The sequence below is a fragment of the Solemya velum gill symbiont genome (assembly GCF_002020255.1).
Lineage (GTDB): Bacteria > Pseudomonadota > Gammaproteobacteria > Chromatiales > Chromatiaceae.
Genome location: NZ_MPQG01000009.1, coordinates 1 through 56,416, shown reverse-complemented (window position 1 = coordinate 56,416; position 56,416 = coordinate 1). Strand labels below are relative to the sequence as shown.

At 51.2% G+C, this 56,416-nt stretch carries 59 protein-coding genes and 1 tRNA gene (1 of these 60 cut by a window edge); 46 read left to right on the top strand and 14 right to left on the bottom strand.

Annotated features, from left to right (window positions below):
- On the top strand, window positions 1-582 hold the 3' portion of the coding sequence (locus tag BOW06_RS07740; protein ID WP_078453266.1) for an MBL fold metallo-hydrolase. Its footprint begins 48 nt before the window's first position; only the last 582 of its 630 coding nucleotides appear in the window; its start codon lies off the left edge, out of view; its stop codon occupies window positions 580-582.
- Here the strand turns inward: BOW06_RS07740 and BOW06_RS07735 are convergent.
- Complete coding sequence (locus tag BOW06_RS07735) at window positions 579-848, bottom strand: c-type cytochrome (RefSeq protein WP_162181079.1); 270 nt, start codon at window positions 846-848, stop codon at window positions 579-581. The two genes, BOW06_RS07740 and BOW06_RS07735, sit on opposite strands and share 4 nt — an antisense overlap.
- Window positions 849-908: 60 nt before the next feature.
- On the opposite strand from BOW06_RS07735, the gene BOW06_RS07730 reads away from it, so the two are divergent.
- The 20 genes from BOW06_RS07730 to BOW06_RS07635 all read left to right on the top strand — a co-directional run bounded on the left by BOW06_RS07730 (window position 909) and on the right by BOW06_RS07635 (window position 22,176).
- Window positions 909-1,430, top strand: coding sequence for a 2-thiouracil desulfurase family protein (locus tag BOW06_RS07730; RefSeq protein ID WP_052131977.1), 522 nt, complete (start codon window positions 909-911; stop codon window positions 1,428-1,430).
- A gap of 163 nt (window positions 1,431-1,593) precedes the next feature.
- A complete protein-coding gene (gene rpsF / locus BOW06_RS07725) occupies window positions 1,594-1,950 on the top strand; it encodes a 30S ribosomal protein S6 (RefSeq protein ID WP_043115650.1) in 357 nt (118 codons plus the stop codon).
- Window positions 1,951-1,973: 23 nt separating this feature from the next.
- The gene (gene rpsR / locus BOW06_RS07720; RefSeq protein WP_043115652.1) at window positions 1,974-2,201 is read left to right on the top strand and encodes a 30S ribosomal protein S18; all 228 of its coding nucleotides are present in this window, start codon (window positions 1,974-1,976) and stop codon (window positions 2,199-2,201) included.
- A 33-nt stretch (window positions 2,202-2,234) separates the two neighbouring features.
- On the top strand, window positions 2,235-3,140 hold the full coding sequence (locus BOW06_RS07715; protein ID WP_143555756.1) for a hypothetical protein: 906 nt from the start codon (window positions 2,235-2,237) through the stop codon (window positions 3,138-3,140).
- Between the two features lie 21 nt (window positions 3,141-3,161).
- A complete protein-coding gene (gene rplI / locus BOW06_RS07710; RefSeq protein ID WP_043115656.1) occupies window positions 3,162-3,611 on the top strand; it encodes a 50S ribosomal protein L9 in 450 nt (149 codons plus the stop codon).
- 137 nt (window positions 3,612-3,748) lie between these two features.
- Window positions 3,749-4,927 carry a lipopolysaccharide assembly protein LapB gene (gene lapB / locus BOW06_RS07705; RefSeq protein WP_043115657.1) on the top strand — a complete coding sequence of 393 codons (1,179 nt, stop codon included), beginning with the start codon at window positions 3,749-3,751 and terminating at the stop codon, window positions 4,925-4,927.
- Window positions 4,924-5,616 (top strand): orotidine-5'-phosphate decarboxylase, encoded by a 693-nt coding sequence (gene pyrF / locus BOW06_RS07700; RefSeq protein ID WP_043115659.1) that lies wholly within the window; start codon window positions 4,924-4,926, stop codon window positions 5,614-5,616. The genes lapB and pyrF overlap by 4 nt, the downstream gene beginning before the upstream one ends.
- 135 nt (window positions 5,617-5,751) lie before the next feature.
- Complete coding sequence (htpG, locus tag BOW06_RS07695) at window positions 5,752-7,641, top strand: molecular chaperone HtpG (RefSeq protein WP_043115661.1); 1,890 nt, start codon at window positions 5,752-5,754, stop codon at window positions 7,639-7,641.
- Window positions 7,642-7,778: 137 nt separating this feature from the next.
- A tRNA-Met gene (locus BOW06_RS07690) sits at window positions 7,779-7,855 on the top strand.
- Window positions 7,856-8,109: 254 nt separating this feature from the next.
- Window positions 8,110-10,014, top strand: a complete 1,905-nt coding sequence (locus BOW06_RS07685; RefSeq protein WP_078453272.1) for a hybrid sensor histidine kinase/response regulator — start codon at window positions 8,110-8,112, stop codon at window positions 10,012-10,014.
- A 245-nt stretch (window positions 10,015-10,259) separates the two neighbouring features.
- On the top strand, window positions 10,260-10,739 hold the full coding sequence (gene rimP, locus BOW06_RS07680) for a ribosome maturation factor RimP (RefSeq protein WP_043116615.1): 480 nt from the start codon (window positions 10,260-10,262) through the stop codon (window positions 10,737-10,739).
- A gap of 24 nt (window positions 10,740-10,763) precedes the next feature.
- A complete protein-coding gene (gene nusA / locus BOW06_RS07675) occupies window positions 10,764-12,275 on the top strand; it encodes a transcription termination factor NusA (protein ID WP_043115663.1) in 1,512 nt (503 codons plus the stop codon).
- Between the two features lie 11 nt (window positions 12,276-12,286).
- The gene (gene infB / locus BOW06_RS07670; protein WP_043115664.1) at window positions 12,287-14,911 is read left to right on the top strand and encodes a translation initiation factor IF-2; all 2,625 of its coding nucleotides are present in this window, start codon (window positions 12,287-12,289) and stop codon (window positions 14,909-14,911) included.
- 11 nt (window positions 14,912-14,922) lie between these two features.
- On the top strand, window positions 14,923-15,306 hold the full coding sequence (gene rbfA, locus BOW06_RS07665) for a 30S ribosome-binding factor RbfA (RefSeq protein WP_043115666.1): 384 nt from the start codon (window positions 14,923-14,925) through the stop codon (window positions 15,304-15,306).
- Window positions 15,307-15,313: 7 nt separating this feature from the next.
- Window positions 15,314-16,231 carry a tRNA pseudouridine(55) synthase TruB gene (truB, locus tag BOW06_RS07660; RefSeq protein ID WP_043115667.1) on the top strand — a complete coding sequence of 306 codons (918 nt, stop codon included), beginning with the start codon at window positions 15,314-15,316 and terminating at the stop codon, window positions 16,229-16,231.
- Window positions 16,232-16,365: 134 nt separating this feature from the next.
- Window positions 16,366-16,635, top strand: coding sequence for a 30S ribosomal protein S15 (gene rpsO / locus BOW06_RS07655; protein ID WP_043115668.1), 270 nt, complete (start codon window positions 16,366-16,368; stop codon window positions 16,633-16,635).
- Window positions 16,636-16,682: 47 nt separating this feature from the next.
- Window positions 16,683-18,776 (top strand): polyribonucleotide nucleotidyltransferase, encoded by a 2,094-nt coding sequence (gene pnp, locus BOW06_RS07650; protein WP_370602418.1) that lies wholly within the window; start codon window positions 16,683-16,685, stop codon window positions 18,774-18,776.
- A gap of 90 nt (window positions 18,777-18,866) precedes the next feature.
- A complete protein-coding gene (gene gshA, locus BOW06_RS07645) occupies window positions 18,867-20,471 on the top strand; it encodes a glutamate--cysteine ligase (RefSeq protein ID WP_043115672.1) in 1,605 nt (534 codons plus the stop codon).
- A gap of 93 nt (window positions 20,472-20,564) precedes the next feature.
- Window positions 20,565-21,107, top strand: a complete 543-nt coding sequence (locus tag BOW06_RS07640; protein ID WP_043115673.1) for a CDP-alcohol phosphatidyltransferase family protein — start codon at window positions 20,565-20,567, stop codon at window positions 21,105-21,107.
- Window positions 21,097-22,176 (top strand): AI-2E family transporter, encoded by a 1,080-nt coding sequence (locus tag BOW06_RS07635; protein ID WP_043115675.1) that lies wholly within the window; start codon window positions 21,097-21,099, stop codon window positions 22,174-22,176. Before BOW06_RS07640 ends, BOW06_RS07635 begins: the two co-directional genes overlap by 11 nt.
- A 9-nt stretch (window positions 22,177-22,185) precedes the next feature.
- Here BOW06_RS07635 and hda read toward each other — a convergent pair whose 3' ends face one another.
- The 4 genes from hda to arsC are packed head-to-tail and all read right to left on the bottom strand — an operon-like array spanning window position 22,186 to window position 24,158.
- Complete coding sequence (hda, locus tag BOW06_RS07630; protein ID WP_043115676.1) at window positions 22,186-22,881, bottom strand: DnaA regulatory inactivator Hda; 696 nt, start codon at window positions 22,879-22,881, stop codon at window positions 22,186-22,188.
- 1 nt (window position 22,882) lies between these two features.
- Window positions 22,883-23,221, bottom strand: a complete 339-nt coding sequence (locus BOW06_RS07625) for a DUF2069 domain-containing protein (protein ID WP_043115677.1) — start codon at window positions 23,219-23,221, stop codon at window positions 22,883-22,885.
- Window positions 23,218-23,811 (bottom strand): NAD(P)H:quinone oxidoreductase, encoded by a 594-nt coding sequence (gene wrbA / locus BOW06_RS07620; RefSeq protein WP_043115679.1) that lies wholly within the window; start codon window positions 23,809-23,811, stop codon window positions 23,218-23,220. The genes BOW06_RS07625 and wrbA overlap by 4 nt, the downstream gene beginning before the upstream one ends.
- Entirely contained in the window at window positions 23,811-24,158 is a 348-nt protein-coding gene (gene arsC / locus BOW06_RS07615; protein WP_043115681.1) for an arsenate reductase (glutaredoxin), read from the bottom strand. Before arsC ends, wrbA begins: the two co-directional genes overlap by 1 nt.
- A 388-nt stretch (window positions 24,159-24,546) precedes the next feature.
- On the opposite strand from arsC, the gene BOW06_RS07610 reads away from it, so the two are divergent.
- From BOW06_RS07610 to BOW06_RS07580, 7 genes are all read left to right on the top strand, one after another.
- The gene (locus BOW06_RS07610; RefSeq protein ID WP_143556072.1) at window positions 24,547-25,023 is read left to right on the top strand and encodes a TlpA family protein disulfide reductase; all 477 of its coding nucleotides are present in this window, start codon (window positions 24,547-24,549) and stop codon (window positions 25,021-25,023) included.
- Between the two features lie 18 nt (window positions 25,024-25,041).
- Entirely contained in the window at window positions 25,042-25,593 is a 552-nt protein-coding gene (locus tag BOW06_RS07605) for a thioredoxin family protein (protein WP_052131979.1), read from the top strand.
- A gap of 64 nt (window positions 25,594-25,657) precedes the next feature.
- A complete protein-coding gene (locus tag BOW06_RS07600) occupies window positions 25,658-26,587 on the top strand; it encodes a TolC family protein (RefSeq protein WP_078453279.1) in 930 nt (309 codons plus the stop codon).
- A gap of 2 nt (window positions 26,588-26,589) precedes the next feature.
- Window positions 26,590-27,375 carry an efflux RND transporter periplasmic adaptor subunit gene (locus BOW06_RS07595; protein ID WP_179115143.1) on the top strand — a complete coding sequence of 262 codons (786 nt, stop codon included), beginning with the start codon at window positions 26,590-26,592 and terminating at the stop codon, window positions 27,373-27,375.
- Window positions 27,372-27,674, top strand: a complete 303-nt coding sequence (locus BOW06_RS07590) for an acylphosphatase (protein WP_043115685.1) — start codon at window positions 27,372-27,374, stop codon at window positions 27,672-27,674. Before BOW06_RS07595 ends, BOW06_RS07590 begins: the two co-directional genes overlap by 4 nt.
- Entirely contained in the window at window positions 27,661-28,584 is a 924-nt protein-coding gene (locus BOW06_RS07585) for a hydrogen peroxide-inducible genes activator (protein ID WP_043115686.1), read from the top strand. The genes BOW06_RS07590 and BOW06_RS07585 overlap by 14 nt, the downstream gene beginning before the upstream one ends.
- Before the next feature lie 201 nt (window positions 28,585-28,785).
- Entirely contained in the window at window positions 28,786-29,193 is a 408-nt protein-coding gene (locus BOW06_RS07580) for a hypothetical protein (protein WP_043115687.1), read from the top strand.
- An 86-nt stretch (window positions 29,194-29,279) separates the two neighbouring features.
- Here the strand turns inward: BOW06_RS07580 and BOW06_RS07575 are convergent, their stop codons facing one another.
- A complete protein-coding gene (locus BOW06_RS07575) occupies window positions 29,280-29,993 on the bottom strand; it encodes a rhodanese-like domain-containing protein (protein WP_043115689.1) in 714 nt (237 codons plus the stop codon).
- Between the two features lie 215 nt (window positions 29,994-30,208).
- Between BOW06_RS07575 and BOW06_RS07570 the strand changes: the two genes are divergently transcribed.
- Window positions 30,209-30,997 carry a DUF3530 family protein gene (locus tag BOW06_RS07570; RefSeq protein ID WP_078455011.1) on the top strand — a complete coding sequence of 263 codons (789 nt, stop codon included), beginning with the start codon at window positions 30,209-30,211 and terminating at the stop codon, window positions 30,995-30,997.
- Between the two features lies 1 nt (window position 30,998).
- On the opposite strand, the gene BOW06_RS07565 is transcribed toward BOW06_RS07570, so the two are convergent.
- Both BOW06_RS07565 and BOW06_RS07560 read right to left on the bottom strand, forming a co-directional pair.
- Window positions 30,999-31,886, bottom strand: a complete 888-nt coding sequence (locus BOW06_RS07565; protein WP_043115690.1) for a carbon-nitrogen hydrolase — start codon at window positions 31,884-31,886, stop codon at window positions 30,999-31,001.
- A complete protein-coding gene (locus BOW06_RS07560) occupies window positions 31,883-32,947 on the bottom strand; it encodes an agmatine deiminase family protein (protein ID WP_078453543.1) in 1,065 nt (354 codons plus the stop codon). Before BOW06_RS07560 ends, BOW06_RS07565 begins: the two co-directional genes overlap by 4 nt.
- A 43-nt stretch (window positions 32,948-32,990) precedes the next feature.
- Between BOW06_RS07560 and BOW06_RS07555 the strand changes: the two genes are divergently transcribed.
- Together BOW06_RS07555 and lolD are read left to right on the top strand one after the other, a co-directional pair.
- Window positions 32,991-34,238, top strand: coding sequence for a lipoprotein-releasing ABC transporter permease subunit (locus BOW06_RS07555; RefSeq protein ID WP_043115692.1), 1,248 nt, complete (start codon window positions 32,991-32,993; stop codon window positions 34,236-34,238).
- Window positions 34,231-34,911 (top strand): lipoprotein-releasing ABC transporter ATP-binding protein LolD, encoded by a 681-nt coding sequence (gene lolD / locus BOW06_RS07550; protein WP_043115693.1) that lies wholly within the window; start codon window positions 34,231-34,233, stop codon window positions 34,909-34,911. The genes BOW06_RS07555 and lolD overlap by 8 nt, the downstream gene beginning before the upstream one ends.
- Here the strand turns inward: lolD and BOW06_RS07545 are convergent.
- Window positions 34,875-35,429, bottom strand: coding sequence for a DUF2062 domain-containing protein (locus BOW06_RS07545; protein ID WP_043115694.1), 555 nt, complete (start codon window positions 35,427-35,429; stop codon window positions 34,875-34,877). The two genes, lolD and BOW06_RS07545, sit on opposite strands and share 37 nt — an antisense overlap.
- A 96-nt stretch (window positions 35,430-35,525) precedes the next feature.
- Here BOW06_RS07545 and BOW06_RS07540 point away from each other — a divergent pair, with 96 nt between their 5' ends.
- From BOW06_RS07540 to kdsB, 6 genes are read left to right on the top strand one after another with little or no spacing between them, the layout of a single operon-like run.
- Complete coding sequence (locus BOW06_RS07540) at window positions 35,526-37,790, top strand: DNA internalization-related competence protein ComEC/Rec2 (protein WP_043115696.1); 2,265 nt, start codon at window positions 35,526-35,528, stop codon at window positions 37,788-37,790.
- Window positions 37,791-37,849: 59 nt separating this feature from the next.
- Window positions 37,850-38,458 carry a MotA/TolQ/ExbB proton channel family protein gene (locus BOW06_RS07535; protein WP_043115698.1) on the top strand — a complete coding sequence of 203 codons (609 nt, stop codon included), beginning with the start codon at window positions 37,850-37,852 and terminating at the stop codon, window positions 38,456-38,458.
- Window positions 38,455-38,883 carry an ExbD/TolR family protein gene (locus tag BOW06_RS07530; RefSeq protein ID WP_043115699.1) on the top strand — a complete coding sequence of 143 codons (429 nt, stop codon included), beginning with the start codon at window positions 38,455-38,457 and terminating at the stop codon, window positions 38,881-38,883. Before BOW06_RS07535 ends, BOW06_RS07530 begins: the two co-directional genes overlap by 4 nt.
- A 9-nt stretch (window positions 38,884-38,892) precedes the next feature.
- The gene (lpxK, locus tag BOW06_RS07525; protein ID WP_078453546.1) at window positions 38,893-39,885 is read left to right on the top strand and encodes a tetraacyldisaccharide 4'-kinase; all 993 of its coding nucleotides are present in this window, start codon (window positions 38,893-38,895) and stop codon (window positions 39,883-39,885) included.
- Window positions 39,878-40,063, top strand: a complete 186-nt coding sequence (locus BOW06_RS07520) for a Trm112 family protein (RefSeq protein WP_043115702.1) — start codon at window positions 39,878-39,880, stop codon at window positions 40,061-40,063. Before lpxK ends, BOW06_RS07520 begins: the two co-directional genes overlap by 8 nt.
- The gene (gene kdsB / locus BOW06_RS07515; RefSeq protein WP_043115703.1) at window positions 40,060-40,827 is read left to right on the top strand and encodes a 3-deoxy-manno-octulosonate cytidylyltransferase; all 768 of its coding nucleotides are present in this window, start codon (window positions 40,060-40,062) and stop codon (window positions 40,825-40,827) included. Before BOW06_RS07520 ends, kdsB begins: the two co-directional genes overlap by 4 nt.
- An 8-nt stretch (window positions 40,828-40,835) precedes the next feature.
- Here the strand turns inward: kdsB and BOW06_RS07510 are convergent, their stop codons facing one another.
- On the bottom strand, window positions 40,836-41,264 hold the full coding sequence (locus tag BOW06_RS07510) for a hypothetical protein (RefSeq protein WP_043115705.1): 429 nt from the start codon (window positions 41,262-41,264) through the stop codon (window positions 40,836-40,838).
- Between the two features lie 32 nt (window positions 41,265-41,296).
- A complete protein-coding gene (locus tag BOW06_RS07505) occupies window positions 41,297-42,139 on the bottom strand; it encodes an SDR family oxidoreductase (RefSeq protein WP_043115707.1) in 843 nt (280 codons plus the stop codon).
- Window positions 42,140-42,251: 112 nt separating this feature from the next.
- On the opposite strand from BOW06_RS07505, the gene BOW06_RS07500 reads away from it, so the two are divergent.
- The 4 genes from BOW06_RS07500 (at window position 42,252) to BOW06_RS07485 (ending at window position 46,521) form a co-directional block, all read left to right on the top strand.
- Entirely contained in the window at window positions 42,252-42,524 is a 273-nt protein-coding gene (locus tag BOW06_RS07500; protein ID WP_078454604.1) for an FmdB family zinc ribbon protein, read from the top strand.
- 252 nt (window positions 42,525-42,776) lie between these two features.
- The gene (gene aspS, locus BOW06_RS07495) at window positions 42,777-44,555 is read left to right on the top strand and encodes an aspartate--tRNA ligase (RefSeq protein WP_043115711.1); all 1,779 of its coding nucleotides are present in this window, start codon (window positions 42,777-42,779) and stop codon (window positions 44,553-44,555) included.
- Window positions 44,556-44,681: 126 nt separating this feature from the next.
- Window positions 44,682-45,878 carry a formate-dependent phosphoribosylglycinamide formyltransferase gene (purT, locus tag BOW06_RS07490; protein WP_043115713.1) on the top strand — a complete coding sequence of 399 codons (1,197 nt, stop codon included), beginning with the start codon at window positions 44,682-44,684 and terminating at the stop codon, window positions 45,876-45,878.
- Between the two features lie 4 nt (window positions 45,879-45,882).
- Window positions 45,883-46,521, top strand: a complete 639-nt coding sequence (locus BOW06_RS07485; RefSeq protein ID WP_078454603.1) for a DsbA family protein — start codon at window positions 45,883-45,885, stop codon at window positions 46,519-46,521.
- Window positions 46,522-46,573: 52 nt separating this feature from the next.
- Here BOW06_RS07485 and BOW06_RS07480 read toward each other — a convergent pair whose 3' ends face one another.
- Both BOW06_RS07480 and BOW06_RS07475 read right to left on the bottom strand, forming a co-directional pair.
- Window positions 46,574-46,981, bottom strand: coding sequence for a hypothetical protein (locus tag BOW06_RS07480; protein ID WP_043115716.1), 408 nt, complete (start codon window positions 46,979-46,981; stop codon window positions 46,574-46,576).
- A gap of 68 nt (window positions 46,982-47,049) precedes the next feature.
- Entirely contained in the window at window positions 47,050-47,826 is a 777-nt protein-coding gene (locus BOW06_RS07475) for an enoyl-ACP reductase FabI (RefSeq protein ID WP_043115717.1), read from the bottom strand.
- A gap of 172 nt (window positions 47,827-47,998) precedes the next feature.
- On the opposite strand from BOW06_RS07475, the gene BOW06_RS07470 reads away from it, so the two are divergent.
- The 5 genes from BOW06_RS07470 to BOW06_RS07450 are packed head-to-tail and all read left to right on the top strand — an operon-like array spanning window position 47,999 to window position 54,940.
- Window positions 47,999-50,113, top strand: coding sequence for an ABC transporter substrate-binding protein (locus tag BOW06_RS07470; RefSeq protein WP_078454618.1), 2,115 nt, complete (start codon window positions 47,999-48,001; stop codon window positions 50,111-50,113).
- Entirely contained in the window at window positions 50,110-51,087 is a 978-nt protein-coding gene (locus tag BOW06_RS07465; protein ID WP_043115718.1) for an ABC transporter permease, read from the top strand. The genes BOW06_RS07470 and BOW06_RS07465 overlap by 4 nt, the downstream gene beginning before the upstream one ends.
- The gene (locus BOW06_RS07460) at window positions 51,087-52,484 is read left to right on the top strand and encodes an ABC transporter permease (RefSeq protein ID WP_043115720.1); all 1,398 of its coding nucleotides are present in this window, start codon (window positions 51,087-51,089) and stop codon (window positions 52,482-52,484) included. The genes BOW06_RS07465 and BOW06_RS07460 overlap by 1 nt, the downstream gene beginning before the upstream one ends.
- Window positions 52,484-54,466 carry an ABC transporter ATP-binding protein gene (locus BOW06_RS07455; protein WP_078454602.1) on the top strand — a complete coding sequence of 661 codons (1,983 nt, stop codon included), beginning with the start codon at window positions 52,484-52,486 and terminating at the stop codon, window positions 54,464-54,466. The genes BOW06_RS07460 and BOW06_RS07455 overlap by 1 nt, the downstream gene beginning before the upstream one ends.
- Window positions 54,467-54,493: 27 nt before the next feature.
- On the top strand, window positions 54,494-54,940 hold the full coding sequence (locus BOW06_RS07450) for a YaiI/YqxD family protein (protein WP_043115722.1): 447 nt from the start codon (window positions 54,494-54,496) through the stop codon (window positions 54,938-54,940).
- Between the two features lie 35 nt (window positions 54,941-54,975).
- Here the strand turns inward: BOW06_RS07450 and BOW06_RS07445 are convergent, their stop codons facing one another.
- Window positions 54,976-56,319, bottom strand: coding sequence for a LysM peptidoglycan-binding domain-containing protein (locus BOW06_RS07445; RefSeq protein WP_052131984.1), 1,344 nt, complete (start codon window positions 56,317-56,319; stop codon window positions 54,976-54,978).
- Window positions 56,320-56,416 lie beyond the last annotated feature (97 nt).

The following is a 56,416-nucleotide window of genomic DNA, read 5'->3' as shown; positions in this document are numbered from 1 at the left end:
ATTGCATGGTGTGATGCGACTAAAGAATCAGTCTTTATTGACCCGGGTGGTGACGCCGACGAGTTGATCAGGGCATCCGATGCCAAGGGACTCAAGCCGGTCGCCATCTATCTGACCCACGGACACCTCGACCATGTTGGTGGGACGACTGAATTGGCAGATCATTATTATATCCCGGTTTGGGGACCTCACAAGGAGGATGCCTACTGGCTGGAAGCGCTGCACAAGCAGGCGCAGATGTTCGGGCTGCCTGAATGCAGGGAGTTTGTGCCGGATCACTGGCTGGATAACGGTGATCAACTGCTCTTTGGTAATGAGAAAATGGAAGTTCTGTTCACGCCTGGACATACCCCGGGGCACATTGTGCTCTTCCACCGGAAATCGAATGTTGTATTCAGTGGTGACCTGCTGTTTCGAGGCTCAATTGGCCGTAGTGATTTTCCCGGCGGTGACCACCAGCAACTGATCGATTCTATTAAAAATCAACTTTTTCCGCTCGGGGATGATGTTCGGGTCGTTCCGGGCCACGGGCCTGAGACTACAATTGGTGAAGAGAAGCTTACAAACCCGTTCGTGCGTTAAAGCGTAGAGAGATAAGTGGCAAGTGCGTCCTCTTCTTCAAGGGTCAGCACGTTCTGAAAAGAGGGCATGTCACGGCCACCATCATGGACTGCCCGCTTGAGGAAGTCCTTGGGTTCCCGGAGGTCGTCTGCATAACGATGGCAACGCTGGCAGTTATCCTCGAAAAGCGTTGCTCCATCAATGGGTTGTTTTGATTCGTTTGTAGCACATGAGGCAAGCACTGCCGATAACAGGGTGGCTGGCAGGAGGAGAAAAATTGTCTTCATCTGGTACAAATCCATCATTATTTTTAGCTACATTAACATAGTTGCTAGCGGGCATAGAAGATGAAACAGAAATTGATTCTAGGGGTAAGCAGTTGCCTGCTCGGCAACCCGGTTCGATACGACGGAAATCATAAACGCAACCCGTACATAGCCGATATCCTGTCAGATTATTTTGATTTTGAAGTTTTCTGCCCTGAAACCGCAATCGGGCTTGGTGTTCCAAGACCGCCAATGCAGCTCTATCTTGACGGCAACAACACGCGATTGGCGCAAGTGGCTGATAGCAGTATAGATTTAACACAACAGATGCAGGCGATGGCTGCCGAGCAGTGTAAACAACTGGGCCACCTGAATGGTTTCATTCTGAAAAGCAGGTCTCCCAGTTGCGGCAAGCAGGGTGTCACTCTATTTGATTACAGCGGGGAGATCGTCGGTAGTGGAGCGGGCCTGTTTGCGGCAACCCTGGTGAGGGCTTTTCCATCCCTTCCGGTTGAAGAGGAGACAATGCTTGAAGATGCAGCTCTTAGAGAGGATTTTATCGAGCGTGTTATCGCATACGCAGCAAGCAAGCCCCCCATATAGCTGGATTTCTTCCCTTGGAGGGGCTCGAGCCTTCCCTGCGTAACTTGCATTTTCCTGAAAAGTCGTTAAACTGCGCGCCTTTACGTGGTTTTGTGCATGTCATGAAATCACACTCCTTGCTTCACCGCACTAGCGGGAGGCTACTAACTCATAGGGAGCTACAATGCGTCATTATGAAATCGTGTTCCTGGTCCATCCAGACCAGAGTGAGCAGGTTCCTTCAATGATTGAGCGTTATCGCACAATGATCGAGGGAAATAGCGGCAAGATCCATCGTCTTGAAGACTGGGGACGTCGTCAGCTTGCATACCCAATCAACAAAATTCACAAGGCACACTACGTGCTGATGAACATCGAGTGTGACAGCGATACTCTTGCTGAAATCGAGAGCAATTTCCGTTTCAACGATGCCATCCTGCGTAACCTCGTCATCCGTCGTGATGAAGCTGTTACCGATGCCTCGCTTCTTGCCAGGCAGGATACTCGTGAAGAACCCGCCGCAGCTGAATCTGCTGCCTGATTCTGAAACAGGAGATATAAGAGATGTCACGTTTTTTTCGTCGTAGAAAATTCTGCCGTTTCACCGCTGAAGGTACCAAGGAGATCGATTACAAAGATCTCGATACCCTGAAGCAATACATTGGTGAGAATGGCAAAATCGTACCAAGCCGTATTACAGGCACCAAGGCAAAGTACCAGCGTCAGCTGGCAACAGCCGTCAAGCGCGCTCGTTTCATTGCGCTGCTGCCTTATACGGATCAGCACAAATAATTAGTAAACAGTTGAATTAACCGGTTTCCTGTCATGCAGTGGTTAGCCAGACAAGTCATGCTGGACAGGTACAGGGCGGTAATGGTGATTGCCACGACCGCCATACTGGCAGTGTTATTACCGCCGGTCGGTGTATTGAGTGCAGCAGCTGTTGCACTCGTGGTAATGGCTAACGGCGTCAGGGAGTCCCTGTTTGTTGTTGCCATCGCACTGCTTGCAGTGTGGGGCCTGGGAGAGTTCATCCTGCAGGCGGGAGTAGTTGTCGGAATTTCGGCACTGGTTCTGTGGCTGCCAATGATCCTTCTCGGTGGACTGCAACGCTGGTCACAGTACCTGCCGTGGTCTGTAGAGGCAGCATTGTTGGTCGCCCTGGTTGCACTGGGCTTGCAGTATGTCGTTTTTGACGACCCGGTCGCTTACTGGAGCGAGTTGCTCTTGCCGGTGATTGAAGAGATTGCAAAAGGCGGTGCCTTTGAGGCAAGTGGTGGTACGGCAGAGAGTGTCGTTGCCGATATTGCACAAGTACTGCCGACAATGCTGACAGTAGGTTTTTTTCTGCAGCTGGTGATTGCACTCTTTATTGGTCGCTGGTGGCAGTCACTGCTCTACAATCCGGGCGGTTTCCGAGAGGAATTTTATTCCCTCAGGTTAAGCCGGATACTGGCACTGGCAGTCATACCACTGATGTTGGTGGGCATTATTTCATCAGAAGCTATGATGCTTGATGGTGTAGTGATGCTGGTAATGGCCGCGTTTGCGATACAGGGGCTTGCAGTAGCACATGCAAGCCTGAATGGTATGAACGCAGGTGGCTGGTTGATAGCTGTTTACGTGTTGTTGCTTTTTGCAGGACCCTGGATGCTGATGCTACTGGGTTTTGCTGGATATGCGGATGTCTGGATGGATTTCAGGCAACGTTTTTTGAATAAACAAGATTGACCGATTCGGGGGTTCCTGAAGATGGAAGTAATACTGCTTGAGAAAGTAAATAACCTGGGTGATCTGGGTGAGAAAGTTAACGTTAAATCTGGCTATGGCCGCAATTTCCTGATTCCATCAGGACGTGCACTGCCTGCAACAGATGCGAATGTTGAAGAGTTTGAAAAGCGCCGTGCCGAACTTGAAAAGTCGGCTGCCGAGAAGCTGACTGCTGCTGAAGCACGCAAGGCAGAACTCGACGGTGCAACTGTCACCATCACACAGAAGGCCGGTGAAGAAGGCAAACTGTTCGGCTCAGTCGGAACCACCGACATTGCTGAAGCACTGACTGCAGCCGGCAAGCCTGTCGATAAGGCTGAAGTTCGTCTGCCTGAGGGTGTTTTCCGTGTCACTGGTGGTTACGAGGTAACGATTCACCTGCACACCGATGTTGATGCGATCGTCAACGTTCTGGTTGAAGGCGAAGAGTAATCTGGTTTAACTGATCAGAATGTGAAGCCCCCGCACCCTTGCGGGGGTTTTTACGTTATAAGGTTGACGCACTGACTGGATATTCCTGCTAAAATCACAGCAGTTTTTTCCAGGATTCCTGCCGTTGACCGAGACTCATGCCTGAATTTCTCATACTGCTGTTGCCTATCGCTGCCGCCTCTGGCTGGTGGGCTGCGAAGCGTTCTGTTCGTAAAGAGCGAGAGAAACTGCGCAATGCTGAAATTGATCCGGCCTATTTCCGCGGTCTTAACTATCTCGTTAACGAACAGCCTGACAAGGCAATTGATGTCTTCGTGCGCATGCTCGAGGTCAACAGTGAAACGGTTGAGATGCACCTTGCACTCGGCAGCCTGTTCCGCCGGCGTGGCGAGACAGACCGCGCAATCCGTATACACCAGAACCTGATAGCACGTCCGACGCTCTCCTCAGAGCAACGCTCGCAAGCCCTGATGGAACTGGGCCTCGATTATATGAATGCAGGCCTGCTTGATCGTGCAGAGGCACTCTTTTCAGAACTGATCGACAACAATGCGCTTATCAACACATCCCTGGGCAACCTGAAGATCATCTACCAGCATGAAAAAGACTGGCAGAAGGCACTGGATGTTACCCGGCGTCTTGAGGAGATCGGTGAAGAGGACCAGTCCGGGGATCGTTCCCATTTTCTCTGCGAACTGGCTGATATCGCTCTGCAGGAAGGGCGTGACGAAGATGCAAAAAATTATCTGAAGGAAGCGGGTGAGACTGCACCGGAGGCTATGCGTCCGCTGTTGACCCAGGCCACGCTTTCCCTGCAGCAGCAGGATTACACGACTGCACTGCGTCTCTACCAGCGAGTTGCTGAGACACATCCGGCTTTCATCGGCGAATTTGTCAACCAGATGGCTGAATGTCACAGAGCAACTGGCCAGGAGCAGGCATGGCTCGAATGGCTCAAGGCACTATACCAGCGACGCAGAAGCCTCTACGTGATGCTGGCGATTGCAGACGAGATTGAACACAGTGAGGACGGTGACGAGGCTATTCGCTTTCTTAACGATGAACTCGCTGCCAATCCCTCGCTTCTCGGTGTACAGCGACTCATACGCATGCGCCTGACACAGCAGGGAAGTGGCAAGACGACATTTCTCGAAACCCTTGATGCATTGGTCCAGAGCATGACCGATACTCAGTCTGCCTACCAATGTCATCGCTGCGGCTTTACCACGCGTACCCTTCACTGGCAGTGCCCAGGGTGCCGCACGTGGGGCACAATGCTGCCTACCTCTGAAAACAACGGGAGATACTCTGAATGACGTCACCGATTATTGTCGCTGTCGACTATCCGCAACTTGAACCGGCGCAGGATTTGCTTGAACAGCTTGATCCGGCGCTTTGCCGTGTCAAGATCGGCAAGGAGATGTTTACCCGTTTTGGCCCATCTGCAGCAGAAATGTGCATGAAAAAGGGCTTCGAGGTGTTTCTCGATCTCAAGTTTCATGACATTCCGAACACCGTAGCCGGTGCTTGCCGTTCAGCTGCAGAGCTGGGCGTATGGATGATGAATGTGCACGCATCAGGCGGACGCCGCATGATGGAAGCTGCACGTGAATCTTTGGATAAGGCCAATTCGGACACACTGCTGATTGCCGTGACCATTCTGACGAGCTTGTCACAAGAGGAGATTCACGAAATCGGCTATTCGGGCACCCCTGAAGAGAATGTCAGTCGCCTCGCTGCGCTTGCGAAATCAAGCGGCATGCACGGCGTCGTCTGTTCACCCAAAGAGGCTGAACGCCTGCGCGCTGAAAACGGCAATGATTTTCTGCTTGTCACTCCCGGTGTACGCCCGGCCGGCAGTGATACCGGTGACCAGCGCCGTGTAATGACACCTGCAGACGCCATGCAGGCCGGTTCCAGCTACCTGGTAGTCGGCAGGCCGATAACAGGTGCTGAAGAGCCGAACGAGGCGCTCACATCGATTCTTGCATCAATTGAAGATTAGCCCAAATCCTTCTTGAAATGTCTGGTCTAGGCTTGAATTTTTAATCACTGATCTCCACATTTCTTCAAATTCCGGTGGCATTGTCGTGTCACCGGTACTATTTTTCCAATTTCTTGAATACTGGAGCATGTTTACATGTCTGCTGAAGCTCACAAAGAGACGCTTGAATTCAAAACAGAAGTGTCTGAAGTCCTCAACCTTGTCATCCGTTCACTCTATTCGAACAAGGAGATTTTCCTGCGTGAACTCGTCTCGAACGCATCTGACGCAGCCGAAAAGCTGCGCTTTGAAGCGCTCGGTGATGATGAGTTATATGAATCTGATCCTGATCTGAGGATTCGTGTCTCACTCGATAAAGATGCACGCACTGTCACGGTCACCGACAACGGTATCGGCATGAGCCGCCAGGAAGTGATGGAGACGATTGGAACCATTGCCAGTTCGGGCACGAAAAAATTCGTTGAAGCAATAACCGGTGATGAGTCTGAGGACAATCGCCTGATCGGACAGTTTGGTGTCGGTTTCTATTCGTCCTACATTGTTGCTGACAAGGTCACTATCGAGACCCGTCGCGCTGGCCTGACCAGCGAGCACGGTGTGCGCTGGGAGTCGACCGGTGAAGCCGAGTATTCAATTGAGAACATTGAACGTCCGGAACGTGGCACTTCAATCACGCTTCATCTGCGTGAAGAGGAAGACGAGTTTCTTGACAGCTGGCGCCTGCGCAGCATCATCAGCAAGTTCTCTGACCATGTCGCTCTGCCGATTCAGATGCTTTCCGAGCCAACTGAAGAGGATGCAGAGCCGGAGTGGGAGCAGGTTAACAAAGGTACAGCCCTGTGGATGCGTCCAAAGAACGAAATCACTGAAGAGGAGTACAACACCTTCTACCAGCATGTCTCGCATGACTTCAGCGAGCCGCTGGCACACGTACATAACCGTGTAGAGGGGAACAACGAATACAGCTCGCTGCTCTACGTGCCATCACAGGCGCCTTATGATCTCTACGATCCGAATCAGAAACATGGCGTCAAACTCTATGTGAAACGTGTTTTCATCATGGATGAGGCCGACAAGCTGATGCCGCGCTTCCTGCGTTTCGTCAAGGGTGTGGTCGATTCTGATGATCTGCCACTCAATGTCTCCCGTGAAATTCTCCAGCACAACCGCAAGATCGACTCGATTCGCGGAGCTAACGTCAAGCGCATCCTCGGTCTGCTCGAGAAGATGGCAAAAAATGATGCCGAAAAGTACCAGAAGTTCTGGGAAGTGTTCGGTACCGTCCTCAAGGAAGGTCCTGCTGAAGATTCGGCCAATGCCCAGCGCATTGCCGGCCTGTTGCGATTTGCGACCACCGCTTCAGACTCCAGTGAGCAGACAACCTCATTTGCTGACTACATCGAACGCATGCAGGAAGGTCAGGATAAGATCTATTACCTGACAGCCGAAACCTGGCAGGCATCCAAAAACAGTCCGCACCTGGAGATTTTCCGTAAGAAGGGCATCGAGGTCTTGCTGCTGACTGATCGTGTTGATGAGTGGCTGGTTTCAAACCTGGCTGATTTTGATGGCAAAGCACTGACCTCGGTCGCGCGTGGAGACATCGATCTCGAAGGTGACAAAGAATCAGACGATAGTGAAGAGAAAAAGGACGAGAAGGAGAATGCAGTAGTTCTCGAGCGTCTGAAAGAGATGCTCGGTGACAAGGTCAAGGAAGTTCGAGCCAGTTCACGACTGGTTGATTCACCCGCCTGCCTGGTCGCTGATGAGAATGATATGAGCCAGAACCTGGCGCGTATCCTCAAGCAGATGGGCCAGGATGCACCTGAGTCACCACCGATTCTTGAAGTCAATCTTGATCACTTGCTGGTCAAGCGCGTGGCGGATGAAGAGGATGAGACTGCATTTGAAGACCTTGCATCCATCCTGTTTGACCAGGCGCTGTTGGCAGAGGGTGGACGTCTTGAAGACCCGGGTTCGTTCGTCAAGCGACTCAACCAGTTGTTACTGTCGCTCGGTTCCTGAATGAGGTTACAGATCCCCGGTATTATTTACCGGGGATTTTATTATGCATATCAGTTAACTATGAGATATCCATCAAATTCCTTATGATTGGCGCTTGTCACTAACCGACTCATCCGGTATATTACGCACCTCGTTGATGCGGGGTGGAGCAGTCTGGCAGCTCGTCGGGCTCATAACCCGAAGGTCGTAGGTTCAAATCCTGCCCCCGCTACCAATTTCAGAAGCAAGTTACTCTGCTCATAACTTGTTAAAATTTAAAAGGCCTGATCGGTTCTCGATCAGGCCTTTTTTATTGCCTGTGAATGATGCCGAGCTGACTGTTGTCCAGAAGCTCGATTATTCAGGGCGCCCAATTCTAATCAGCTTGTCGCGGCAATGGAATCTCTGCAACAATGTCTGAACTCTTTACTTGGATAATGGCGTGACTTCAAAATAGAGTCACCACGACTAATGGCCTGGAAATCTTAAATGCCCGGTAATACATCTGCCATGCAAAATAAACAAGACGAAACCAACTTAAATTGGGTCTCTCCTGAAGTACGTTTGCAGAGTGATCGTGACCTCGCTAACAGATCGATAACGGGTATCTTCATATACCTGTTTGGATGGCTCCTTGTTGTCATTTCCACTGATATCGTGCCTTACAGTCCCACCCTGGTTTACGGCGCAGGAATTTTCCTGCTGGTTATCGGTTTAGGTCGGCTGATTCTGGCCATAGGTTTCGATGCAATCTACAGCAAGAATGTAGAGGTCTGGCAGCTACTCTTCGGAATCGGCATGTTCGTCTCTGCCACTATCTATGGGCTATTCTCAGCCTGGAGTGCCTACAGGCTCGGGATGACAATAGAATTACTGATTATCGTGATTTCAATTGTCATGCTTGTTTCAGATGGCTCCATTAGCCTGTCACCCGGAAAGCGCCTGTTCGTGCTCTTCTCTGGTTTGCTGATTCTACCCATGGTGGGTGTTTTAATCAGTTTCAGACAGACAGACAGTTACATGATCGCTTTTATGTTGATCCTGTTTCAAATCATCCTCTCTCTTTATGCAATGAGTGTTTACAACAGTTATTGGAGAGAACTGTTCCACAAGGAATTACTCGATCTCAAACTGATAGAGCTTGAAGCATCAAAGACAGAAACAGACAGGGCCAATGCAAGCCTGGAGGCAGCGATCAAGGAAGCAGCGATTGCCAATTCTGCCAAGAGTCAGTTTCTTGTAAATATAAGCCATGAAATTCGCACGCCAATGAATGCCATTATCGGCATGTCACACCTGGCATTACAGACAAATCTCGATGACATACAGTCAAATTACATCAACAAGATTCATCTGTCGGCGGAGAACTTACTTGGCGTTCTCAACGACATTCTCGATTTTTCCAAGATTGAGTCAGGCAACCTGGAAATGGAACATATCGACTTCCGCCTGGAAGACCTGATCGATAATGTGAGCAATATTCTTCGCCTCAAAAGTGAAGAGAAGGAGGTTCAGTTTGATGTCACGATTGAACAGAATATACCTACGGCACTGGTCGGCGATTCGTTGCGCCTCGGACAGGTCCTGCTGAACCTGTGTAATAACGCGGTCAATTTCACTGGCAGTGGAGGTTCAGTCACACTGGGTGCTGAACTGGTTGATAGAGAAAGTGGCCTGGTTACGCTGCATTTTTCGGTGAAGGACACTGGAATTGGCTTAAATCCGGAGCAACAGAAAACTCTTTTTCAACCGTTTAAAAAGGCGGATACATCAAGCAATCGCGAGTATGGTGGAACTGGCCTTGGACTATCTATCTGCAAGCAACTGATTGAACTGATGGAGGGCGATATCTGGATAGAGAGCGAGTTGGATAAGGGCAGTACCTTCCATTTCACGGTGAGACTGAAGGAGCAACAGGGTGAGCCCTCACTGCGCCGTTCGGAACAGGGTATTGATAATTCCGGTCAGAATACTGCTATTGAACGACTCAAGGGAGCCAAGCTGCTGCTTGTAGAAGACAACCTGTTTAACATGGAAATTGTAAGAGAAGTGCTGGTCAGCAATGGCCTCGTTGTGGAGGAAGCAACCAACGGCAAAGAAGCTGTTGAACTCATAAGTTCGTCTGGGGAAGATTTTGATGGCGTACTGATGGACTGCCAGATGCCTGTCATGGATGGTTACATGGCCACACGAAAAATTCGTGAAATGGACAAATACCTTGACCTGCCGATCCTTGCGTTGACTGCGAATGTGATGCAGGAGGATCGAAAAAAAGCGTTAGATGCAGGAATGAACGACCTGATTGGCAAGCCCTTTAATATCAACGAGTTATTTTCTACCATGGCGAAATGGATAACGCCGGCCAATAGACCCGGCAAGACTCGGCCAGAGTGAGTCGATAATTCCGCAGAAACAGTTGATTTTCTTCAGTTGAAGGGTGTATAGTTGCGCCCCAATGGTGTTGGTACGGGATGTATTGCCAATTGGGCGCAGGTTAACAGCCTGCCTCGTTACCAAATAAGAACAATAAACCCCGTTATCGGGGTTTTTTGTTATGCAGCGCCACACCGATCATGGATTGGTTGATGGCGAGGAATATGGGCCACTGGGCCCATTTTTTATTTGTCCGGGATCTTGATTTGAAACAGGCACCGCAAAACCTGGTTGATCTGGCACGCACCACTGCCGAAGCAATGGGCTACGAACTGGTGGGTGTGCAATTGATCAGCCGTGGAAACTACGGCAAGACGCTCAGGGTTTACATTGACCATGAGAATGGCATCACTGTGGATGATTGTGCGTCGTTAAGCCATCAGTTCAGCGGCGTGCTGGATGTTGAAGATCCGGTCAAGGGCAACTATGAGCTTGAAGTGTCGTCTCCGGGTCTTGATCGGCCACTGTTTGAGATGGCCCATTTCGAACGATTTATCGGTCAGCCGGTAAATATTCGTATGGCAGACATGATTGAGGGTCGCCGCAAGTTTGAAGGCGTCATTCAGAGTGCTGCAGAGAATGTAGTAACGATAGAAGTTGAAGATGGCAGCAAAATAGAACTGCCGTTTGATGAAATTGACATGGCACGGCTGGTTCCCGTGTTCGAAAAACAGGCGAAGAGATAACCACTGCTTCCAGGAAATGCACAGATGAGCAAAGAAATTTTACTTGTTGTTGATGCTGTCTCGAATGAGAAAGATGTCGAGCGTGATGTAATTTTTAGTGCGATCGAAACGGCATTGGCCACCGCCACGCGAAAAAAGCATGGTGGCGAGATAGATGCACGTGTCGATGTCGATCGTGAGGATGGCAGTTACAGGACCTATCGTCGCTGGGAAGTGGTCGATCCACAGGAAGACGGCAGCCTTGAATTCCCGATTCGTCAAATTACCCGCGATGCAGCCGAGGCGCTGGCAGAGCAGGGCGAGGAAGTAACGGATTTCATCGAGGAAGAGATCGAATCAGTCGAGTTCGGTCGAATTGCTGCACAGATTGCCAAGCAGGTCATCAAGCAGGTACTGCGTGACGCAGAACGCAACAAGGTCATGGAAGCGTACAAGGATCGTGTCGGTGAGCTTGTTTCCGGCGTGGTCAAACGCCTCAGCAAGGGTGCCGTGATCATGGACCTGGGCGGCAATGCAGAAGCTGAAATTCCGAAGAACGAACTGGTTCCTCGTGAATCTGTACGTATCGGTGATCGCCTGCGTGGTTTTCTCTACGAGATTGACCCCGAGAATCGCGGCCCACAGCTGATGGTAACGCGCACACGTCCAGAGTTCCTGATTGAACTCTTCCGGCTTGAAGTGCCTGAAATCGGCGAAGGCCTGATTGAGCTGCTTGGAGCAGCACGCGATCCTGGTTCACGTGCAAAAATCGCGGTACATACACGTGATGCACGTATCGACCCGGTCGGTGCCTGCGTCGGCATGCGTGGTTCCCGCGTACAGGCGGTATCTAATGAGCTGTCAGGAGAACGTGTCGATATTATTTTATGGAACGAGAATGCAGCACAGTTCGTCATCAACGCGATGGCGCCTGCTGACGTTGTTTCAATTGTTGTAGACGAAGATGCACACAGCATGGATGTTGCCGTCAAGGAAGATAACCTGTCACAGGCAATCGGCCGTGGCGGGCAGAATGTCCGTCTTGCCAGCCAGCTGACAGGCTGGGAGCTCAATGTTATGGGCGAGGAAGACGCTGCACGCAAGAGCGATGAAGAGGCGTCCAAGTATGTTGAACGTTTCATGTCGGAACTCGATGTGGACGAAGAGGTTGCCACCATCCTTGTACAGGAAGGTTTCACCTCGCTCGACGAGATCGCCTACGTGCCTCTTGAAGAGATGCTCCAGATCGAAGAGTTTGACGAGGACATCGTCAATGAGCTGCGCGATCGTGCAAACGACATGCTGTTGACGCGAGCTATTGCTAAAGAAGAGATACTCGAGCAGCCACCTGCTGAAGATCTTCTCGGCATGGAAGGTATGGACGAGCAGACTGCCAACAAGCTGGCTGCAAAAGGAATAATAACCATGGAAGACCTTGCGGAGCAGGGTGTCGATGATCTTCTCGAGATCGAGGGGATCGACCAGGAGCGTGCAGGAGAATTGATCATGACGGCTCGCGCACCATGGTTTGAAGAAGCAGAAGAGACTAACGAATAAGGGGTGTGGCAATGAGTGAAGTTACAGTAGCGCAGTTAGCTGCGGATGTCGGCATTCCGGTTGATCGTCTGCTCACCCAGCTTGGTGAAGCAGGGATCAAAAAATCCAGTGATGCAGATATCATCACCGAAGATGAAAAACGCGATCTGCTCACTTTCCTGCGCCAGGCGCACGGCAAGAAGAGCACTGCCACGCAGACTACTTCTGCACCGGCAGAACGCAAACTGACTCTCAAGCGAAAAACTGTCAGTGAATTGAAGCAGCCTGCTGCAACGCGCAGCGTGGCATCACGTGGCACACCGTCTTCCGGTAAAACTGTCAGTGTCGAGGTGCGCCGCAAGCGTGCCGTGATCAAGACTGCAGAAAGTGCCGAAGAGAAGAGTGCACTGCTCAAGGAAGCTGAAGAGGCACGCAAGGCGCTTGCCGAACAGGAAGCTGAGAGAAAGGCGCAGGCTGAACAGGAAGAGGCGCGTCGTGCTGCTGCTGATGAGCTGCGCAAGCAGGAAGAGGATAACCGTCGCAGCAAGGAAGAGAAGCTGCGTGCACGTGAAGAGGAAGAGCGTCAGCGCGAAGTGGCAGAGCGTTTCAAGAAAGAAGAGGAAGAGCGCGAGCGCCTCGAGGAAGAGAAACGCAAACTCGCCGAAGCTGAGTCTGCCAAGAAAGCTGTTGCCAAGGCCAAGGCCAACAAGGCTGCAGCCGAGGAAGCACGTAAAAAACGTACGTCTGACAAGGGCGGACGCAAGGAGCTGCATGTTGCTGCAAATGCACCACGCGGTAGACGCAAGAAAAAAGACCGTTCTCGTGCCGCACAGCGCGACCAGAACATTAATGTACCAGGCAGTGGTGAGCATGGATTCCAGATGCCGACCGAACCGGTTGTGCATGACGTGGAAGTGCCAGATACCATCTCCCTTGGCGATCTTGCCCAGCGTATGTCAGTCAAGGCACCTGAGGTCATCAAGACCCTGATGAATATGGGCATGATGGTTACCATCAACGAAGTTCTCGACCAGGATACTGCTGCACTTGTCGTCGAGGAGATGGGGCACAATGTCGTCTTCAAGAAAGCTGACGACGAAGAACAGGATATTCTGACTGCAGTCGATATCGAGATTGAAGGTGAGACTCAGCCACGTGCACCGGTTGTTACCATCATGGGTCATGTTGACCACGGTAAGACATCGCTGCTCGATTACATCCGTACCTCACGTGTAGCAGCAGGCGAGGCGGGTGGTATTACCCAGCATATCGGTGCTTACAGTGTCGATACAGACCATGGGAAAATCACATTCCTCGATACCCCGGGACACGCCGCTTTCTCTGCAATGCGTGCTCGTGGTGCCAAGGTGACTGATATTGTCATCATCGTCGTGGCAGCAGATGACGGTGTGATGCCGCAGACAAAAGAGGCAATCCAGCACGCACGTGCGGGTGATGTACCGATTATCATTGCCATCAACAAGATGGACAAGCCGGAAGCGAACCCGGACCGCGTTATGCAGGAACTGGTTGCCGAAGAGGTGGTTCCGGAAGATTGGGGTGGTGATACCCAGTTCATCAAGGTCTCCGCACACTCTGGTGAAGGCGTTAACGAACTGCTTGAGTCCATCCTGCTGCAATCCGAGGTTCTGGAACTGAAAGCTGTTGCTGAAGGTCCGGCTCGCGGTGCAATTATCGAATCCAGTCTCGACAAGGGACGTGGTGCCGTAGCAACTGTTCTTGTTCAGAACGGTACCCTGCGTAAAGGCGATCCGATCGTCTGTGGAACCGAGTTTGGACGTGTACGTGCCATGTTCGACGAGAGTGGTGCAGAGGTAGACAGCGCCGGTCCATCAGTGCCTGTTGCTGTACTCGGCCTCTCAGGTGCACCGAATGCGGGTGACGATGCTGTTGCCATGCCTGACGAGCGCCGTGCACGTGAACTGGCTGAAGTCCGTCACCAGAAGGTGCGTGACTCACGCCTTGCAGAACAGAAGGCGGCCAAGCTCAACGAGCTCTTCTCTCAGATGGGTGATGGCGAAGTGCTACAGGTCAACCTTGTGGTTAAGGCTGACGTTCAGGGTAGTGTTGAGGCACTCAAGGATTCACTCGAGAATATCTCCACTGACGAAATCAGGGTCAAGGTCGTTGCATCCGGTGTCGGTGGTATCAACGAATCCGATGCCAACCTTGCCGCTGCATCCAGCGCCATCGTCGTCGGCTTCAATGTTCGTGCGGACTCAACTGCTCGACGTATTCTTGAAGAACGCGGTCTTGAACTGCGTTACTACAGCATCATCTATGAAGTCATCGATGATGTGAAAAAAGCTGCCAGCGGTATGCTCTCTCCGGAAATCCGCGAGTCCATCATCGGTCTTGCCGAGGTTCGCGATGTATTCCGTTCATCACGCCTTGGCGCGATTGCAGGCTGCATGGTCGTTGACGGAGTCGTCAAGCGTAACAACCCGATTCGTGTTCTGCGTGATAACGTGGTTGTTTTCGAAGGCGAACTCGAATCACTGCGCCGCTTCAAGGACGACGTTCAGGAAGTCAAGTCCGGCACCGAATGTGGTATCGGAGTGAAGAGCTACAACGACGTAAAGGCTGGTGACCAGATCGAGTGTTTTGAACGCACCGAAGTTGCAAGGGAGCTCTAAGAGAGACCTGCATGAGCGATTTCAAACGTTCTGACCGCATCGGTCCGGCAATTCAGCGTTTACTCTCTGAATTTCTGCCACGACTCAAGATGCCGCCTCCCGGCCTGGTAACATTCCAGGAGGTGCGCGTTGCCAGCGACCTGTCGCATGCAAAGGTGTACTACACAGTACTCGGCGCAGAAGTAGAAGATGCGCAGGAGAACCTCAAGCACAATGCCGGTAGCCTGCGTCACATGCTCTCAAAAGAGATGAAGCTGCGAACCGTTCCCGAACTCCATTTTGTTCATGATGCGACCCTCGAGGAGGGTAATCGTCTGCAAGGGCTGATCGAAAAGGCCGTTGAATCAGACCGTCATGCTGATGAGCAATCCCCGGAAGAGACAGAAGACAGGTAACAAAACTATGGCAAAACGCCGTCGTAAAGGGCGTCCGGTCAGCGGAATCCTGCTGCTGGACAAGCCTGTGGGCATCACATCGAATGCTGCCCTGCAAAAGGTCAAGTGGATCTACAAGGCAGCCAAGGCCGGCCATACGGGAAGTCTTGATCCGTTGGCTGAAGGCTTGTTGCCGATCTGCCTCGGTGAGGCGACCAAGATATCTGCCTATCTACTCGATGCAGACAAGCGCTATACCACCACCGTTAAACTCGGCGAAAAGACCACCACTGCGGATGCAGAGGGTGAAGTCATAGAAAGTCGTCCGGTTGAAAATATCAGCGCACAGCGAGTGACTGAAGTGCTGCAGAATTTTCTCGGTGAGCAGGAACAGATTCCACCCATGTACTCGGCAGTCAAGCACGAGGGAAAACGCCTGTATGATCTTGCGCGTGAAGGCAAGGAAGTTGAGCGTAAATCCCGCAAAATCACCATTTATTCCCTTGAACTGACCAGTATCAACGCTGATGAACTGGTACTCGATGTACACTGCTCGAAAGGCACCTATATTCGTACACTGGCAGAGGATATCGGTGAGATGCTTGGCTGCGGCGGACATGTATCCGCTCTGCGCCGAACAAGTGTTGGCCCGTTCGATGAAAGCAATTGCATGACACTTGCTTCACTTGAGGAACAGGCAGACGCTCCATTTGCAGAACTTGATGCGCTGCTCCTTCCGATAGACAATGGACTTAACCACTGGCCCGAAGTTCGACTGGATGCCAACAGCAGCCACTACCTGAAGCAGGGTCAACCGGTTCTGGTGCCCAAGGCGCCGACAGAAGGGTGGGTCAGGGTATACGACGCATCCGATAATTTCATCGGTGTGGGCGAGGTGGATGACGATGGTCTGATCGCTCCACGCCGCCTGATGATTGCCTCTTGAAGGGGCGTTTAGCCTGATCGAATCAGGTGATACAGATTTGTGCGTATTCATGTTATGATGCGCCCGATTTTCGTGCGGTATCTGGACTCATTGCCGGAACCGCTATTTTCAACATTTCCTAACTGGAGAAGACAATGACAATGAGCGCAGAAGCCAAACAGGCTGTAATCGATCAATACAAGCGTGCTGACAACGACACAGGTTCGCCCGAGGTGCAGGTTGCACTTCTGACCTCACGCATCGTTGAGCTCACCGAGCACTTCAAAACACACAAGAAAGACAACCACTCGCGCCGTGGCCTGGTACGCCTGGTCAACTCGCGCCGTAAACTTCTGGATTACCTGAAGAACAAGGACATCGACCGTTACCGTGAGCTGATCACCAGCCTCGGCCTGCGTCGATAAACAACGTCGTTTATTTCTAATCCAAAGCCATCGAGGATGATCAAGTGATACCCACTCCTATTAGCAAAAGTTTTCAATATGGTGACCACACAGTAACACTGGAAACGGCAGAAATTGCCCGCCAGGCAAATGCAGCTGTCATGGTTAACATGGGTGACACCGTTGTCCTCGTGACAGTGGTTGCAGACACTGGATCAAGCGTTGAGCGTGATTTTTTCCCGCTCACGGTTGATTACCAGGAAAAAACCTATGCCGCCGGCAAGATTCCCGGCGGTTTTTTTCGTCGTGAAGGGCGCCCAAGTGAGAAAGAGATTCTCACCTGTCGCCTGATCGACCGTCCGATTCGTCCGCTGTTCCCTAAAGGATTTGTCTGTGAAACCCAGGTTATCGCTACCGTCGTTTCCCTGAATCCTGAAATTGATCCGGAAATCCCGACTCTTATCGGCACTTCTGCAGCGCTTGCTGTTTCCGGTCTGCCTTTTCAGGGCCCGGTTGGTGCAGCACGTGTTGGTTATAAGGATGGTGAGTACATCCTAAACCAGTCAAAAATCGGTATCAGTGACGAGTCTGATCTCGATCTGATTGTTGCTGGTACCTCAGAAGCTGTTCTGATGGTTGAATCAGAAGCTAATGAGCTCTCGGAAGAGATCATGCTCGGCGCTGTTCTTTTTGGCCATGAGCAGATGCAGACTGTCATCAGCGAAATCAATACATTTGCTGCCGAAGTCAATACACCTGCGATTGACTGGACTGCACCTGAAACAGACGACGAACTGATTTCGACAGTAGACAAGGCCTGTGCAGAAGCTGTCGGCGAAGCCTACACCTTGGCAGACAAGATGGAGCGCTACGGTCGCCTGAGCGCAATCAAGGCTGACCTGATGGACCTGCTGTCCAGCGGTGACGAGCCAAAGTGGAGCAGCAATCAGATCGAAGGTGCCCTCGACAAGGTCAAGAAAAAGACTGTTCGCAGCCGCATCATCGCTGGTGAGCCACGTATCGACGGTCGTGACACCAAGACTGTTCGTCCTATCACCATTCGCACCGGCGTTCTGCCGCGTACCCATGGTTCAGCTCTCTTTACTCGTGGTGAAACCCAGGCACTGGTCATTACCACCCTCGGTACAGAGCGTGATTCACAAATTATTGATGCACTCGACGGTAGCTATAAAGAACCCTTTATGCTGCACTACAACTTCCCTCCGTTCTGCGTAGGCGAAACTGGTCGTGTTGGTAGCCCCAAGCGTCGTGAAATCGGCCACGGCCGTCTCGCCAAGCGTGGTGTTCTGGCAAGCATGCCGAACATGGAAGAATTTCCGTACTCTATTCGTGTTGTTTCCGAGATCACTGAATCCAACGGTTCATCATCAATGGCTTCCGTATGTGGTACCAGCCTGTCACTGATGGATGCCGGTGTTCCGGTCAAGTCACCAGTTGCCGGTGTTGCAATGGGCCTTATCAAGGAAGACAACGCATTTGCAGTTCTCACCGATATCCTCGGTGACGAAGATCACCTCGGCGACATGGACTTCAAAGTTGCTGGTACTGCTACCGGTATCAACGCCCTGCAGATGGACATCAAGATCAACGGTATTACCCGTGAGATCATGGAAGTTGCTCTCGACCAGGCAAAAGCCGGCCGTCTGCACATCCTCGAGGAGATGAACAAGGCGATCGATGCACCTCGCAGCGAAATGTCTGAGCACGCTCCACGTATTACCACTTTCAAGATCAATCCGGACAAGATCCGCGATGTTATCGGTAAAGGTGGTGCAACTATCCGTATGCTGACTGAAGAGACAGGCACCTCGATCGACTTGACCGATGACGGTCTCGTCAAGATTGCATCTGCCGATAAGGAAGCGTCTGACAACGCACGCAAGCGTATCGAACAGATCACGGCTGATGTCGAAGTTGGTACCATCTATGAAGGCAAGGTCGCACGCCTGATGGACTTCGGTGCATTCATTACTATCCTGCCTGGCAAGGACGGTCTCGTTCACATCTCGCAGATCTCAAATGAACGTGTTGAGAAGGTGAGTGATAAACTTGCTGAAGGTGACACTGTCAAGGTCAAGGTTCTTGAACTTGATAAACAGGGTCGTATCCGTCTCAGTATGAAGGCTGTTGACGAAGAGTAATCGAAACAATTACTCAAATTGATTGAAGGGGCGGAAACGCCCCTTTATCACGTTTGGAATAACCATGATTTCTCCATAAGGGTTTTATTCATGACAGAGTCACTTCTTCGACAGGATCTACTCATTGCCCTCGGCAAAGTGGGCGTGTCGGAAATTCTGAACAAGAGCCTGACAGGCATCGAGAAAGAGAGCCTGCGCGTGTCGCCGGATGGTTCACTTTCACAAAGCGAGCACCCGCAGTCACTCGGCTCCGCACTGAAACACCTGTGGATCACCACTGACTACTCGGAGGCGATGCTTGAGCTGATCACGCCACCGATGGAAGGAATTCCCCAAACACTCGATTTCCTGCGCGACCTGCATCTCTATGTCTATGCAAAGCTGAGAGAACAGGATGAATTTCTGTGGGCGACATCGATGCCATGTGTGCTTGCCGGTGAGACCAATATTCCGATCGCCGAGTACGGCACATCGAATCCCGGTCGCATGAAAAATCTCTACCGCGTCGGACTCGGTCATCGCTACGGTAAAGTGATGCAGGTTATCTCCGGTGTGCATTTTAATTTCTCCTTTGAGGAGTCACTGTGGCCGCTTTATGCAGATGCAATCGGCGAGTCTTTCAGTGGACAGGCCTTTATCGACAAGCACATGATGGGCATGGTGCGGAATATCCAGCGATTTGGCTGGCTGATCCCATACCTTTTTGGTGCTTCTCCCGCGGTATGCCGCTCATTCTTTGGTGAACACCAACCCTCCAATCTGGAGAGTTTCGACGAGGGAACTTACTACCTGCCTTACGCGACTTCGCTGCGCATGAGTGATATCGGCTATCAGAACCAGAAAGAGGAGCTTGTCGGAATCAAGGCGAATTATGACTCGCTCGAGAGCTATATCGATTCACTGGCACATGCCATTGCCACTCCTGCCGAACCCTGGAAGGAGCTCGGCCTGCGCGATGAAAATGGAGAGTATCTGCAGCTCAATACCAACATTCTTCAGATCGAGAATGAGTACTACAGTACCGTCAGACCCAAACAGCTGCTGCAGAATATGGAGATGCCGACAGTAGCACTAAAGCAGCGCGGTATTCGCTACGTCGAATTGCGTTCTCTGGATGTCAACGCATTTGAACCGCTCGGCATCAATGAGTCGCAATTACGCTTCCTGCAAACATTTTTTCTCTTTTGCCTGTTGCACGAGAGTCCTGTTATCAGCCCGAGTGAGCGCCAGGAAATTGACGAGAACCTGTTGATCACATCGCGCAACGGCAGGGATCCTGAGTGTAAGTTGCAACAGAATGGGAAGGAGATACCGTTACGTGAGTGGGGCATGGAACTGCTCGATGCCATGCGTCCGGTTGCCGCTCTTGCTGACAGTGAGGATGAAGGGTTATTTACGGCCGCACTTGAAAAGCAGGTGGACAGGATGCTGGACGCTGATTTGACGCCTTCTGCACGCATGCTTGCCGAGATGCGTGAGTACAGTGAGAGCTTCTACGCATTTGCACACGCAAAATCACATGAGTACTACCTCAGCTATGAGGAACAGAAACTGGATGAGGCTCGTGCAGCTGAATTTGAGCAGGAGACAGCAGACTCACTACGCAGGCAACTGGAGCTCGAAACGGTAAAACAGGAAGATTTCGACCAGTTTCTGGAAGCCTATTTTTCCACTGGCCTGGTTTCAAACACATAGCCGATACTTGTTACTTGCCACCGAATCGGTACAATTCCCTTAACGGTCAACACATGAGTGACCGAATTCCCATTACAAGGAGAGGGATCGCGATTGCACCAGATTCCCAATATCATCACTATTCTGCGCATTTTTCTGGTTGTACCGATTGTATTGGCGCTTCTTGACCAGCGATATGAGCTGGGACTGATTCTTTTTGCCGTGGCCGGTATTTCTGATGGTGTAGATGGCTTTCTTGCCAAGCACTACCACTGGGAGAGCTGGTTTGGCAGCATGCTGGACCCGATCGCGGACAAGCTGCTGCTGGTCGCCACCTATATCACTCTAAGCTATCTTGGACTGCTCCCGCTGTGGGTGGTTGCTCTTGTCCTGCTGCGTGACTTTATCATCGTCGCAGGTGCAACCTACTATTATCACCGTATCAAGCATTTCACCGGTGAACCGACTCTCGTGAGCAAGATCAATACTTTCACACAGATTTTGCTCGCCCTGCTGATTGTCCTGGCACAGGTCACAAACTGGGTCCCAGCATCGTCGATAACTATTCTGATCGGAATTGTCGCTGGAACAACCATCGCCAGTGGTGCAGATTATGTTGTCGAATGGGTGCGCAGGGCACAACAACATGGCAAGTGAAACACGCCTGTTCTGGCTGATTATCGCATTACTTGGAGGTGGCCTGATTTACCTGCTGTCGCCGGTGCTCGCGCCATTTATCGCAGCGGCATTCTTTGCCTATATCGGTGACCCGCTGGTCAACAAGCTGGAAGTGAAGAAATCGATTTCCCGCAACCTGGCGGTCACAATTGTATTCACTATCACTTTTCTCATCCTGGTACTACTGACAGCTGTCCTGCTGCCACTGATCGAAAGTCAGATCAGTACGCTAATTTCAAATATGCCCGAATATATCAAGTGGCTGGGCACAACTCTGATCCCAATTCTGAAAGAGTACCTTGGCTTTGAGATGGAGATCATCGACCTGGCTGAGATCCAGAGCATGTTGAGCAAGCACTGGAAAGATGCCGGAGGCATACTGTCATCACTGTTTGGACAGGTCTCCCGTTCAGGATTTGCCCTTGTTGGCCTGCTGATCAATCTTCTCCTGATTCCGGTACTGACTTTTTACCTATTACGTGACTGGGACAGCATCATCGAAAGCATTGATGGCCTGCTGCCTCTGAAACAGCAGCCGATAATCCGCAAACTGGCGAGACAATCTGATGAAATGCTCAGCGCTTTTCTGCGAGGTCAGTTGCTGGTAATGCTGGCGCTGGGCATAATCTATACCCTGGGTCTGTGGATGGTAGGGCTCGATTTTGCACTGCTGATTGGTGTCTTTGCCGGAGTCGTCAGTTTTGTTCCTTATCTAGGCCTGATCCTCGGCATGCTGTTTGCCGTTATCTCCGCGATACTCCAATTCAAGGGATTTGATGTGGTGCACTGGGTTGCGCTGGTCTTTATTGTCGCCCAATTATTGGAAGGTATGCTCCTGACACCTAAATTACTCGGTGACCGTATTGGTCTGCATCCTGTAGCGGTGATTTTTTCGGTGATGGCAGGCGGAACCCTGTATGGCTTTTACGGCATTCTGCTGGCATTGCCGGTCGCCTCTGTGCTACTGGTTCTGATTCGATACGGCTTACAACAATATCGTGAAAGTGCTTTCTATCACGGCGAAGTCGAACTCGAAGCCGAAGAGTGACGCCTGCTATTAAAGCGCCTGGTTGTGCTGCAACCATTCGCTTAGCAACGGAATCGTCAGCTTGCGCTGACGCGCCAGTGAGTAACGGTCCAGTTGTTCAATGCTCTCAACCAGGTAACCAGTATCACGAGCACAGCGCTTGATCAGGTAAGCGGCAGCATCGGTATGCAGTTGCATGCCACGCTCGGCTGCTAGTTGCATCAGCAATGCAGCTTTCTCTTCATCCTCAAGCGACTGTAACTGGTAGACAGCGCCCCACATCAGTCTCGATTTCAGATCTTCAAGCCCGAGATTAACACCACGTGGTGCAGAGGTGGCACTGACGACGAGATAACCATTTTTTTCGCGAATACGATTATATAAATGGAAGAGGCTCTCTTCCCAACTCTGCTCACCACAGATATTGTCTATATCGTCAATGCACACCAGTCGAAACTGTTCCAGTCCCTTGAGTATCTCGGGTGAGAGTGATTCGGATTCGGCCAGTGGCAGGTAAAAACTCTCCCCGGCATGTAATTCGCACAACGCCATTAGCAGGTGTGATTTACCTGTACCTGTCTCACCCCACAGATACAGAAAGCCAGGCGCTTCACCCTGCGTCAGACCCTGCATGGCGTCGACAGCGAGTCGATTGCGTTCATTAAAGTAGTTATCGAATGCCGGCTTGCGATTGAGTGCCAGCTTGAGAGGAAACTGGAGCTGCATTTTACTCTTGCCGGGTCATCCACTTGGCATGAAATGCAGCACTGAACATCAACGCCAGGGCTGCAAACACTTCGAGTGCAGCCAGTAGGCCAGGTGTGTCGAAGAGTTCTACGCTGCCATGTACCAGGTAGAGAAGTGCAACGAATACCGTAACCTGGTAGGTTTTCACACGTTCATTCAACATACCTCGAACAAGCAGAAGTAATGGTATTGTGCCGATCAGGAATGGAACCAGGCGCCTGTTTTCGTCTTCGATCTGCAATACCCACAAGACAACAGTTGCGGCGAGCAGGATTAGCGAAGCCAACACTGCAAAATAGCAGAGTTGTCTTTTATTCATTCTGTTTCCAGCCGACATGCGATTTTTGCAAGACGTTCGCCAAGTGCCCTGCACAGGGCGCTTTCGTCATCACTGAGTTCACTAATATTCTCGAATCCAGCGTGATGGCTGGCACCATAGGGTGTACCACCGCCCTTGGTATGCATCAGTTCGGTTTCTGTATAGGGAATTCCGATCAGCGCCATGCCGTGATGCAGTAATGGCAGCATCATTGTCAAGAGTGTTGTCTCCTGTCCGCCGTGCAGTGAAGTAGACGACGTAAACAGGGCAGCGGGTTTGTCACGCAGGGCACCGGCTGTCCACAACGCAGAGGTACCATCGAGGAAATATTTCAGTGGTGCAGCCATGTTGCCAAAGCGGGCAGGGCTGCCAAGAGCCAGTCCGGAGCAGTTTTCCAGGTCATCCATTGTTGCATAGGGTGCGCCACTGGAAGGAACAGCTTCATCTGTCGCTTCACATACGGTGGAAACTTTAGGCACTGTTCTCAGGCGTGCTTCCATTCCGCCTTTTTCGACGCCACGCGCTATCTGCTTGGCCATCGCCTCGGTTGATCCGCTGTTGCTGTAGAAAAGTACCAGGACGTAGGACATCAGATAATCTCCAGAACCGATTCCGGCGGACGACCAATCGCAGCTTTGCCATTGCTGATGACAATAGGGCGCTCAATCAGTTTCGGCGTCGCAATCATGGCATCGATGAGTTGTTCAGCGCTGAGAGACGGATCATCAAGTCCCTGTTCCTTGTATTCCTTCTCCTTGGTACGCATTAACTGGCGTGGCTCGAGACCCAGCATCGATAGTATTTTCTGCAACTGCTCCCGGTCAGGTGGAGTTTTCAGATACTCGGTAATTTCAGGCGCAACACCCTTGTCATTGAGTAATTCAAGTGTCTGGCGGGACTTGCTGCAGCGTGGATTATGAAATATCTCTACTGTCACGGCGTTCTCCTCTGGATGACAGTCCTAAACTTGGGTAGGCCCTATTCTAACGTGTCAGGAGCGGTGAGTCTCTGTCCATATCATGTGGGATTTAAGGAGTCTCTGATCTAGTCATGAATGTTGACCTTGCCGCCAGAATACGCCATTTCTTCGTTGCAAATCTTTGCATAAAGAACGCCTGGAGCGTTCTTCGCGCTAGCCCCGAAGGGGTGAGGCGCAGGGATGCGCTGAACAATAGCTCTCTGCTATTACATGCGATTTACGCCTCAAACTGACGCATTCTGATCAGCAATCTCTTTATCCAGACTTAATCAGAGGCTCCTTAGCTATATCACCACTTCTCTTAACAGATGTATGATATCGGCTCACGACAAGCGGAAAAGAGTCATTGAACAGAATTAACGCGTACTTCTCAACTCTTATGGTACTGGCGGCACTGTTACTGTCGCCAGTTGCAGCGGCTGAGCCGATAGAGTTTGAAATGGAAGATATTGATGGTAAGCAGCACAAACTCTCCAGCTACAGGGGCAAGTGGGTTTTGCTCAATTACTGGGCCACCTGGTGCGGGCCATGCAGGCAGGAGATGCCAGACCTGGACGAACTTCACGAAACAAACGAGGATGTCGTTGTACTCGGTATCAACCTGGAAGATGCCAGTAGTCGAAAATTGAAAATGTTTCGTGAACAGTACTCTATCTCTTTTCCCTTGCTGAAAAGCTCAGCTGATGCTGATGGAATCAATGGTCCCATTCAGAAACTGCCGACTTCTTACTTACTTAGCCCGGACGGCGAAATCGCCGGATACCAGGTTGGCACAATTACAAGAGAAGCGATAGAATCCTACATCGATAAACAGGCAAAATAACAAATAGCCAACGGAGCGATGCAAATGCGACTGATCAAAACATTTCTCTTTCTACTCGCCATCTCTCCTGCTGTTGTTTTTGCAGCAGATTACAAAGATTTCTTTGATGAGGGTTTCGGTGATTTTCAGGAGGAGCTGGAAAACGCGGTAGATGAAGGAAAAAAAGGCATCTTGCTGATGTTTGAGATGGATGAGTGTCCGTTCTGCCATCGTATGAAAAGAACAGTGCTCAACCAGCCCGAAGCACAGGACTTTTTCCATGAGCATTTCAAGATTTTCACAGTAGATGTCGAGGGAGACCTGGAGATTGTCGACTTCAACGGCGAAGATACAACTCAAAAAGAGATGTCCCTGAAACAGTTCAGGGTTCGTGCAACACCTGTTTTCCAATTTGTCGATCTTGAAGGTAAACCGGCAAAACGAGGACGTTACACAGGTGCAACATCAGGTATCGATGAGTTCATGCTGTTCGGCAAATTTCTTGTCGAAGGCGTCTATGAAGAGATGCGTTTCAGCAAATACAAGAAAGCTGTTGCCGCCGAGAAGAAGGCCGAAGCACCAAAGGGGTAGGGAATTGCACCGGATAACCAGCAGGATCTCCACAAGATATGGTCTCGTTAGCGGTGTGCTTCTCATGCTGTCATCTCTTTCCCCGTCGCCTCTATATGCTCAAGAGTTAACATTTGAACAGGCTCTGTCAGCTGTAGATGAATCCAGTGCCGCAGTTCGCTTCGGTATGCAGCAAGATGATGACTTCAGACAACGCAAGGTATCCGAGTGCCAGGAGAGAATGCTCAAGCCATTGATCTTTGATGCGCCCAACCTGAGCTGTTCAGTTGATCACCTGTTAACTCCACTGCAGCGACAGAAACTGCTTGTACTCAGGCGTTTTCTTGACGTTTTACTTGCTGATGGTCGTGCCGGTCTTGAAAACGAGGCATTGGCTATCGCCTTTATCGATTTTGATCGAACCCAGACACGCATGCAGCTTGGCCAAAGGTCAGAGCTGGATGTAAGCCAGTTTCAATCACTCTATCAACCTGTGAGGGTGCGATTTACTGAAGGTGAGAAGTCGCAGAGACTGAGCCGTGAACTACTTGCTCTTGCACAGGGAAAACCGGGTGAGCTTTCTGCAGATGTTGAGATACCCGATTTCAATGCCTGGCTGCAACTGCCTGAAACAGAAACCAAGGAAATGATTGCGCGTGCACTTCAATCAAATCCGGTGTTGCAGAAGGTCACGAACGAAACACCCTTACATGAAATGATGCGAGATCAACTGCGCTATTCAATCATCGAGATTATGCAGGCACTGGATGTGATGCAAATCGAAATGGAATCTGCACAGGCGCTTATCGATTACAGGGACCTCTACCTGGACAGAAGCCGCACTCTATATGAGCTGGAGGTTAAGGCAGACCTGGGTGATTCAATGGTCGAACAGACTGGTGCACGCCTGGCGTATCATGAAACCCTCTACCAACTCGTTATGCTACGCGCAACACTCAATGCCCTGCAGGGATATCCACTCGATAAAGGCCTTAAACAGGACAAAGAAGAATGAGAATGAATAAAAACAGACTGATTTCTGTATCAACATTGCTGCTGTTCCTGATTTCATCACCCGTCACAGCAGAGGTTTTCAAGGCACGACTGGAATGGGCACACACTGTCGACTTGCGTGTTCTGGAGAGCGGAGTTGTTGATAAAGTGGCGGTTCTCGAAGGCCAACGAGTTAATAGCGACGCCTTGCTACTTGAACTGGATCAGCGTGATTTCGACCTGGCAATTTCATCGGCCCGAGCAGCTCTGACAAAGGCAGAAGTCGAACTCGATCATGCGCAACGCAAGTTTGACTGGAACAGTGAGCTCTATGACCAGGGACTGATATCTGAAAATGAGCAGCATGAGGGCGAAATTGCCAGGCTTGCAGCCGAAGCGTCGGTAGCAGCTGCAAAATCGACTCTTGACCAGAAGAAGATCGCAAAAGAGCGTTCTAAACTGACTGCGCCTTTTGACGGTATTCTCATTTTGGTGGATAGCTGGAAGGGGCAGGTCATTCTGCCAAATCTGCAAAAAGATCCGCTGATCCGTCTTGCTTCAGCCAACGAAATGGTTGCACGTGCACGTGTTTCTGCCGATAGAGTGGGTGACTTTGAATCAGGGCAGGAGGCCATGATCTCGGTCGGCAATCAGACTCGTCCGGGCAAGATTTATCGTATAGGTGCAGTTTCGGAAGGGATTCTTGAACGCGGCGTTGCCTATGCGGTCGATGTTATCTTTTCTGTTGCTGACGGGGAACGCCTCAGGCCTGGACAGTTCAGTAAAATCGATTTTTCCGCGGGTCAATGAAAAGCTCTATTCGTTGTATCGTAATTGGACAGGTTCAGGGCGTATTTTTCCGTGCTTCAACACAACAGGTTGCTCAGCAACTGGGAATTAGCGGATACGCTGTTAACCTGCCTGATGGCTCAGTTGAGGTCGTGGCTCATGGTGAAACAGACAATCTCGATAAGTTGAAGCAGTTCCTCGGCACAGGACCAAAAGCTGCCGCTGTCTATTCCCTTGTGTGCGAATCTGTCGAAATGGATGAAGAAGCAGTTAAGTCAGGCTTCAGAGTCGGTTCAAGGTTAGCTGATGACGCTGACTGAACTCAGGTATATCGTCGCCGTCGCCAGGGAGCGCCATTTCGGACGCGCAGCTGAAACCTGTTTTGTCAGTCAGCCAACGCTCAGCGTAGCAATCAAGAAACTTGAGCAAGAGCTGGGGGTAACGCTATTCGAACGTGGCGCGGGTGATATTACCGTCACCGCTGTTGGAGAACTGGTTGTTGCACAGGCACAGCACGTGATCGAGGAGGCCTCGAAAATACAGGAGATTTCCTCGCAGCAGTCCGACCAGTTGAGTGGTCCGCTACGTATCGGTGCCATCTATACCATCGGCCCTTATCTTTTTCCTGAAATGATTCCTAGAATCACTTCTAAAGCTCCAGATCTGCGCATGGCAATCGAGGAAAATTACACATCTGTTCTGACAGCCAGGCTCAAACAGGGTGACCTGGATGTCGTGATCATCTCCTTGCCATATGAAGAGAGCGGTATTATGACAATGCCTCTCTACAGCGAACCTTTCGTACTCCTATTACCATCTTCACACCCTTTGAATCAGCCCAAACATGATATCAAGCGTAAGGAAATTGCCTCTGAATCAGTGTTGTTACTCGGTAAGGGCCACTGTTTTCGTGACCAGGTACTGGAATATTGTCCGGAGTGTCATCAGACGGCAGATACTACTGACCCGATCAGGAATATCGAGGGTGGTTCACTGGAGACAATACGCTATATGGTTGCCTCGGGTCTTGGTATAACAGTACTGCCATGTACGGCTGCTGGTGCTGACCGTTTCTCACAAAGACTTGTCAGTATCAGGCGATTCGCCGGCGAGCCACCAAACAGAACGGTTGCTCTTGCATGGCGGAAAAGTTTTCCTCGCCCGGATGTGATCGCCTTATTAAAAGCTTCCATTCTCTCCAGTCTGCCAAGTTGTGTTGCAGGCGTATAAATCTTTACTATCAAGCATTATATTAAACTTCAGGTTTCTTTATAACAGTGTTGATATAGAACCCTGTAGTAATAAACCCCTTGCGATATAAATATATTAAAGATAGAATCCTCGCCCACATGATTAATCTATCAAGACTATAGTTAAATATTAATCATGACTTTGACAAGTGTTTTATAAACAAGGAGCAGGTTTAATATCATGGCGAAGAAAAATATTAACAATTTGACTGCAGATGAACTCTACGAGCTTGCCGAAGCGCGCAAGAAAGAGGAGATGCAAAAAGAAAAAGAGGAACTGAAATCACAGGTAGCTGATCTCAGGGCAAAGAAAAAGGATCTTGAACGCGAACATAAAAAGACAATGGCTGCCATTGATGCTGAAATTTCGCAACTCACCGGCAGAAAGAGCAGGTCTGGAGGCCGTGCAGGTGGCACCAGCGCTTCAATACTCGATTTCCTCGCATCAGGAGAGTCAGACACAGGTTCAATCCGTGCTCATCTCGAAGCACAGGGTTTCCCGGTTGCTAATTTGCCACAGACCATGGCCTACCTGAAGCGTACAGGCCGTGTTGTTTCTACCGGAAGGGGACGTTACAAGGCTGCGTAACAGGCATTTGCCCCAAGGGACGTAAAACCCAAGTAATAAAAAGCCCCATCAAACGATGGGGCTTTTTGCATCAGTCTGAAACCGGATCAGGGCTTGACTGTACTCAGACCGAGGATTTCCCAGTCCTGCATACCGCCACGGTACCACTTGATCTTATCTGCAGGGTAACCGAACTTGAGCAGGTTCATGATGTTATTCGGTGACTGACCACACCACATGCCATTACAGAACATGACGAGTGTCTTGGCATTGCTGAAATCGAATACCTTGCTGGTATCACCTGCAGCAATCGCCTCGTCAACGGCAAACTCATCCGCATCGCCAGCAAGGCCGACATTAAAGCTTTCCTGCATGATCTTCATGATGCCTTCGGTCTTGGCACCTTTCTTGGGATTCAGGCCAGTCCATGGAAGGTTAACAGCGCCCGGGATAGTTCCCTTGGCAACCCAGTCAGGCGTTCTTGAGTCAACAACAAGAATAGAGCTATCGCCAGAAGCCATCTTCTCAATATAGTTAATGACCTCGACTTCACCGAGTGTCTCTACGCCTGGTGCGAGAGAGATAGGCTGGATACAGAATGGAGGGCACTTGCGTGAGGTTTTGGCGAAATCTGCCTTGACGGTATTCTTTTGATCCTGATTACGAGAAATGGTGTGTTTCTTGCCATTGTGTTCGAAATCAAGTTTTTTCATTGTTGGTGTGATTCCGACAGCCATTCCGTGACTGTCAGCAAATGCACCAGCAGAGAAGCTGAGTGTCAGTGCGATTGCACTCATAGATGCCAGTTTTGCAAACTTCATAATTATATTTCTCCTTCAGAAGATTTAGTTATTCTTTTGTTATTTTTTTCGCGGTTTTTCGCGGTGAATAGTACTTATAATAATCGCGACATTATTGTTGTTTTGCAGCGACTTGACAGATCATATGCTTTTTTGTTCTGCTTGTCACGGATAGAAATTGATCCGTTTCTGAGTTACTTTACGCCGTATACGATAGCTAAAAAAGAGGCGATGTTGTGCAAGGTTCAGTCAAATTGAGACTTCTGTGTGGATTTTTTCTGCTGTTGCCATCGATTACAATCATGGCCGCAAGTGACCTGGAACGGGAGCAGCGTCTTGAGGATGAAATAGTCGATGCGATACTCGATGGTGACCCGCTTGATTTACCGAGAGGCGATGGTGGTGACTTTCTTGGTATTTACACTGAAACGGATGCAGACAAGCCAAAGGGTGCTGTCATTATTCTTCATGGCCGTGGTTACCATCCCGACTGGGCTTATACCGTCCAGCCACTTCGTGTCGGGCTGATCGATTATGGCTGGAATACGCTATCGATTCAGCTGCCGGTCCTGAAAAAGGAAGCAAAATATTTTGACTATGTCCCGATCTTTCCGGAAGCATACCCGCGTATCGAGTCAGCGATCAGCTACCTGAAAGAGCAGGGGAATGAACAGATTGTTCTGATCGCACACTCCTGTGGTGCACACATGGCAAACTTCTGGCTGGATGATGTTGGTCACGAAAACATTGATGCCTACGTGGGACTGGGTATGGGTGCAACCGATTATCAACAACCGATGGTTCGTGATTTCCCTCTCGACAAACTGAAAATACCTGTACTCGATCTCTATGGTGAGCATGATTATCCAGCTGTTCACCGCTATGCACCACTGCGCAAAATGATGATCGAAGCAGGGGGTAATCCAAAATCGAGCCAGCAGGTATTGCCTGAGGCAGACCATTACTTTACATATCGTGGTGATGAACTGATCGAGGCAGTGGGTAACTGGCTGGATACGCTCTAATTCAGTCGATATAGCGCCTGAGAAGGTCCCCGTATGCATCGATGCGACGGTCCCTGAGAAAAGGCCAGATGCGGCGAATCTCTTCACTGCGGCCAAGCGAAACAGTCGCAGCAAGAGTCACGGCTTTCTCATCTGCACGCGCAAGAAACTCGCCCTGTGGCCCACAAATAAACGAGTTGCCCCAGAAATTGATACCCGCTGTGTGGCCACCCGGATCTTTTTCATGTCCGACCCGGTTGCAGGCAATCACGGGCAGTCCGTTTGCAACGGAATGACCACGCTGTACGGTGATCCATGCCTCCAGCTGACGCTGCTGCTCGGCCTCATCATCACGTGAATCCCAGCCGATTGAAGTCGGGTAGACAAGCAATTCAGCTCCTGCCAAGGCCATTGCCCGTGCAGCTTCCGGGTACCATTGATCCCAGCACACGAGGACACCCAGGCGTCCCACTGATGTATCAATCGGTGTGAAGCCGAGATCGCCCGGTGTGAAATAGAATTTCTCATAGAATCCGGGATCATCAGGGATGTGCATTTTTCTGTAACACCCGGCAATAGAGCCGTCAGCATCGATGACAACTGCTGTGTTGTGATAAAGACCGGTGGCACGTTTTTCAAACAGGGATGTGACAATAACACAGCCGTTCTCACTGGCAATGCGGCCGAATCTTTCTGTTGAAGGTCCGGGAATCGTCTCGGCGAGATCAAAATTTGCAATCTCTTCCTGCTGACAGAAATAAGGTGTGTTATGCAGCTCCTGCAGAACGATCAATTTTGCACCAGAAGCAGCTGCAGTTCGAATTGATTGCTCCAGGCTGTCCAGGTTTGCCACGCTATCCACTGCTGCTGCCTGCTGAATCAGTGCGACCTTGATTTCATTGCTGTTCATTGATCTGTTCCTTCAAAATTAACCGTGCCCTGTGCCAGTTGCATTGTCGCGCAATGCAGGCTGCCATTCTGTTCGAGCAGGGTGTTGCACTCGATCGGGATAACCTGTCGCGAAGTCACCTGCTGTAGTATCTCGGCAGCCAGTTTATCGTTGGTGTCATTGTAAACCGGCAGAAGTACGGCATCATTGAGAATGAGAAAATTGACATAGGTTGCCGCCAACAGGCGATCGTCAATGACAGACTTCCTGCGCGGTGGAGGTGGTAATCCGACAAGACGATAGGCTTCACCATTTGGCTGCCGCAGTGAGGCGAGTTGCTCTCCAAGGTTCTGCATAACACCGAAATCCGGATGTGTTCTTTCAACAGTCGCATAAACAATTGTTTCCGGGTCGGTAAAACGTGCCAGTGTATCGATATGGCCATCAGTATCATCGCCGGTCAGTCCGTTACACTCAATCCAGTGAAAATGAGACAGCCCCAACTGTTCGCTTAGCAGGGCTTCTATCTGTTGCGCATTTAGCCCTGAATTGCGGCTTTCACTGATAACAGAGGAACGGGTTGCCAGCATAGCTCCCTGGCCATTGGTCTCGATTGCACCGCCTTCAAGTACCAGTTCGCTGGAGTGCATATTTTTAAACAAGCCCTTGTTGCAGAGGTTGGCGCTGACAGTATCATCCTTTTGTGACTCGTATTTTCCGCCCCAGGCGTTAAAGCGGAAATCGATAAGTGATGCTTCACCCTCCATTTCGACAGACAAGGGACCGTAATCCCTGACCCAGGTGTCGTTGCTATCGACAGTAATAAACAGGGCTTTTCGAACAGCATTCGTCAGCAGGGACTCAACATGTGTGCGCTGTTCACTGTCATGCACAAGAATGATTAATGCCTGTCGTGCAAGAATTGCTGTCGCAATCTCAACGTAATTGCGCTCACTCTCAGCCAGGGTTTGCTGCCAGTCACTATTCTCGTGAGGCCAGGTGATCAGCACAGCATCCTGTGTTTCCCATTCAGCCCTGAACCTGGTCGTGGGCCATACACTATTTATTATTGAATCTTTCATCGAAACATCTCGCACAATCTTCTCAAGTGTTTATAATTTGCGCATGTATCAGCCATTCGAATATTTTCTTGGATTTCGCTATACGCGTTCAAGAAGAAAAAACCATTTTATCTCTTTTATCTCCATGACATCGATGCTTGGCATCACGGTTGGCGTCATGGCGCTGATCGTGGTGATGTCTGTCATGAACGGTTTTCACAAGGAGATTCGCGAACGCATTCTCGGCATGGCTTCGCATGCCACTGTGACTGCATTTGAAGGCGGCCTGGCAGAATGGCCCGATGCGATGCGACTCGCCGGTGAACATCCGAAAGTGATTGGTGCGGCTCCCTACGTGGAGATGCAGGTCATGACAGTACGTGGTGAATCCGTTTCCGGCGCCGTGATTCGTGGTATCGATCCATCGATGGAGGCGCAGGTCTCTGATGTTGGTGAACATATGAAATCAGGCTCCCTCGAGACTCTCAGTGCAGGTGACTACAGTATTGTTCTAGGCTCCGAGTTGGCCCTGAAACTTGGCGTGACAGTCGGTGACAAGGTGACGGTTGTCGCCCCGACATCAATGGTCACCCCGGTGGGAACCATGCCGCGTCTCAAACGCTTTACCGTGTCCGGACTGTTCGAGGTCGGAATGGGTGAGTATGACAGCGGTGTCGGTATTGTCCATATCAAGGATGCAGCAAAACTGGCACGCCTCGGTGAGTCGGTGACAGGTGTACGCCTGAAAGTAGAAGACCTGTTCGAGGCACAACAGATTTCACGGGAACTTGCGGAAAGCTTGCCCAATCTCTACTACGTCAGCGATTGGTCAGATCATCATCGCAACTTCTTCCGCGCCCTGAAAATGGAGAAACGCATGGTCGGTCTGCTGCTCGCGCTGATCGTTTTGGTTGCTGCCTTCAATATCGTCTCCATGATGGTGATGGTAGTCACAGAGAAGCAGTCAGATATCGCGATCCTGCGAACACTTGGTGCATCATCACGCAGTATCCTGAAAATATTTATTGTGCAGGGCGCCGCGATTGGCGTGCTTGGAGTCGTTCTCGGGGTGATTCTTGGTGTTTTGCTTGCACTCAATGTCGAATCAATCGTGGATACATTCGAGCGCATGTTTAACCTGCAGTTTATCGATCCCGATCTCTACTACATCAGCAAATTGCCATCTGACCTGCACTGGGATGATGTCGTCATGACAGCCGTGGTCGCTTTTATTATCACGCTAGCAGCAACACTCTATCCGGCCTTCCGTGCATCTGGAATTCAACCGGCAGAGGCACTTCGCTATGAGTGATTTCGTGCTTCAGTGCAGGGACCTGCATCGCAGTTTCATCGATGGTGATACCACTATCGAAGTCCTCAAGGGTGTCAATCTTGAACTCCACAAGGGTGAGTGTATCGCTATTATCGGCAGCTCAGGATCCGGAAAAAGCACCTTGCTTCATTCACTCGGTGGGCTTGACCAGGTCGACGAGGGTGAAGTCTCAATCAGCGGTGTCTCACTGGCACAGCTGCGTAGCGATGAACTCAACAGGCTGCGCAACCGGGAACTCGGTTTTATTTACCAGTTTCACCATCTTCTGGCTGAATTAACTGCGTTGGAAAATGTTGCCGTACCACTATTAATACGCGGACTGAACAAGGATGAAGCGGCACAACAGGCACGTGAATGGCTGTCAGCCGTTGAGATGGAGCATCGCCTCACTCACAGGCCGGCCCAGCTATCTGGTGGTGAGCGTCAACGTGTTGCAATTGCTCGTGCCTTTTGTGGTGATCCTGTCTGCATCATGGCAGATGAGCCGACCGGTAATCTTGATGAAGAGAATGCCGAGCGCATCGTTCAACTGATGCTGAAACTTGCTCACGAACGCAACACCGCTTTTGTTATCGTCACCCATGACCGGCGGCTCGCTCAGCGAATGGACAGAATTTATCGTTTGACTGAAGGGCGTTTACTTGCCGAGTGACGGTTTTTCAGGCGCAGCCTGCTCTGTTTCCACCGTTTGACCACATGCAGACGCCACAGCAGGTGAATACCGTAATAGCCGATGAAACCGGCAATAACCGCACCTGTCAGGCTGCCAATGACCAGCGGCAGCCAGATCTCTGACAGCACTGCCCTGAACCAGTCGATTGAAACATCAGCAGGGAGGTCCATCGCATCAGCCCCGATCATCCAGCTTCCAAGCAGGTAGAGCAGGTAAAAAACCGGAACAATGGTGAGAGGATTGGTGATCCACACCAGTGCGAAAGAGATAGGCAGGTTGGCGCGCCAGAGAATCGCGGATATGGAAGCAAAAATCATCTGCATCGGGATTGGAACCAGGGCCCAGAAAAAACCGACGGCAAAGCCCTTGGCAACCGACTCGCGATTGAGATGCCACAGATCGTACGCATGCAGATGTGAACCGAGAAATTGCAAGTGCTTGTGATTTCTCACCTTCTCGGCATCTGGTGTATAGCGGCGGATAAAGTTTCTTGGCACGGCCCAATTCCAGCTCGTCAGTGTTATCAGAATATCCTAAACTAGGAATTGGCGAAAGATCGTCGCGGCGCTTTTTTTATATAGAAGGTTTCAAGGATGAAACTAGAACTCAATGCAATCTCCCTCCTGCTTGGCATGCTCTCACTCTCCCTTTTCCGGGAACTGCCGGGGCACGCCTGGTTTATCCCCGCAGGCATTGCCCTGACTCTTTTACTGCTTTTCAGAAAGGCCTTGCCATTGAGCTTCCTGCTTGCCGGTTTTCTGTGGGCCGGGCTGGATGGTCATAATTATATCCAATCAAAACTGCCAACGGATCTTCACGGCACAGATTTCACACTAACCGGCAAGATCAGCAGCTTTCCCAAGGGAGACAACAAGCGCATTACATTTCTTGTCACCAGCACTGCACCTGTTTCAGAGAGATGGCCGGGTGGACGGATTCGGCTCAGCTGGAGAGATCCCGTTTCTATACCGACACTCGGTGATGAGTGGTCTTTCAGGGTGCGTCTGTTCACTCCCTCTGGCATGCTCAACAAGGGTGGCTTTGATTATGAACGATGGCTCTATACAGATAATATTGTCGCAACAGGTTACGTGCGCGGTGATGAACAACGACTGAATGGCGGGGCTGTGTCGGTTGATCGTGTCAGGCATTATTTCAGGGAGCGTATCGACGCGCTTGCGAATCAACAACAGCATCAGGCAGCAGGGCTACTGAAGGCGTTGTTGATCGGAGATCGCTCTGGAATCGATCAACAACAGAGTCAATCCTTTCAGGCAACCGGTACTTCGCACCTGATCGCAATATCCGGTTTACACATTGGACTGGTTGCAGGTGCCTGCTGGTTTCTTGCCTCATTCTTATGGAGTCGTTCAGTCAGACTGATGAGAAGAGTACCGGCACCACTGGCAGGTGCGATTGCTGCAATTCTGGGTGCATTTCTCTATGCTGCACTTGCGGGTTTCAGCTTGCCCACGCAACGTGCATTGATTATGACCATCGTGTTTGCCGGCGCAACCTGCCTGAAAGTCTATTATCCGCCATTGGTGCGCCTGGCTGTTGCACTCATCCTGGTTGTGATTGCTGATCCACGATGTATTTGGCAACCGGCGTTCTGGTTTTCGTTCAGTGCAGTGTTGTTGCTTATCACCTTGTTCCAGTATCGACGCAATCTGTCATCATGGCAGTTACTGATAATCGCCCAGCTATTTCTAACCGCCTTAATGTTACCGTTACAGGCAACTTTCGGCATGCCTCTTTCACTGATTTCACCACTGGTTAACTGGATTGCCGTGCCCTGGTTTTCCCTGCTACTGGTGCCAGCCACACTGGTTTCAGCCATTCTCAGTCTGTTTGATTTCAATCTGCCAGTGCAGATCTACCTGCAACTGGCAGACTGGACCCTGGCTTTAATCAACCTGGTCGCAGAATACAACTCACCGTTAGTTATTGGTCAACAGCACATCCTGCTCACACTGGCTGCTGTCATCGCTGTTTTTCTTTTTGTGCGTTATTTCTCATGGCGTAGTCTGATTCCGCTTCTGATGCTCTACCTCTTGAGCTGGGCGAGGCTGCCTGTTGAAAAGCCTTACCTGAAACTGGTGGTATTCGATGTTGGCCAGGGTCAGTCACTGTTGATTGAAACTGAAAACCATCGACTTCTTTACGACCTGGGACCTGCTTTTCCAAGTGGTTTCAATACGGCAGAATCAGTGGTGATCCCCTATCTGCAGGCACAGGGTATCAATCAGATTGATAAACTGATTCTCAGCCACGATGACAAAGATCATACTGGTGCTGCCGACTCCTTTCTGACTAGAATCATGACACTCGAATTGCTTGAGGGGCAGGCTGTCGAGTCAACCGGGCACCATGGGCCGCGTGCATGCAGGGCAGGAGACAGTTGGCAGTGGGATGGAATACTCTTCGAAATAGTGCATCCTCACAACAGGGATTCTGGTATCAGTGATAATGACATGTCATGTGTACTGATGGTCAAATCAGATGAGACCACCTTGCTAATCACTGGAGATATCACGAAGCCGGTTGAAAAGCAGTTGCTCGAAAATGCAGATTTAGGCAATGTAGGCCTTGTAACACTACCTCACCACGGCAGTAACAGCTCGTCAGCGGATGTTTTCGTAAATTCACTGCAGGCAGATTACGGTGTGGTTTCCAGCGGCTGGAGAAATCGTTACGGTCATCCACGCAAACCGGTCATTGATCGTTGGAGTGCGACAGGAACAAGGATTTTCAACACGGCTGACAGCGGTATGCAGGTTTTCAGATGGGAGAGGGGATCTGCAACTCCTGTTATCGACTCCTGGCGTACTAATCACGCCAGTTTCTGGAACAGGTGAGGCGGAAAAAGGTAAACTTGTTGTTTGACTATACTTAATATGATGATCTGGAGTACCCATTGATTGAACTGATACAGGCCGGTGGTTGGCTGATGGCCCCGATTCTTCTCTGTTCCATTATCGCAATGGCGATCGTGATCGAGCGTTTCGTACGGCTGCGTAAAAAACGTATCAACCCACCAGGTGCCCTTCAGGCGGTGTTTCGCCAATATAAAACCGGCAACCTATCGCCTGAATACATAGAAACACTACAGAAAGGCAAGCCACTGGAGCGTGTCTTTGCTGCGGGGCTATCGAACAGAAACCAGAGCCGGGGCGTGATGAAAGAGTCAATCGAGGAGGTCGGCAGGCAGGTTATACATGAACTTGAGCGCTACCTCGGTATTCTTGCAACTATTGCTGCAATTACTCCACTGCTCGGTCTGCTGGGTACAGTCATCGGTATGATTGATGTCTTTACCGTCATCGTGGATGCGGGCATTGGCAACCCGGGCATCCTCGCCGGAGGTATCTCGAAAGCCCTGATTACAACGGCAACCGGTCTCAGTGTCGCAATTCCCTCCATCCTTTTTCATCGAGTACTGGTCGCACGTGTCGATGAACTGGCACTTGGAATGGAAGACGAGGCTGTCAAGCTGGTTGATATCCTGCACAGGAGCAACGCGTGAATTTGCGTCAACGCCGCATTGATAAGGCAGAAGTCAATCTGACGCCATTGATTGACGTGGTGTTTCTGCTACTGATTTTCTTCATGGTATCGACTACCTTCGAAAGTCGCTCACGTCTCAAGGTCGAATTACCCGAGGCGACGACCGAGCATGAGAAAGACAAGCAAATGAATATTATCAAGGTGCAAGTCTCAGCAGATGGAAGCATCTCCTTGAATGACGGCAATGTACTGGTCAGTTCCACGCCAAGAATTCTTCGCCAGGCATTGAGTGAGCTTGCACAGGGACGCAACGATGTCCCAGTGATTATCAAGGCAGATGCGCAGGCAAGTCACCAGTCGGTCATGACTGTAATGGATGTTGCCAGCCAGATTGGCCTTAGCAAAATCACATTTGCCGCGCGCAAGCCGGTTGGCAGCGACTGAGGCCTGATCATGCAAACACCTACATGGTTCTATAAGAAATCGCATCCGGTCGCACTGTTGCTGTGGCCAGTGTCCCAGCTCTACAGGCTCACTGTGTTGGGAAGGCGAATGGCCTACAGCATTGGCCTGAAAAAGATCCATAGGTTACCGGTACCGGTCATCGTTGTCGGAAATATCACTGTCGGAGGTACAGGAAAGACACCCCTGGTGATCTGGCTCGCAGAACAGTGTAAATCGCTCGGATACAAGCCTGGTATCATTTTGCGTGGTTACAAGGGGGAGAGCCAGGAGTGGCCGCAACTGGTAACCCCCGAAAGTGATCCAGCCCTGGTCGGTGACGAGGCCGTGGTTATTGCCAGGCGCACAAACTGCCCGGTGTGCGCTGATCCAGATCGCCCGAATGCAGCACGTACATTGATAGAGAACGGGGACGTTGACCTGATCATCTCTGACGATGGCCTGCAGCACTATGCGCTTGCCCGTGATATAGAAATCATGGTGATTGACGGTGCGCGTCGTTACGGGAATGGCATGCTGCTTCCTGCAGGGCCACTCAGAGAACATCGCAAAAGGGCCTCACATGCTGACCTGGTAGTGACTAACGGCACAGTCGGAGTAGGTGAGTACGGTCTGCGTCAAAAAGCAACGACAACCGTTAACCTGGTAACAGGCGAAAGACGTCCTCTCTCATTCTGGCGCTATGTACTTGTTCATGCTGTTGCCGGGCTCGGCAATCCACAGCGATATTTCCGCATACTGGAAGAGGCCGGCGTCGAGGTGACTCGCCATCCGTTCGAGGATCATCATGACTACACTTCCTCCGATCTCGATTTTTCGGATGAAAACCCGATAATGATGACAGAGAAAGATGCCGTCAAATGCGTCGACTTTGCAGATGATTCATATTGGTACCTTGAACTTGATATCGATCTCGATAACAATTTCGCCGATGCTGTGACACGCGCTCTGCGTTTTACTAACAAGGGACCGGTTAATGGATAAAAAACTGCTCGAAATACTTGCCTGCCCACTATGCAAGGGAGAACTTGTGCATGACCGCAAGGCGAATGAACTGATTTGCAGGCTCGACAGGCTTGCCTTTCCGATTACTGACGGAATTCCCGTGATGCTGGTCAGTGAAGCACGCGAACTGCCGCCAACAGAAGAAATTGACGCATGAGTCAATTCACTGTCGTTATCCCGGCACGCTATGCATCAACCCGCCTGCCCGGTAAGCCGCTTCTGGAGATTGACGGCAAACCAATGATTTCACACGTCGTCGAGCGTGCACTGGATTCGGGTGCATCCAATGTTATCGTTGCAACCGATGATCAACGTATTGCAGATGTGGTTTCCGGCATGGATATCAATGTCTGCATGACACGCGCGGATCACCCCAGTGGCACCGACCGTCTAGCCGAGGTAGCGGAACAGCAGGGGTGGGATGATCAGCAGATGATCATCAATCTTCAGGGTGATGAACCGCAAATGCCGGCAGCCCTGCTGACACAGGTTTTTGAGGCACTGGATGCACATCCAGAGGCAGCGATAGCGACGCTCTGTACGCCAATCAGTGATGCCGAAGAGCTGTTCGACACCAATGCCGTCAAGGTGGTGATGGACAGTGAAGGATATGCGCACTACTTCAGCAGGGCAGTGATTCCCTGGCAGCGTGACTGGTTCGCACAGCATGGCACCCATACATTGCCCGATGGCGTCAATTACTATCGCCATCTCGGTATCTACGCCTACCGTGCGGGTTTCCTGAAAAAATATGCCAGCCTGTCACCTGCGCCAACAGAGGAGGCTGAGTCTCTCGAGCAACTCAGGGCCTTGTGGCATGGAGAAAAAATTCATGTCTCGGTTGCACATGAAGTGCCACCGGCGGGAATTGATACCGAGGCGGATCTCAATCGTGTGCGTCGTCTCTGGCCTACATCCTGAAGTAACACTTACCTGATGCGATAACCCGTGTGGCAGGTGACACATGCGGTAGTCACTTCGACCAGGGAAGCATAAGCCGCTAACGCGTCACCTTCCTCTGCCTTCAAGGCAAATCGGCTCGCAGCCTTGTGCATACCTGTACCTGCCTGGCGCATGCCTTGCGGCATAAAACCAGCCATGTGACTGGCGCCATGCCTGTCCAATGAACTCATGCCGAGACGGGATTCGGCGATCTCTGCTGCCTGATCCAGTTCGCCATTTGCCATGTTGATCAGGATTTCGTTAATCGCCGCGAGGTGATCGCGCATATTCGACATCATGTGCTGCTGCATCATCGGCGGCATCTCGACCAGTTGCCTGGCATCCTCTTCTGCGTTTGAGGTTGTGCCTGCCATCAAGATCGCAAGCAGGGCCGTCAATCTGAAAAGCTGTTTCATCCGGTTCTCTCTATTTTAAGTTGATGCCATGGCTAGCGTTTTCCGCCACCACCGGCTTTCATCAATACCCTGTCCATCTGGCGTGTGGATAAAAATCGCTTGGTGATTCCCATGAACCAGGTTGGCTTGGTGACATAGTAGCGTGCTTTGGGACGCTTGCTTTCAAGTGCGTGAAGCACTTTCACATGAACGGCATCCGGTGGCAGGGTAAAAGGCGCGACCGGTCCCTCTGTTGTCAGCCTGCGAATCATGCCCTCATAGGCCTCTTTATGAATACTTTTGTCAGCATTTATATATTTATTGAACATTTTATAGCCATTATCGCGGAATTTACTGACAATTGGCCCTGGCTCAATCAGGCTGACATGCACACCGGAGCCCTGCAGCTCCAGCCGCAAGGTATCAGTCAGCCCTTCGATTGCGAACTTACTGGCGTTGTAGGCACCGCGATAGGCCATCGCGGCAAAGCCCAGCACCGAACTGTTCTGAATGATACGCCCCCTCTGCTGTTGACGCATGGATGGCAGCAGGGCGCAGGTCAGCTCATGCCATCCGAAAAAATTGGCCTCAAATTGGGCCGTTAGTGCTTCTCGGCTCAGATCTTCTACTGCGCCCGGCTGGCCATAGGCACCGTTATTAAACAGCGCGTAGAGCTTTCCATCAGTCTGTTCGAGAACATGATTGGCCGTTGACCGGATTGAATCGCTGTCTGCGTACTCAAGATAGAGGGTTTCCAGCCCCTCGCTGTTGAGACGAGCGATATCCTCCTCGTTTCTTGCGGTGGCAAAAACACGGTATCCGCGTGTCTGCAGGGCGTGCGCAACATGGTGGCCAATGCCACTGGAACAGCCGGTAATCAGGATGGATTCACTCATATCTATAAAATCAGTGTCACAGAAGCCATTAATGTATTAAAATTCCGAAAATTTTTCTTGCCTTTCCTCTCTGTTGTCCCGATTTTCGGGAAAATAGACCAAGGAGTTGAATATGCCAATTTATGATTATCTCTGTGGTGCCTGCGGGCATGAACACGAAGCGATGCAGAAGATGAATGATGCGCCGCTGACAACCTGCCCCGAGTGCGGCGAAGATGAGCTCAAGAAGCAGCTCTCGGCAGCCGGGTTCCGTCTCAAGGGCGGCGGTTGGTACGAGACCGATTTCAAAGGCGGCAACTCGAAAAAGAATGTCGCAGAGAGCAGCAGCGCAAAAAGCTCTTCGGGGCACAAGTGCGTTACAGGCAGCTGCGGCAGCTGTAACTGACGCAAACCAGACAACACTGGCACGGCGTAATTCCTGCGTCGTGCCATTTTTTATTTTTAACAAACTTAAGGAACCCCTGATTAAGTCATGAATTTTGACCTTGCCGCCATAATGCGCCATTTCTGCGTTGCGTATCTTCGTAATAGCGCTGCTATTACGTGCAATTCGCGCCTTGAACTGACGCATTCTGATCGGCAATCTCTGCGTACAGACTTAATCAGAGGTTCCTTAACCTGAATTCGGATATCCCAGATGCGAACACACTATTGCGGACAACTTAACATCAGCCATAACGACGAAACCGTGGAACTCTGCGGTTGGGTTCACCGTCGCCGTGACCATGGCGGTGTCATCTTCATTGATCTGCGTGATCGCGACGGCCTGGTGCAGGTTGTTTATGATCCGGATGATGCAGACACCTTCGCGACTGCCGAAGAGGTTCGCGGTGAATACGTGCTGCGCATCAAGGGCAGGGTACGCCCGCGTCCGGAAGGAACAGTTAACAAGGACCTGGGTACCGGTGAGATCGAAATTCTCGGACAGGAACTGGAAATCCTGAACCGCTCGGAAACACCTCCGATTCAGCTTGACGATGATGATGTCGGCGAAGATCTGCGCCTGCGCTACCGTTACATCGATCTGCGCCGTCCCCTGATGCAGGACCGCATCCGCATGCGTGCAGAAGTAACACGCAACCTGCGTAACTTTCTCGATAACGAAGGTTTTATCGATATCGAAACGCCAATGCTGACCAAGGCGACACCTGAAGGTGCACGTGATTACCTGGTACCCAGCCGTACCCATGAAGGTAAATTCTTTGCTCTGCCGCAGTCGCCACAGCTCTTCAAACAGCTGCTGATGATGTCGGGAATGGATCGCTATTACCAGATCGTGCGTTGTTTCCGCGACGAGGACCTGCGCGCCGATCGCCAACCTGAATTCACCCAACTCGACGTCGAGATGTCCTTCATTGATGATGAAGACATCATGCAGACCATGGAGCGCATGATTCGCCAGCTGTTTAAAACTGTTCTTGATGTCGATCTGCCTGATCCGTTCCCGCGCATGACTTATGCAGAGTCAATGCAACGTTTCGGTAATGATCGCCCTGACATGCGTTGCCCGCTCGAGCTGATCGATGTTGCTGACCTGATGCAGGATGTTGAATTCAAGGTTTTCGCCGGTCCGGCAAAAGATCCAAAGGGCAGGGTTGTTGCCCTGCGCTTGCCAAAAGGTGGCGAGCTGTCACGCAAGGAGATCGACGGCTATACGAAATTTGTCGGCATCTACGGTGCCCGCGGTCTTGCCTATATCAAGGTCAACGAACTTGCCAATGGTCGTGACGGACTGCAGTCACCAATTCTGAAGTTCCTCCCGGATGAAGCTGTTAACGCCATTCTCGAGCGCACAGGTGCAGAAGATGGCGACCTGATTTTCTTCGGTGCAGACAAGACCAATATCGTGAATGAATCAATCGGTGCACTGCGTGAAAAACTCGGTAAGGATCGTGGACTCATGGAAGGCGAGTGGAAGCCTTTGTGGGTTGTCGATTTCCCGATGTTTGAATTCGATGAAGGCGAGGGACGCTGGACTGCGCTGCATCACCCCTTTACTGCACCCAAGTTTGAAGGCGACAGCATCGAAGTCAACCCGGGTACTGCACTGTCTCGCGCCTATGACATGGTGCTCAACGGCAGCGAAATCGGTGGCGGCTCAATCCGTATCCATCGTCGCGCTGTACAGGAACAGGTCTTCAACCTGCTTGGCATCGAAAAACAGGAAGCGGATGAAAAATTCGGCTTCCTGCTTGATGCACTCAAGTATGGTTGCCCACCGCATGGTGGACTGGCGTTTGGCCTGGATCGCCTCGTCATGCTGATGAGCGGTGCCAGTTCAATCCGTGATGTCATGGCCTTCCCGAAGACGCAGACTGCCAGTTGCCTGCTGACAAATGCGCCGTCGGAGGTCTCTACAAGACAACTGCGGGACCTGCACATCAAGCTTCGCGAGAGAGAAAAAACAGCAGAATAAACCTGAAGGAAAGCCCCAACTACGGGTTTCATCGCCTCGATAGACGCCATATGGCATTGCCATGTGGCGTTTCTCGTTCTTCGGTAGTACTCTATGCACCCAGATGCATTGAACAGAATCGATTAAATGATCAAAATTGGCACACCGCTGTCACCGACAGCCACCCGCGTCATGCTTCTAGGTGCTGGAGAACTCGGCAAGGAAGTCATCATCGCCCTGCAAAGACTTGGAGTTGAAGTCATTGCTGTCGACCGCTATGAAAACGCCCCGGGACACCAGGTCGCACACAGATCCTACACGATTGATATGGCTGACCCGGACGCACTCAGAAGCGTTGTCGACAAAGAGCAACCACAGCTGATTGTTCCAGAAATTGAGGCCATAGCGACTGATGAGCTGCTCAAGATCGAGGCAGAAGGGCGTAGCAAGGTCATCCCTGTCGCACGTGCCACACGCCTGACAATGAACCGTGAAGGTATCAGGCGCCTCGCAGCTGAAGAACTGCAACTGCCCACATCAGGTTACATCTTTGCCGATTCCTATGATGAACTTCAGGCAGGTGCAAAACGCATCGGATACCCCTGCATCATCAAGCCCGTCATGTCCTCATCCGGCAAGGGACAGTCGATGGCAACAAATGAAGACGAACTGCATCGCGCCTGGAATTACGCGATGGAAGGCGGGCGTGTTAATCGCGGACGTGTCATCCTTGAAGAAAAAATCGATTTTGACTACGAGATTACACTGCTCACGGTGCGCTCAAACGATGCAGAGGGTGAAATTGTCACAAGCTACTGTGAGCCTATCGGCCACCGCCAGGAAGAGGGCGACTATGTCGAAAGCTGGCAGCCACAGCAGATGAGTGAAGCCGCGCTGACGAGATCAAAAGAGATTGCCAGTGCGATTACATCAGAACTCGGTGGTTGCGGTATTTTTGGCGTTGAACTCTTTATCAAGGGCGACAAGGTGTGGTTCTCGGAGGTGAGTCCTCGTCCACATGATACCGGTATGGTCACAATGGTGACACAGTACCAGAATGAATTTGAACTGCATGCGCGGGCCATCCTCGGTCTGCCGGTCAATACCGTCATGCACGCAACAGGTGCAAGCGCTGTGATCTACGGCGGTCTGGATAGCAAAAGCACTGAGTTTTCAAACCTTGCTGCCGCCCTGGCTGATCCTGATACCGACCTGCGCCTGTTTGGTAAACCTGAATCCTTCGTCAGGCGCAGAATGGGCGTGGCTCTGGCACGCGCCGAAAACACCGATGCTGCACGCAAAAAGGCGAAAAAAGCCGCTGACACCGTCAAGACATCCGGATAACAGCATGAAGCAGAAGCCAATACTTTATTACACCTATGATCCAATGTGCAGCTGGACCTACGGCTTTGAGGCAACGCGCAGAGAACTATTTGAAAAGCTCGGTGACAGTGTCGAGATCGAATTCCTGGTTGGTGGTCTTGCACCTGATTCAGATGACCCCATGCCTGAAGAGACTCGCAGCTTCCTGCAACAGACATGGCACAAAATCGAGCAGCGAGTTCCCGGCGTACATTTCAATTTCGACTTTTGGGAAAAAGCCAAGCCACGCCGTTCTACCTATCCGGCATGCCGTGCGGTGATCGCCGCACGCCACTTCGGTCCGGAGTATGAAGGGCTGATGACGGCTGCAATCCAGCGCGCCTATTACCAGGAAGCCAGGAATCCTTCTGATGATTCGACACTGATCGAACTTGCAGCAGAGACTGGACTGAATGCGGATGAATTTGCCGGCGTTCTGAGTGATCCGGCTACACAGCAGAAGTTGCTTGAAGAAATTGGCAAGTGCAGGGCAATGAAGCAGGACAGTTACCCGAGTTTGCTGCTTGAAGTTTCAGAAACTTCCCGCTGGCAGATTGCCATCGACTACAACAACGAAGAGACAATGCGCGAGATGATTGTTTCAGTGCTACGAAATGAAGGCTGACTGACTCTCAACCAGCCCGGTGAGGTTATCCCCGGTCGGGGATAACGCCTGCCTACCTCTTCTGCTGCAGGATAGAGAGCTCCTGAGCACAGGAACGCCACACCTTGATGAGTTCCTCGTTCTCGGTATTCATTCCGGCAAGGTCGGTGCGTAACTCTTCTGACAGCCTGTTAGCCAGATTCAGGTCACCCTTTGTCTTTAGTAATTCAGCTTGAAGCTGACCGATTTTCTCATACAGTTTATCCACTTCTGACTGCTTGTCGATTCCCGCCTGCATGAATGCCTGCACCTCATCCCTGTGCTGCTGTGTGAAGTCGGCTTTCACTGCCTGTAACTCCTCAGTACTACTCTTGGCACATCCTCTCAGGAGAAGAAACGAGGCAAGAATCATTACAACGATAAAAAGCCATAAGGGTGTCACTGTAACGCTTTCTTTGCTAGAAACTACCGGGTTAGACATGTTCAGCTCAGTATCCTGTTCAACAGTTTAATCAATTGATCTGCTTTATTTTAGGCTTTGAATCGGCCTTACGCCATACCAAGGATATGGTATCCCGAGTCGACATAGAGAACATCACCCGTAATGCCGGAAGCAAGGTCAGAACAGAGGAATGCCGTCGCGTTACCGACTTCATCTATGGTGACATTACGGCGTAACGGTGTCTTGCCCTCGGCCTCGGCGAGCATGCCCTTGAAACCACTGATGCCAGCTGCTGCGAGTGTACGAATAGGACCGGCCGAAACAGCATTGACACGAATCCCTTCAGGCCCAAGTGAATCTGCCAGGTAACGAACATTGGCCTCAAGTGCTGCCTTGGCTACACCCATGACATTATAATTTGGTACTGTGCGTACGGCGCCGAGGTAGCTCATGGTAACGATCGAACCGTTACGCCCCTGCATCATGGAACGACCCGCCTTGGCCAGCGCAGCGAGGCTGTAGGCGCTGATATCGTGTGCAACGGCAAAACCTTCACGAGAAACGGCATCAATATAGCTACCCTCGAGCTGATCACGTGGTGCAAAGCCGACCGAGTGGACAATCGTGTCCAGTCCATCCCATTTTTCACCGAGCGCCTTGAATACGGCGTCAATTTCTTCATCCGAGGTGACATCGAGCGGCAGCACAATATCGGAGCCGCACTCTTCTGCAACACCTTCGACACGACTCTTGAGTTTGTCGCCCTGGTAGGTAAAGGCCAGCTCGGCACCTTCACGTGCCATTGCTTTTGCAATACCGTATGCAATTGACTTTTTACTTGCTACGCCCACGATGAGGACGCGTTTATTATCGAGAAATCCCATTAATCAAACCTTGCTTTGTAGTTGTTACTGACAATTTTCGTCGAGAATGCGATGATTGTGCCATTAACCCGCAGCGCTGTCGCGCCATAAAACAGATAGTGTATTGAAAGCCGAACAAAAAACAAAGAGCTCTGCATGGATTGGAGGTATCGCACTGCTACTGGCGAGCTTCATGCTGTCCGCCTGTGGGCAGGCGTGGAACAATCCCTATCCGCAGTCACAGGCAGGTAAAAACATCTATTACAGCGCATTTGGCGAGCGTCCAAAACACCTGGATCCGGCACGTTCCTACTCGTCGAACGAGTGGTCATTCCTGTCGCAGATCTATGAACCGCCGCTGCAGTACCACTTTCTCAAGCGTCCCTATGAACTGGTACCTCTGATGGCCAGCAAGATGCCCGAGGTTGTTTTTCTCGATGCTGACATGCAGCCGACTGATGATCCACAGCAGGTCGCATACACTGACTACCTGATTAATCTGCAGCAGGGCGCCCGTTACCAGCCGCATCCCGCCCTGGCGACTGATGCCGAAGGAGAACCTCGCTATAACGCAAAATGGCCCGGGCTTGAAGATGTTCACACGCTTGCTGATTTTGAGCATACGGGAACACGTGAGGTCACTGCAGAAGACTATGTTTACCAGGTCAAGCGCCTGGCCTCACCTGAACTCCATTCTCCGATTGCCGGGTTGATGAAAGAACATATTGTTGGCTTCGAGGCGTTCCAGAAGTCTGTTTCACAAGCCTACGAGAAACTCAAACAGAAGACGGGTGAGAAACACCCCTGGCTCGATCTCAATGGATATCAGATGGAAGGCGTCTCCGCGCTTGACCGGTATAACTACCGTATCCGTCTTGAAGGGCTTTATCCGCAGTTCATCTACTGGCTGGCGATGAATTTTTTCTCACCCATGCCATGGGAGGCTGAGCGTTTTTACCATCTGCCTGGACTGAAAGAGAACAACATCACGCTTGACTGGTTTCCGATTGGAAGCGGCCCCTACATGCTCACGGAGAATAATCCCAACCTGCGCATGATCCTGCAGAAAAATCCCGAATTCCGCGGTGAAACCTACCCGGTAGAAGGCGAGGAGAGTGATAAGGCCAGTGGCATACTTGATGATGCAGGGCGCGACTTACCCTTTATCGACACGGCGATCTACAGTCTCGAAAAGGAGTCGATTCCGCGCTGGAACAAGTTTCTGCAGGGCTTTTATGACCTCTCAGGCATCGGTTCCGACAGCTTCGACCAGGCTGTGCAGTTTGGCGGTAGCGGTGAAGTACAACTGACAGAGGAAATGCGTCAGCAGGGCATCGAACTGCAGACCTCCTCGGCGACCAGCATTTTCTATTTTGGTTTCAACATGAAAGATCCGGTTGTCGGAGGTGACTCACAGCGTGCGCGCCTGTTGCGCCAGGCAATCTCGATAGCTGTCGACTACGAGGAGTTTATCTCGATTTTCCGTAATGGCCGCGGTGTGCCTGCCCAGGGACCATTGCCACCCGGTATTTTCGGCCACCGTGAAGGCAGCGAGGGAATCAACAAGGTGGTTTTTCGCGAAGTAGATGGCAGGCCGGTACGCCGTTCAATCGATGAAGCGAAAGCACTGCTGGCACAGGCCGGATATGAGAACGGTATCGATCCTGATACGGGCAGCCGCCTGACCCTTTACTATGATTCGACCGCCACTGGTCCGGATGACAAGGCGCTGCTGAACTGGTATCGCAAACAGTTTCAGAAACTAGGTATCGAGCTGGTGATTCGTGCCAGTGACTACAACCGTTTTCAGGACAAGATGGCAAAAGGTACAGCACAACTCTTCACCTGGGGGTGGAATGCCGACTATCCGGATCCGGAAAACTTCCTGTTTCTGCTTTACGGGCCAAACTCGCGTGTTGATCATCATGGTGAAAATGCTGCCAACTACAACAACCCGGAATTCGATGCGCTGTTTGATCGCATGAAATACCTTCCAAGCGGTGAAGAACGTCAACAGATAATTGACCAAATGGTAGAAATTCTGCACAAGGATGCACCATGGGTGTGGGGTTTTATCCCGGTGGATTATGTTTTGCGTCACCAGTGGTATCACAATACCAAGCCCAACCTAATGGCGAACAACACGCTCAAGTACCGACGCATCGATACCTCGCTGCGTGATCAGAAACGCGTCGAGTGGAATCCACCGATCCTGTGGCCGCTGTTGCTGATTGCTGTTATTTTTATTGTCACACTGGTTCCGGCCATTATGCTTTATCGCCGACATGAGAGGAGCAGGGCACGATGACCGCCTATATTATTCGTCGTATTCTCTACGCGATTCCGATCCTGATCGGTGTCAACCTGATCACCTTCGTGCTCTTTTTCATGGTCAACTCGCCTGATGATATGGCGCGCATGCACCTCGGCGTTAAGCGCGTGACGCCGGAGTCAATCGAGCAGTGGAAGGTGGAGCGCGATTACGACAAACCGCTGGTCTTCAATGTCGAGGAAGATGGCAGCGACAGATTCACACAAACAATTTTCTACCAGAAGTCCCTGGCACTGTTTGCCTTCGATTTCGGCTCTTCAGACAGTGGGCGTGATATCAGCTATGACATTAGCCAACGCATGTGGCCAAGCCTCGCAATTGCATTGCCGGTGTTGATCGTGGGGCTGTTGACCAACATCAGTTTTGCACTGCTGCTGGTCTTTTTCAGGGCAACCTATGTCGACTTCATGGGGGTTGTTCTGTGTGTCATCATGATGTCGATATCGGCACTCTTCTATATTATCGGTGGCCAGTTCCTTGTCGGCAAAGTTTTGCACCTGGTGCCTGTCTCGGGTTTCGGGGAGGGCATCGCTGCATGGAAGTTTCTTGTGCTGCCGGTTCTGATCGGCGTGATCGGTGGTATCGGTGGCGGAACGCGTTTTTATCGCACCCTGTTTCTCGAGGAGGCACACCGCGACTATGTCCGCAGTGCACGTGCCAAGGGACTCTCCGAGATCAAGGTCCTGTTTGGCCATATCCTCAAAAATGCCATGATTCCGATACTCACCGGTGTGGTGGTGGCCTTGCCTCTGCTCTTCATGGGAAGCCTTATCACCGAGTCTTTCTTCGGTATTCCCGGACTTGGTAGCTATACGATTGATGCCATTAACAGCCAGGACTTTGCTATCGTGCGCGCCATGGTGTTTCTTGGCTCGGTACTCTATATTCTTGGCCTTGTGTTGACGGATATCTCCTACACACTGGTTGATCCGCGAGTGAAACTGAACTGATGGTCTGGCTCTGGACTGACATACTCATCTGGCTGCTGGTGGTGCTGTGCATTATTGGCGGCTACTACAGTTCAAAGCACCCACATCTGCGTGAGCCCTGGAAGCGTGTTGCTCAATCATCCGTGGCTGTTGCATCGGGCACCTTCCTCGCCGCATTTATCATCGTTGGCCTGCTCGACTCGTTGCATTTCAAGGCAGGAGAGAATGATCCGGACCACGGAGAGGTCATCAGCGCGCTTGACGTGGTGATGCGCCCACTACGCAAGAACCAGGAAAAGACCTATTCTGCACCTTTTGCCCTGCATCTCTTCGCCAAGGAGACTGTCGAGATGCCTGATGGCTCACAGCAGCGTATCTATCCTCGTCTGAAACATGGGGGAGCCCACCTTGAAAGTGAAGAGGAGAGAGCTGCCGATATCTACCAGAACGTCATCTCCGCATTGCTGATGGCACTGATCACCTGGATGATCCTTGTCGCAATGGTCGGACTATGGCGCAGCGAGGGGCGTACCTTCAAGGAGACCATCTCGGTATGGATCTGCGTACGCTGCCGTGTGCAGCTCGGTGTATCGAAAGGCTTCCCGTGGCCGACACTCTTGTGGACTGCCATGCTGCTGCTGATCCTGCTTTTCCTCATGATCACACTCGGCGGCAAATACCATATTCTCGGAACCGACAAGGTTGGTGAAGATGTTCTCTACCAGGCATTGAAAAGTATTCGTACCGGACTTGTGATTGGCACCCTGACCACCATGGTCATGCTTCCTGCTGCAATTCTCCTTGGTGTTATGGCCGGCTACTTCCGTGGCTGGATCGATGATGTCATCCAGTATCTCTATACAACCCTGAACTCCATTCCCGGGGTACTGCTGATAGCAGCCTCCGTGCTCATGCTACAAGTCTACATGGACAATCATGCAGATGAGTTTGCATCTGTGATTGAACGTGCCGACCTGCGACTCCTGTTCCTGTGCATCATCCTCGGTATCACAAGCTGGACCGGTCTGTGCCGCTTGTTGCGCGGCGAGGCGATGAAAATCAGGGAGCTGGACTATGTGCAGGCATCACAGGCGTTTGGCGTTTCTCATATGCGCATCCTGATGCGTCACCTGGTACCCAATGTCATGCACATCGTACTGATTACCATTGTGCTCGATTTCAGTGGACTGGTACTGGCTGAGGCCGTGCTCTCCTATATTAACATCGGTGTGGATCCGACCACGCAGAGTTGGGGCAACATGATCAACAGCGCGCGCCTTGAGATGGCACGCGAACCGGTCGTCTGGTGGTCCCTGAGTGCTGCATTGATATTCATGTTTACCCTGGTTCTCTCTGCCAACCTGTTGTCTGACAGGGTGCGTGATGCCTTCGATCCCAAGCTGCGAGGTATACAGTAATGACCGATTCCCTGCTGTCGATACATAAACTGACCACGCAGATCGGTCGCGATGACGGTGCGATCATTCCGGTCAGCTCAGTCAGTTTCGACATACACCCCGGTGAAACTTTCGCCCTGCTGGGTGAGTCGGGATGCGGAAAATCGATGACAGCACTGTCGGTCATGCGCCTGCTGCCACCCGCAGGAAAAATCACGGAAGGCGAAATTTTTCTCGACGGCATCAACCTACGCGATCTCCCGGAAGTCGACATGCGCGCACAACGGGGCGGCAATATCGGCATGATATTCCAGGAGCCGATGACATCGCTGAATCCTGTTCTCACTGTCGCATACCAGGTCGGTGAGGCGGTTAAACTCCATGATGAGGAGCATGCAGGTGATATTGATGCACGCGTCCTTGAGCTGTTGCAGCAGGTCGGCATTCCTGACCCCGAACGTCGCATGAGTGAGTATCCGCATCAACTTTCGGGTGGTATGAAACAGCGTGTCATGATCGCAATGGCACTTGCGGGCAGACCCAAACTGCTGATTGCCGATGAACCGACAACGGCACTGGACGTCACCATACAGGCACAGGTTCTGGATCTGTTGCGTGACCTGCAGAAACGTACGGGCATGGCAATTCTTCTGATTACCCATGATCTCGGTGTTGTTGCTGAAACTGCCGACAGGGTAGGCGTCATGTATGCTGGTGAAATTATCGAGACTGCACCAGTCGATACATTCTTTGCCGAACCACAACACCCCTACAGCCAGAGACTCTTTGATGCATTGCCTTCAGTCGAGCGCAGGAACCGGCCATTAACTGCAATAGAGGGTAATGTCCCATCGCTGGCTGAAACTTTTCGTGGCTGTCGCTTCAGAAGCCGTTGTGATGTTGCCAAGGAGATCTGTGCGACTGAACTGCCACCGTGGCATGGAGACCAGGAGCATGGCTATCTGTGCCATCTGCAGCAGCTCAGATCAGAATCAATCGAAGCCCCGCAGGAAGCATCCATAAGCGAACAAGAACCAGGCAAAAATGTTCTCAGGGTAGAGCAGATGCAACTCTACTTCCCGATTAAAAAAGGGCTGTTGCGTCGCACCGTCGGGCATGTCCGCGCTGTCGATGGAATCGATCTTGATATCAGCAGCGGCAAGACAGTGGCACTGGTTGGTGAATCTGGCTGCGGCAAGACAACAGTAGGGAAGGGCATACTACAACTGTTGCGTCCGACTTCCGGCTCGGTACAACTCAATGGCACTGAACTGACCAAACTGAAAGGTGAAAACCTGCGCAGTCTGCGTGCGGGTATGCAGATGATATTCCAGGACCCGGCATCCAGCATGAATCCTCGTATGACAGTCGAGGCGATCGTCTCGGAAGGATTGATTGCACAGAAAATTGGCAAGGACCGTAGTGAACGACTTGAACGGGTCAAGGCAATACTCGACAGGGTAGGACTGCCTGAACGATTCATGAAACGTTATCCGCATGAGTTCTCTGGCGGACAGAGGCAGAGAATCGCCATCGCCCGGTCATTGGTACTGCGTCCTGACCTGCTGGTCTGTGATGAGCCCACCAGCGCACTCGATGTCTCGGTGCAGGCGCAAATACTCAACCTGCTCAAGGAGATTCAGGATGAGGCAAAGATTGCCTACCTCTTTATCACCCATAACATCTCCGTGGTCTCCTACCTGGCGGATGAAGTCGCCGTTATGTATCTTGGTCGCATTGTAGAGCAGGGTGATGTCGATACTGTTCTGGGTGATCCAAAGCATCCGTATACGCAGGCACTACTGTCAGCCGTACCGGTCGCAGACCCGCAGCGTGAACGCGAGATCATACGCTTGCCGGGTGACATGCCGTCGCCAGCCAATCCACCATCCGGGTGTCATTTTCACCCACGTTGCCCAAGAGCGACTGATATCTGCAGCCAATCATGGCCAGAGCTGAGTAAGAGCGGTACTCACAAGGTCTGGTGTCATCTACATGGCTAGTAACACCAATATGGTTGAAGAAAGAGAATGAAAATCTGGGTTGATGCGGACGCCTGTCCGGTTGTTATTAAAGAAATTCTGTTCAAGGCAGCAAAACGTACCGGTGTCTGGCTGACCTTTGTTGCCAACCAGCCGATCAGGGTACCGAGCCTGCAAAACATCACATCGATTCAGGTGCCTCCCGGCTTTGATGTGGCTGACAACGAAATCGTTCGGCTTGCCGAAAAGGATGACCTCGTCATTACCAGCGATATACCGTTGGCTGCAGAAGTGATGGAGAAGGGCGCGCATGCGCTGAGTCCGCGCGGTGAAGCCTACTCAACAGAGACAATCAAGTCGCGTCTGTCGATGCGTGATTTCATGGAGACCATGCGTGCCAGTGGTGTGCATTCAGGTGGGCCACCACCTCTTGGGAATGCTGAGAAACAGGCGTTTGCGAATCACCTGGATCGGATGCTGACCCGTTACTTGTAGGAGAGCGAGGGCAAATGAAGCGTCCCGATCAGGCCTTACGCCTTGCGGGACTTGGGTATCTTGAGTCTCTGTCCAGGCTTTATCTTGGTGCTCTTACCCATACCATTGTGCTTCTGCAAGGCCTTGACTGATATGCCGTGACTACGCGCGATGCCATAAAGCGTATCGCCTTTTCTCACCTTGTAACTACCCGAGCTGCTTCTTTTCGTTGATTTTCTACTGCTCGATTTCGAGGCAACACGTCTTGTTGTTTTACCAACCTTCAGTCTCTTGCCGATACTCAGGTGATTACTGCGCAGCCTGTTCTGTTTCTTGAGACTTGCAATCGAAACGCCAAACTTGCGAGAAATCTTGTATAGCGAATCTCCCTTTCTGACCTTGTAATAACGGATCCTGGGACGTGCTTTTGCTTTCGCCTCGGCAACGACTTTATTCCAGTCCTTCTCTTCAAGGTCGGGTAACACGCTTTTAAAGCTTGCGACATGGTGCTCAGGCACCAGAACTGTGCTGGAGTGAGAGGGCGTGATGCCTTTGACGAAATGCGAGTTGAGTCGTGTGAGGCTACCGCTGTCAATTTCAGCCTTATGTGCGGCCTGCTTGATATCTATCGATTTATTCAGGGCGATACGCTCGATAACCCGCCTGTTGGGAATCGGTTCGATCGAGACGTTGTAACGTTCAGGATTCTTGATCATCAGGGCGAGGGCATAGATCCTCGGCACATAATCCATAGTCTCTTTACGAATCTTGAGAGACCAGAAGTCTGTCGGTTTGCCCTGTTTTGCATTTTTCTTCATCGCGCGACGGATGGTTCCTTCTCCGCCGTTATAGGCAGCAATCGCAAGGTTCCAGTCACCATCAAAGTAACGATGCAGATATTCAAGATAATCGAGTGCTGCACCGGTGGACTTGTCAGGATCACGGCGATAATCAATCAGTTCGCTCTGTGAGAGACCGTAAGCACGTCCTGTGCCTCGTACAAACTGCCACAGGCCTGCTGCACCCGAACGGGAGTAGACGTGAGCCTGGTAAAGACTTTCGATAGCCGGTACCAGGGCCAGTTCCATAGGCAAGTTACGACGCTCGATTTCCTCGACGATATCGAAAAGATGAACACGCGCATTGTCCTGTATTTTTTTGAGAGTGCGTGGATTCGCCTGAAAGTGAGCAATCTGTCCCTTGACTCGTGCATTCATCGGCTTGTTGATTTTCATGCCGTGTTCAACACGTGTCCAGAGGTTCCCGCCACCACTGACACTGCCAAGAAAGTGATCATTGTAACTTCCACCGCCACCGAGGCCTACGCAGCCGCTCAGAAAGGGAAGGGAGAGTGCAAGCACAAGGATATAAAAACGACTGGTCAGGAGCTTGTTATACATCGCGGATTCAACTCACTAGTGCAACGGATGGGTTAATCCCGAAAAATACTTGATTGGGCGTTTTAATGCCAAGACATTTTCGGGGACGATTGTTCAG

What these genes read in the sequence shown, in the direction of transcription:
- BOW06_RS07635 (WP_043115675.1), top strand. Translation starts at nt 21,097, where the DNA reads ATGGCAAGTGAAACACGCCTGTTCTGGCTGATTATCGCATTACTTGGA.
- BOW06_RS07470 (WP_078454618.1), top strand. Translation starts at nt 47,999, where the DNA reads ATGCTGTCCGCCTGTGGGCAGGCGTGGAACAATCCCTATCCGCAGTCA.
- infB (WP_043115664.1), top strand. Translation starts at nt 12,287, where the DNA reads ATGAGTGAAGTTACAGTAGCGCAGTTAGCTGCGGATGTCGGCATTCCG.
- BOW06_RS07715 (WP_143555756.1), top strand. Translation starts at nt 2,235, where the DNA reads ATGCAGTGGTTAGCCAGACAAGTCATGCTGGACAGGTACAGGGCGGTA.
- pyrF (WP_043115659.1), top strand. Translation starts at nt 4,924, where the DNA reads ATGACGTCACCGATTATTGTCGCTGTCGACTATCCGCAACTTGAACCG.
- BOW06_RS07460 (WP_043115720.1), top strand. Translation starts at nt 51,087, where the DNA reads ATGGTCTGGCTCTGGACTGACATACTCATCTGGCTGCTGGTGGTGCTG.
- kdsB (WP_043115703.1), top strand. Translation starts at nt 40,060, where the DNA reads ATGAGTCAATTCACTGTCGTTATCCCGGCACGCTATGCATCAACCCGC.
- BOW06_RS07505 (WP_043115707.1), bottom strand. Translation starts at nt 42,139, where the DNA reads ATGAGTGAATCCATCCTGATTACCGGCTGTTCCAGTGGCATTGGCCAC.
- gshA (WP_043115672.1), top strand. Translation starts at nt 18,867, where the DNA reads ATGACAGAGTCACTTCTTCGACAGGATCTACTCATTGCCCTCGGCAAA.
- BOW06_RS07445 (WP_052131984.1), bottom strand. Translation starts at nt 56,319, where the DNA reads ATGTATAACAAGCTCCTGACCAGTCGTTTTTATATCCTTGTGCTTGCA.
- BOW06_RS07540 (WP_043115696.1), top strand. Translation starts at nt 35,526, where the DNA reads ATGAAACTAGAACTCAATGCAATCTCCCTCCTGCTTGGCATGCTCTCA.
- BOW06_RS07485 (WP_078454603.1), top strand. Translation starts at nt 45,883, where the DNA reads ATGAAGCAGAAGCCAATACTTTATTACACCTATGATCCAATGTGCAGC.
- BOW06_RS07555 (WP_043115692.1), top strand. Translation starts at nt 32,991, where the DNA reads ATGTATCAGCCATTCGAATATTTTCTTGGATTTCGCTATACGCGTTCA.
- BOW06_RS07605 (WP_052131979.1), top strand. Translation starts at nt 25,042, where the DNA reads ATGCAAATGCGACTGATCAAAACATTTCTCTTTCTACTCGCCATCTCT.
- nusA (WP_043115663.1), top strand. Translation starts at nt 10,764, where the DNA reads ATGAGCAAAGAAATTTTACTTGTTGTTGATGCTGTCTCGAATGAGAAA.
- rbfA (WP_043115666.1), top strand. Translation starts at nt 14,923, where the DNA reads ATGAGCGATTTCAAACGTTCTGACCGCATCGGTCCGGCAATTCAGCGT.
- rplI (WP_043115656.1), top strand. Translation starts at nt 3,162, where the DNA reads ATGGAAGTAATACTGCTTGAGAAAGTAAATAACCTGGGTGATCTGGGT.
- lolD (WP_043115693.1), top strand. Translation starts at nt 34,231, where the DNA reads ATGAGTGATTTCGTGCTTCAGTGCAGGGACCTGCATCGCAGTTTCATC.
- BOW06_RS07600 (WP_078453279.1), top strand. Translation starts at nt 25,658, where the DNA reads ATGCTGTCATCTCTTTCCCCGTCGCCTCTATATGCTCAAGAGTTAACA.
- lapB (WP_043115657.1), top strand. Translation starts at nt 3,749, where the DNA reads ATGCCTGAATTTCTCATACTGCTGTTGCCTATCGCTGCCGCCTCTGGC.
- aspS (WP_043115711.1), top strand. Translation starts at nt 42,777, where the DNA reads ATGCGAACACACTATTGCGGACAACTTAACATCAGCCATAACGACGAA.
- BOW06_RS07520 (WP_043115702.1), top strand. Translation starts at nt 39,878, where the DNA reads ATGGATAAAAAACTGCTCGAAATACTTGCCTGCCCACTATGCAAGGGA.
- BOW06_RS07590 (WP_043115685.1), top strand. Translation starts at nt 27,372, where the DNA reads ATGAAAAGCTCTATTCGTTGTATCGTAATTGGACAGGTTCAGGGCGTA.
- hda (WP_043115676.1), bottom strand. Translation starts at nt 22,881, where the DNA reads ATGCAGCTCCAGTTTCCTCTCAAGCTGGCACTCAATCGCAAGCCGGCA.
- purT (WP_043115713.1), top strand. Translation starts at nt 44,682, where the DNA reads ATGATCAAAATTGGCACACCGCTGTCACCGACAGCCACCCGCGTCATG.
- BOW06_RS07730 (WP_052131977.1), top strand. Translation starts at nt 909, where the DNA reads ATGAAACAGAAATTGATTCTAGGGGTAAGCAGTTGCCTGCTCGGCAAC.
- BOW06_RS07475 (WP_043115717.1), bottom strand. Translation starts at nt 47,826, where the DNA reads ATGGGATTTCTCGATAATAAACGCGTCCTCATCGTGGGCGTAGCAAGT.
- BOW06_RS07500 (WP_078454604.1), top strand. Translation starts at nt 42,252, where the DNA reads ATGCCAATTTATGATTATCTCTGTGGTGCCTGCGGGCATGAACACGAA.
- rpsR (WP_043115652.1), top strand. Translation starts at nt 1,974, where the DNA reads ATGTCACGTTTTTTTCGTCGTAGAAAATTCTGCCGTTTCACCGCTGAA.
- BOW06_RS07685 (WP_078453272.1), top strand. Translation starts at nt 8,110, where the DNA reads ATGCCCGGTAATACATCTGCCATGCAAAATAAACAAGACGAAACCAAC.
- BOW06_RS07580 (WP_043115687.1), top strand. Translation starts at nt 28,786, where the DNA reads ATGGCGAAGAAAAATATTAACAATTTGACTGCAGATGAACTCTACGAG.
- truB (WP_043115667.1), top strand. Translation starts at nt 15,314, where the DNA reads ATGGCAAAACGCCGTCGTAAAGGGCGTCCGGTCAGCGGAATCCTGCTG.
- rpsF (WP_043115650.1), top strand. Translation starts at nt 1,594, where the DNA reads ATGCGTCATTATGAAATCGTGTTCCTGGTCCATCCAGACCAGAGTGAG.
- BOW06_RS07625 (WP_043115677.1), bottom strand. Translation starts at nt 23,221, where the DNA reads ATGAATAAAAGACAACTCTGCTATTTTGCAGTGTTGGCTTCGCTAATC.
- BOW06_RS07510 (WP_043115705.1), bottom strand. Translation starts at nt 41,264, where the DNA reads ATGAAACAGCTTTTCAGATTGACGGCCCTGCTTGCGATCTTGATGGCA.
- BOW06_RS07595 (WP_179115143.1), top strand. Translation starts at nt 26,590, where the DNA reads ATGAATAAAAACAGACTGATTTCTGTATCAACATTGCTGCTGTTCCTG.
- BOW06_RS07575 (WP_043115689.1), bottom strand. Translation starts at nt 29,993, where the DNA reads ATGAAGTTTGCAAAACTGGCATCTATGAGTGCAATCGCACTGACACTC.
- BOW06_RS07565 (WP_043115690.1), bottom strand. Translation starts at nt 31,886, where the DNA reads ATGAACAGCAATGAAATCAAGGTCGCACTGATTCAGCAGGCAGCAGCA.
- BOW06_RS07585 (WP_043115686.1), top strand. Translation starts at nt 27,661, where the DNA reads ATGACGCTGACTGAACTCAGGTATATCGTCGCCGTCGCCAGGGAGCGC.
- lpxK (WP_078453546.1), top strand. Translation starts at nt 38,893, where the DNA reads ATGCAAACACCTACATGGTTCTATAAGAAATCGCATCCGGTCGCACTG.
- htpG (WP_043115661.1), top strand. Translation starts at nt 5,752, where the DNA reads ATGTCTGCTGAAGCTCACAAAGAGACGCTTGAATTCAAAACAGAAGTG.
- BOW06_RS07735 (WP_162181079.1), bottom strand. Translation starts at nt 848, where the DNA reads ATGAAGACAATTTTTCTCCTCCTGCCAGCCACCCTGTTATCGGCAGTG.
- BOW06_RS07560 (WP_078453543.1), bottom strand. Translation starts at nt 32,947, where the DNA reads ATGAAAGATTCAATAATAAATAGTGTATGGCCCACGACCAGGTTCAGG.
- BOW06_RS07480 (WP_043115716.1), bottom strand. Translation starts at nt 46,981, where the DNA reads ATGTCTAACCCGGTAGTTTCTAGCAAAGAAAGCGTTACAGTGACACCC.
- BOW06_RS07465 (WP_043115718.1), top strand. Translation starts at nt 50,110, where the DNA reads ATGACCGCCTATATTATTCGTCGTATTCTCTACGCGATTCCGATCCTG.
- BOW06_RS07455 (WP_078454602.1), top strand. Translation starts at nt 52,484, where the DNA reads ATGACCGATTCCCTGCTGTCGATACATAAACTGACCACGCAGATCGGT.
- rpsO (WP_043115668.1), top strand. Translation starts at nt 16,366, where the DNA reads ATGACAATGAGCGCAGAAGCCAAACAGGCTGTAATCGATCAATACAAG.
- BOW06_RS07450 (WP_043115722.1), top strand. Translation starts at nt 54,494, where the DNA reads ATGAAAATCTGGGTTGATGCGGACGCCTGTCCGGTTGTTATTAAAGAA.
- wrbA (WP_043115679.1), bottom strand. Translation starts at nt 23,811, where the DNA reads ATGTCCTACGTCCTGGTACTTTTCTACAGCAACAGCGGATCAACCGAG.